The organism is Sutcliffiella halmapala (assembly GCF_050107295.1).
Classification (GTDB): Bacteria; Bacillota; Bacilli; order Bacillales; family Bacillaceae_I; genus Sutcliffiella_A; species Sutcliffiella_A halmapala_A.
On sequence record NZ_JBNIKR010000003.1, the window covers coordinates 115,343 to 173,013 of the forward strand.

General features: G+C 45.7%; 44 protein-coding genes (1 of these 44 cut by a window edge). 8 read left to right on the plus strand and 36 right to left on the minus strand.

The window, feature by feature from the left end; translation table 11 throughout:
- Window positions 1–171 precede the first annotated feature (171 nt).
- The 3 genes from ACQCT5_RS06495 (at window position 172) to ACQCT5_RS06505 (ending at window position 3,009) form a co-directional block, all read left to right on the plus strand.
- On the plus strand, window positions 172–1,143 hold the full coding sequence (locus tag ACQCT5_RS06495) for a hypothetical protein (protein ID WP_499640182.1): 972 nt from the start codon (window positions 172–174) through the stop codon (window positions 1,141–1,143).
- A gap of 472 nt (window positions 1,144–1,615) precedes the next feature.
- The gene (locus ACQCT5_RS06500; RefSeq protein WP_499640184.1) at window positions 1,616–2,167 is read left to right on the plus strand and encodes a sigma-70 family RNA polymerase sigma factor; all 552 of its coding nucleotides are present in this window, start codon (window positions 1,616–1,618) and stop codon (window positions 2,165–2,167) included.
- Complete coding sequence (locus ACQCT5_RS06505) at window positions 2,152–3,009, plus strand: hypothetical protein (protein ID WP_499640186.1); 858 nt, start codon at window positions 2,152–2,154, stop codon at window positions 3,007–3,009. The genes ACQCT5_RS06500 and ACQCT5_RS06505 overlap by 16 nt, the downstream gene beginning before the upstream one ends.
- A gap of 277 nt (window positions 3,010–3,286) precedes the next feature.
- Here ACQCT5_RS06505 and ACQCT5_RS06510 read toward each other — a convergent pair whose 3' ends face one another.
- From ACQCT5_RS06510 to ACQCT5_RS06545, 8 genes are all read right to left on the minus strand, one after another.
- Window positions 3,287–4,420 (minus strand): M20 family metallopeptidase, encoded by a 1,134-nt coding sequence (locus ACQCT5_RS06510; RefSeq protein ID WP_499640188.1) that lies wholly within the window; start codon window positions 4,418–4,420, stop codon window positions 3,287–3,289.
- Between the two features lie 70 nt (window positions 4,421–4,490).
- On the minus strand, window positions 4,491–5,501 hold the full coding sequence (locus ACQCT5_RS06515; RefSeq protein WP_499640190.1) for an ABC transporter ATP-binding protein: 1,011 nt from the start codon (window positions 5,499–5,501) through the stop codon (window positions 4,491–4,493).
- The gene (locus ACQCT5_RS06520) at window positions 5,502–6,482 is read right to left on the minus strand and encodes an ABC transporter ATP-binding protein (protein ID WP_499640192.1); all 981 of its coding nucleotides are present in this window, start codon (window positions 6,480–6,482) and stop codon (window positions 5,502–5,504) included.
- A 15-nt stretch (window positions 6,483–6,497) separates the two neighbouring features.
- Window positions 6,498–7,430 carry an ABC transporter permease gene (locus ACQCT5_RS06525; protein WP_499640194.1) on the minus strand — a complete coding sequence of 311 codons (933 nt, stop codon included), beginning with the start codon at window positions 7,428–7,430 and terminating at the stop codon, window positions 6,498–6,500.
- 173 nt (window positions 7,431–7,603) lie between these two features.
- Window positions 7,604–8,521 (minus strand): ABC transporter permease, encoded by a 918-nt coding sequence (locus ACQCT5_RS06530; RefSeq protein ID WP_499640564.1) that lies wholly within the window; start codon window positions 8,519–8,521, stop codon window positions 7,604–7,606.
- 69 nt (window positions 8,522–8,590) lie between these two features.
- Entirely contained in the window at window positions 8,591–10,162 is a 1,572-nt protein-coding gene (locus ACQCT5_RS06535; protein ID WP_499640196.1) for an ABC transporter substrate-binding protein, read from the minus strand.
- 444 nt (window positions 10,163–10,606) lie between these two features.
- Window positions 10,607–16,312, minus strand: a complete 5,706-nt coding sequence (locus ACQCT5_RS06540; RefSeq protein ID WP_499640198.1) for a pullulanase — start codon at window positions 16,310–16,312, stop codon at window positions 10,607–10,609.
- Between the two features lie 456 nt (window positions 16,313–16,768).
- Window positions 16,769–17,446 (minus strand): HAD family hydrolase, encoded by a 678-nt coding sequence (locus ACQCT5_RS06545; protein WP_499640200.1) that lies wholly within the window; start codon window positions 17,444–17,446, stop codon window positions 16,769–16,771.
- 645 nt (window positions 17,447–18,091) lie between these two features.
- Between ACQCT5_RS06545 and ACQCT5_RS06550 the strand changes: the two genes are divergently transcribed.
- From ACQCT5_RS06550 to ACQCT5_RS06560, 3 genes are all read left to right on the plus strand, one after another.
- On the plus strand, window positions 18,092–18,619 hold the full coding sequence (locus ACQCT5_RS06550) for a hypothetical protein (RefSeq protein ID WP_499640202.1): 528 nt from the start codon (window positions 18,092–18,094) through the stop codon (window positions 18,617–18,619).
- A 142-nt stretch (window positions 18,620–18,761) separates the two neighbouring features.
- The gene (locus ACQCT5_RS06555; RefSeq protein ID WP_499640203.1) at window positions 18,762–19,991 is read left to right on the plus strand and encodes a Tle-like phospholipase domain-containing protein; all 1,230 of its coding nucleotides are present in this window, start codon (window positions 18,762–18,764) and stop codon (window positions 19,989–19,991) included.
- Between the two features lie 24 nt (window positions 19,992–20,015).
- Window positions 20,016–20,216 carry a hypothetical protein gene (locus ACQCT5_RS06560; RefSeq protein ID WP_499640205.1) on the plus strand — a complete coding sequence of 67 codons (201 nt, stop codon included), beginning with the start codon at window positions 20,016–20,018 and terminating at the stop codon, window positions 20,214–20,216.
- Window positions 20,217–20,844: 628 nt separating this feature from the next.
- On the opposite strand, the gene ACQCT5_RS06565 is transcribed toward ACQCT5_RS06560, so the two are convergent.
- Complete coding sequence (locus tag ACQCT5_RS06565; protein WP_499640207.1) at window positions 20,845–21,948, minus strand: plasmid pRiA4b ORF-3 family protein; 1,104 nt, start codon at window positions 21,946–21,948, stop codon at window positions 20,845–20,847.
- 558 nt (window positions 21,949–22,506) lie between these two features.
- On the opposite strand from ACQCT5_RS06565, the gene ACQCT5_RS06570 reads away from it, so the two are divergent.
- A complete protein-coding gene (locus ACQCT5_RS06570; protein ID WP_499640209.1) occupies window positions 22,507–23,031 on the plus strand; it encodes a competence protein ComK in 525 nt (174 codons plus the stop codon).
- Between the two features lie 422 nt (window positions 23,032–23,453).
- The gene (locus ACQCT5_RS06575) at window positions 23,454–24,065 is read left to right on the plus strand and encodes a DedA family protein (RefSeq protein ID WP_499640211.1); all 612 of its coding nucleotides are present in this window, start codon (window positions 23,454–23,456) and stop codon (window positions 24,063–24,065) included.
- Window positions 24,066–24,233: 168 nt separating this feature from the next.
- On the opposite strand, the gene ACQCT5_RS06580 is transcribed toward ACQCT5_RS06575, so the two are convergent.
- From ACQCT5_RS06580 to ACQCT5_RS06710, 27 genes are all read right to left on the minus strand, one after another.
- Complete coding sequence (locus tag ACQCT5_RS06580; RefSeq protein WP_499640213.1) at window positions 24,234–25,847, minus strand: ArnT family glycosyltransferase; 1,614 nt, start codon at window positions 25,845–25,847, stop codon at window positions 24,234–24,236.
- 33 nt (window positions 25,848–25,880) lie between these two features.
- Window positions 25,881–26,288, minus strand: a complete 408-nt coding sequence (locus ACQCT5_RS06585; RefSeq protein ID WP_499640215.1) for a GtrA family protein — start codon at window positions 26,286–26,288, stop codon at window positions 25,881–25,883.
- Window positions 26,278–27,303 (minus strand): glycosyltransferase family 2 protein, encoded by a 1,026-nt coding sequence (locus ACQCT5_RS06590; protein WP_499640217.1) that lies wholly within the window; start codon window positions 27,301–27,303, stop codon window positions 26,278–26,280. Before ACQCT5_RS06590 ends, ACQCT5_RS06585 begins: the two co-directional genes overlap by 11 nt.
- A gap of 9 nt (window positions 27,304–27,312) precedes the next feature.
- Entirely contained in the window at window positions 27,313–28,329 is a 1,017-nt protein-coding gene (galE, locus tag ACQCT5_RS06595) for a UDP-glucose 4-epimerase GalE (RefSeq protein ID WP_499640219.1), read from the minus strand.
- 187 nt (window positions 28,330–28,516) lie between these two features.
- Complete coding sequence (locus tag ACQCT5_RS06600) at window positions 28,517–29,311, minus strand: sporulation protein (RefSeq protein ID WP_499640221.1); 795 nt, start codon at window positions 29,309–29,311, stop codon at window positions 28,517–28,519.
- A 278-nt stretch (window positions 29,312–29,589) separates the two neighbouring features.
- Complete coding sequence (locus ACQCT5_RS06605) at window positions 29,590–30,048, minus strand: hypothetical protein (RefSeq protein WP_499640223.1); 459 nt, start codon at window positions 30,046–30,048, stop codon at window positions 29,590–29,592.
- 227 nt (window positions 30,049–30,275) lie between these two features.
- Window positions 30,276–31,103 carry a carbohydrate ABC transporter permease gene (locus ACQCT5_RS06610; RefSeq protein ID WP_499640225.1) on the minus strand — a complete coding sequence of 276 codons (828 nt, stop codon included), beginning with the start codon at window positions 31,101–31,103 and terminating at the stop codon, window positions 30,276–30,278.
- 12 nt (window positions 31,104–31,115) lie between these two features.
- Window positions 31,116–32,021 (minus strand): carbohydrate ABC transporter permease, encoded by a 906-nt coding sequence (locus ACQCT5_RS06615; RefSeq protein WP_417898781.1) that lies wholly within the window; start codon window positions 32,019–32,021, stop codon window positions 31,116–31,118.
- Between the two features lie 325 nt (window positions 32,022–32,346).
- Entirely contained in the window at window positions 32,347–33,597 is a 1,251-nt protein-coding gene (locus ACQCT5_RS06620; RefSeq protein WP_499640227.1) for an ABC transporter substrate-binding protein, read from the minus strand.
- Window positions 33,598–33,661: 64 nt separating this feature from the next.
- Window positions 33,662–35,755 carry an amylo-alpha-1,6-glucosidase gene (locus ACQCT5_RS06625; RefSeq protein WP_499640229.1) on the minus strand — a complete coding sequence of 698 codons (2,094 nt, stop codon included), beginning with the start codon at window positions 35,753–35,755 and terminating at the stop codon, window positions 33,662–33,664.
- 113 nt (window positions 35,756–35,868) lie between these two features.
- Window positions 35,869–36,873 carry a LacI family DNA-binding transcriptional regulator gene (locus ACQCT5_RS06630; protein WP_499640231.1) on the minus strand — a complete coding sequence of 335 codons (1,005 nt, stop codon included), beginning with the start codon at window positions 36,871–36,873 and terminating at the stop codon, window positions 35,869–35,871.
- Window positions 36,874–37,466: 593 nt separating this feature from the next.
- Complete coding sequence (locus tag ACQCT5_RS06635) at window positions 37,467–38,918, minus strand: carbon starvation CstA family protein (RefSeq protein ID WP_499640233.1); 1,452 nt, start codon at window positions 38,916–38,918, stop codon at window positions 37,467–37,469.
- A 193-nt stretch (window positions 38,919–39,111) separates the two neighbouring features.
- Window positions 39,112–40,218: an ROK family protein gene (locus tag ACQCT5_RS06640; protein WP_499640235.1), complete on the minus strand. Its 1,107-nt coding sequence runs from the start codon at window positions 40,216–40,218 to the stop codon at window positions 39,112–39,114.
- 56 nt (window positions 40,219–40,274) lie between these two features.
- Window positions 40,275–41,027, minus strand: a complete 753-nt coding sequence (locus ACQCT5_RS06645; protein WP_499640237.1) for a sugar isomerase domain-containing protein — start codon at window positions 41,025–41,027, stop codon at window positions 40,275–40,277.
- 15 nt (window positions 41,028–41,042) lie between these two features.
- Window positions 41,043–42,209: an N-acetylglucosamine-6-phosphate deacetylase gene (locus ACQCT5_RS06650; protein WP_499640239.1), complete on the minus strand. Its 1,167-nt coding sequence runs from the start codon at window positions 42,207–42,209 to the stop codon at window positions 41,043–41,045.
- On the minus strand, window positions 42,199–42,975 hold the full coding sequence (locus ACQCT5_RS06655) for a glucosamine-6-phosphate deaminase (RefSeq protein ID WP_499640241.1): 777 nt from the start codon (window positions 42,973–42,975) through the stop codon (window positions 42,199–42,201). Before ACQCT5_RS06655 ends, ACQCT5_RS06650 begins: the two co-directional genes overlap by 11 nt.
- On the minus strand, window positions 42,965–44,230 hold the full coding sequence (locus ACQCT5_RS06660) for a neutral/alkaline non-lysosomal ceramidase N-terminal domain-containing protein (protein ID WP_499640243.1): 1,266 nt from the start codon (window positions 44,228–44,230) through the stop codon (window positions 42,965–42,967). Before ACQCT5_RS06660 ends, ACQCT5_RS06655 begins: the two co-directional genes overlap by 11 nt.
- A gap of 352 nt (window positions 44,231–44,582) precedes the next feature.
- Complete coding sequence (locus tag ACQCT5_RS06665; RefSeq protein WP_499640245.1) at window positions 44,583–45,821, minus strand: AGE family epimerase/isomerase; 1,239 nt, start codon at window positions 45,819–45,821, stop codon at window positions 44,583–44,585.
- A gap of 15 nt (window positions 45,822–45,836) precedes the next feature.
- The gene (locus tag ACQCT5_RS06670) at window positions 45,837–47,348 is read right to left on the minus strand and encodes a sodium:solute symporter family protein (RefSeq protein ID WP_499640248.1); all 1,512 of its coding nucleotides are present in this window, start codon (window positions 47,346–47,348) and stop codon (window positions 45,837–45,839) included.
- A gap of 556 nt (window positions 47,349–47,904) precedes the next feature.
- Window positions 47,905–48,735, minus strand: a complete 831-nt coding sequence (locus ACQCT5_RS06675) for a sugar phosphate isomerase/epimerase family protein (RefSeq protein WP_499640249.1) — start codon at window positions 48,733–48,735, stop codon at window positions 47,905–47,907.
- Window positions 48,732–49,715 carry a DUF6005 family protein gene (locus tag ACQCT5_RS06680; protein ID WP_499640251.1) on the minus strand — a complete coding sequence of 328 codons (984 nt, stop codon included), beginning with the start codon at window positions 49,713–49,715 and terminating at the stop codon, window positions 48,732–48,734. The genes ACQCT5_RS06675 and ACQCT5_RS06680 overlap by 4 nt, the downstream gene beginning before the upstream one ends.
- Entirely contained in the window at window positions 49,712–49,987 is a 276-nt protein-coding gene (gene asbD, locus ACQCT5_RS06685; protein ID WP_499640253.1) for a petrobactin biosynthesis protein AsbD, read from the minus strand. The genes ACQCT5_RS06680 and asbD overlap by 4 nt, the downstream gene beginning before the upstream one ends.
- On the minus strand, window positions 49,984–51,219 hold the full coding sequence (locus tag ACQCT5_RS06690) for an AMP-binding protein (RefSeq protein WP_499640255.1): 1,236 nt from the start codon (window positions 51,217–51,219) through the stop codon (window positions 49,984–49,986). Before ACQCT5_RS06690 ends, asbD begins: the two co-directional genes overlap by 4 nt.
- A 1-nt stretch (window position 51,220) precedes the next feature.
- The gene (locus ACQCT5_RS06695) at window positions 51,221–52,954 is read right to left on the minus strand and encodes an IucA/IucC family protein (protein ID WP_499640256.1); all 1,734 of its coding nucleotides are present in this window, start codon (window positions 52,952–52,954) and stop codon (window positions 51,221–51,223) included.
- The gene (locus ACQCT5_RS06700; RefSeq protein WP_499640257.1) at window positions 52,926–54,749 is read right to left on the minus strand and encodes an IucA/IucC family protein; all 1,824 of its coding nucleotides are present in this window, start codon (window positions 54,747–54,749) and stop codon (window positions 52,926–52,928) included. The genes ACQCT5_RS06695 and ACQCT5_RS06700 overlap by 29 nt, the downstream gene beginning before the upstream one ends.
- A gap of 323 nt (window positions 54,750–55,072) precedes the next feature.
- Window positions 55,073–56,020, minus strand: a complete 948-nt coding sequence (locus ACQCT5_RS06705; protein WP_499640259.1) for an ABC transporter substrate-binding protein — start codon at window positions 56,018–56,020, stop codon at window positions 55,073–55,075.
- A 711-nt stretch (window positions 56,021–56,731) separates the two neighbouring features.
- A protein-coding gene (locus ACQCT5_RS06710) for an AraC family transcriptional regulator (RefSeq protein ID WP_499640261.1) crosses the window boundary here: on the minus strand, window positions 56,732–57,671 show its 3' portion. It continues 608 nt past the right edge of the window; only the last 940 of its 1,548 coding nucleotides appear in the window; its start codon lies off the right edge, out of view; it ends in the stop codon at window positions 56,732–56,734.

Consider the following 57,671-nt stretch of genomic DNA (forward strand, 5'->3'; position numbering starts at 1 on the left):
GTTAGTTTTACGAAAGATAGGAAAATAGTAGTAGGGGTAGGGGGTATATTTCATTGATTAAGAACATGCGTGCCCTCCCCATAAATGACCATTGTATCCCTTCCTTGAATCCGATAGCCTTTACTGATGTATACAATATTAATAGAGATAAAAAGGGGAAACTACAACATCATGAAATTTACTTTTAAAAGGTTTAGCTGGTTTATCATGACAGTTTGCAGTTTGCTATTTTTAGTGGCATGCGGTGGTCAAGATGGTAAGGCGAAAACAGAGAAAACCGAACGCATCCCACTTGAACTATCCATCCTTTCCATAAATGAAAGTGAGGACGGCACGGAAGTTAAGGTCGAGTTCAACTCCAATCTTCCGGAAGATTTGGCATTTAAGGATGTAGAACTTCAAAAGGAATATGCCAAGCAGGTTGGGCAATATACGATTCATAATGAGAATAACACTTCCAGCGTGGCGTATTTCTACTTTGTCGGCGAAGAGCCGGTAGAGATACAAGATGGAGAGTACACCTTAAGCATAGAGGCGGAAGTCCAATACGAAGGAGAAAATGGGGACTTTCTATTTAATTTTGTTTTAGGTGGATATCCCTCTGAAATGGAAGAATATTATCATGACTCTAAGACAGTTAAAATCAACAAGAAAGACCATAATCACTATATTTTAGAGGTAGAAAGTAAACCTTTCTCGGTTGAAAATAAAGAACCTAGTAGAGAAGAAGATACAGAATCTTTAAGAACAGATACTACCGACTCCACAGACGAAGCTTTATTAGAACAGGCATATATTGCCCAGATGAAAGAACATGCAGGAATGATGGGTGATGAGATCGGTAGATTCGGAGAGTATTTTGAAAATCCACGAATAAACGACCAGAATCGGATGGTCGATGTAACGGTTACCATTGTGAAAATCTCAAGGTTAAGTAAGATGCCGCAAAGCTTTGAGGTACCTGCAAGGTATAAAGAGACACACGCAAAATACATGACTGCCATGGATTTATATTATATCTCCATGGATATGTTCCCTTCAGCGCTAGATAATCAGGACGCAACCGAAATTGAGGAAACAACCTTTTCAATGGAGCTCGCCCAGGGTTATTTGGATGATGTATTTACGGAACTGGCGGAATAAAAGGAATAACGAGGTGAGGCTGTCCAGAAAAGCATTAATTTATGGCTTTCTGTGCAGCCTTTTTGTACGACATTCTCCCTTGAAAAGTCCAATAGAACCTTTCTAATGACCTCTTTGTGCTGCATGCCCCTTGAAAAGTCCAATAGAACCTTTCTAACGGCCTCTTTGCATTGCATTCTCCCTTAAAAAGTCCAATAGAATCTTTCTAACGGTCTCTTTGTACTGCATGCCCTCTTAAAAAGTCCAATAGCCTTTTCTATTAATCCACTTTATCCTCCTCTATCATGTCATCACAAAAAAAACAAAAGCCATCCGACATTCAACTCGGACAGCCTCTTCATAAGCGTAAAAATCCCTGAGCAAGGACCCTTATCAGCAAAGAGAACTATTTTTCATCAGCTACAAACCAAAAAATAAATTTATGGAACCCGCTTTCTTTCAGCATCGTCTATAATGTGAAGGGAGGAGGATTATGGAAACTATGGCAGAACATGATATGTACCAAGCGAAAGAAATCTTACTTGAAAATTTAATTGAAGACTATGGAACAGAACTGAAGAGGATCGCCTACCTATATGTGAAAGATCACTCACTTGCCGAGGATATCATACAGGAAGTATTTATAAGCTGTTATCACCACCTGGACTTCTTTCGAAAGGAAAGCTCATACCGCACCTGGCTTATGAGAATTACGGTCAATAAATCCAAAGATGCACTGAGAAAGTGGAGCTTCCGCAATATTGCTTCCAAGGCCGTAATAGAGCCTGCCATCAAAGAATTAAATACTCCTGAATCCAATACTTTTATCAACTTGGAAAAGAAAGAGCTCATTCAAGAGGTGCTCAAACTTCCCATAAAACTACGCGAAGTCATTATCTTATTCTATTATAAAGAGTTCTCCATAGAAGAGATTGGAAACATCCTCGAACTTAATGAAAGCACCGTCAAGACCCGTCTTTTCAGAGCCCGGGAAAAGCTAAAAACAAAATTAGAAAGGAGCGGCAACCCATGGAAAAACAACTGAAAAGCCTGAACAAAGACTTGGACCACCTACTTTTGCAAGAAGTTAAAGTCACCAATGAAGAAAAGAAAAAGATATTTCAGCATATCCATGTAAAAAAGAAGCGAAAAAGCCCCATCGGCTATTACGCTGCGCTCGTTGCCGCCGCTGCCCTTATCTGCATTTTCACCCTTTCACAGATTGATCTTTTTTCGGAAAAAGACCCCGGAATGTCAAATAATGATCCAGCCATCATCATTCCGGATGAAGATAAAGCACCTGAAGAGCCGGTCGATGATGCGGAAGCACCGACAGTTCAGGAGGAGCCGGTTGAGGAAACTCCCACCTCATTTACAGAAACACCTATTTTCTATGAGACAGAGGATGGCTTCTTTAAGCTTAAGCTTACTAATGATGCAGTTCGCGGAATCGGAATCGGCGATAGTATGGAGGAAGTGCTGGAAATCCTCGGGGAGCCTGATGACAGACCTATTGATGATGCCACTCCAGGTCCTATCTTCCACTATTCGAATGAGGAAGTAAAAATGTTCAGCATCATTTTTACAGATGGACCTCAGCCAGAAGTGGATTTTGTGAATGCCTTCTATAAAAGCAACCCTATGAGCGAAGCATCCTTTTACAGTGGCACCTATGATTATATTCTTGATTTAAAAGCCAATATCAATATCTATGATGATGGAGAGATTGTTTTTACCTCCCATAGCGATTCTTTGTACAATATTAAACTACTGAATGCCGAAAAGCATCAGGATGGCCCTACTACGAAAGAAGCATATGATGCCGTAGAATTAACGTTGGAAGAGTTTTTGAAAAAAATCAATGATAACGGGAAGGAAAAGGAGTAATCAGGGATGAAGACGTTCCAGAGGTGATTATGGGTCTTTTTGACTGATTCTTACAACATTTGAATCATCAGATGAGAAAGTCTACCCCAAGAGGGAAAATGTATAGTATAAGATTAGTATATCCTGTTGAATTTACTTTTTATTGCGCTTTTGGCGGTTTATTTTAAGAAAAGAAGAATGTGTAATAATCCAAAAAAATAGAGCTGTCACACAAGTCCACGTGTGACAGCTCTTTAATCGGTGGGGCAGTCAGGGACATGGGACCTGTCCCCATGTCTCACTTCGACAACCGCTCAATCGTCTTCGCTAACAACAGTGTCCGCTCCGGCAAGGTCTTGATTTCCAAATACTCGTCCTCGCTATGGGCGTTCCCTCCGACTGGGCCGAGGCCGTCAACGGTGGCGACTCCTGTTGCGGAGGTGAAGGATGCGTCCGAACCACCACCTGTTGCTGTATCGAATACCTGCAAGCCTATCTCTTTGCCGACTTCTTCAATAAGATGCAATAGGGACTGGGTTTGCTTATTCTTCTCCATCGGCGGACGGCTGATAGAGCCTTTCAGGATAATCTGGGTGCCGGACACATCCGTGGTCGCGCAGATTTCCTTTATTTTTTCCTCCAGGTACTTGGCCTGGTGAATTTCAGAAATACGGATGTCTACATGGGCGATCGCGATTGGCGGGATGGTGTTAATGGAAGAACCGCCTTCGATCAGGCCGACGTTGACGCTGATGCCTTTTTCGTAATCGCTCAGCGCATTGAGCTGGATGACTTTATGTGCGAGCTCCTGGATGGCGCTCCTCCCTTTTTGCGGCTCGATTCCGGAATGTGCCGCTTTTCCTTTTACGATAACGGTATAGCTTCCCCCGCCCCGTCTCGCTGAAACGAGTGAGCCGTCCTTGCGGGCAGGCTCCATGATGAGGGCGTATTCCTTGCCTTGGGATTTTTCCTCTATTAAAGGCCGTGACGTCGGGGATCCCACTTCTTCATCACTGTTCAAGATGATCAGCATGTTTTTGTAGCTCTCGCTTCCGGACTGCTGCAGGGCTTTGATGGCATATAAAAGCTCAACCTGACTGGACTTCATATCTACCACACCTGGTCCGTAGGCTCTGTCCCCTTCTATCCTGAACGGGCGCTCGGCGGCTGTCCCGAGTGGAAAGACGGTATCCATATGGGCTACCAAAATGATTTTCGGGTCAATTGCGTCCCTATGTTGGACAATCAGGTTATTACCGTACTTCTCCTCTTCCCTCACCTCAACGGTAAAGCCCAGCTTCTCATATTCCTTTTTCAAAATGGCTCCTACGCGGTCGATTCCTTCCTTCACGTACGTTCCACTATCGATGTTCACCAGTTTCTCTATCAATTGAAGCATCTCTGCTTGGCTCTGCTGTAAATACGTCTCCACTATTTTTACATCTCCTTTATTTGTGGTTACAGTTCCCTCGCCCTAGTGGGACAAGGGAACTTGCCCCCAATCACCCCCGGACCAACGGGTAATAACAAGCAACAAAATGTCCGGGTTTTTCTTCTCGTAATTCAGGTTCGTCAACTTTGCAATTGTCTTGTGCGTACACACACCTCGGGTGAAAGCGGCAGCCTGACGGCGGATTGGCCGGGCTTGGCATGTCGCCTTCTAAAATGATGCGCTTTTTCTTATCCCTCAGGGTCGGGTCTGCTAAAGGCACCGCCGACAATAGCCCCTCTGTATAAGGATGAAGCGGTCCATCGAATAGCTGCTCCTTCGTCGTGACCTCGACCACTTTCCCAAGATACATGACGGCAATCCGGTCGCTGATATGCTTGACGGCAGGCAATCCGTGCGCTATAAAAATGAACGTCAGGTCGAATTCCTTCTGCAGCTTCACCATCAGATTCAGGATCTGCGCCTGAATCGAAACGTCCAGAGCAGAAACCGGTTCATCACACACCACAAGCTTCGGCTTCAAGGCTATCGCCCGCGCAATCCCGATCCGCTGGCGTTGCCCTCCACTGAACTCGTGCGGGAACCGCCTCGCATAGGATCGGTCCAGGCCGACAACATCCATCAGCTCATTGACCATTTCCTTCAGCTTCTTCCCTTTTGCCACGCCATGTGTGACCAATGGCTCTGCGATAATATCGAAAACTCGCATTCTCGGATTCAACGAAGAGTAGGGATCCTGGAAGATCATCTGGATTTCTGCGCGCTTTTTCCGCAATCGCTCCCCAGTGAGGGTGCTTAAATCCTCTCCCTCGAAAATGATTTCCCCCTCCGTTTTGTCGAGCAGCTGCATGATGAGGTTGCCTGTCGTGGACTTGCCACAGCCGGATTCCCCCACTATACCGAGCGTTTCACCCTTTTTTACTAGTAAGTCTATGCCGTCGACTGCTTTTAAGTACTGCTTATTTCTTTTCAAAAGACCTTCTGATACGTCAAAATATTTCTTCAGGCCTCTGACTTCCAACAGATATTCGTCTGCCTTTTCCATTACCTTCACTTCTGACATTTAGATGGCCACCTCTCCCTCTTCATGCAGCCAGCAGCGGACCTTGTGCCCTGCGGACGTTTCCTCCAGTAGTGGCGCCTCGTACATGCATTTCTCCATGGCATAAGGGCACCGCGGCTGGAATCTGCAGCCCTTTGGCATGGCAGCTGGCGTCGGAACCGTACCCTCTATCGTTAAAAGCTCCTCGTTCCGTTCATGAATTTTTGGCGTACTATCAAGCAACCCCTTCGTGTATGGGTGCTTCGGGCTGCTGAAAAGCGTGAACACATCGGTGTGCTCGACCACCTGGCCGGCGTACATGACAATGACAGTGTCGACCATCTCCGCCACGACGCCTAGGTCATGGGTGATCAGCATAATGGATGTATCAAAGTCGCGGGTCAGGCCCTTCATCAGTTCGAGGATCTGCGCCTGGATCGTCACGTCGAGCGCGGTTGTCGGTTCGTCCGCAATAAGCAGTTTCGGGTTGCATGATAGCGCCATCGCAATCATGACACGCTGCCTCATCCCGCCGCTCAATAGATGCGGATGCGAGGAATAGACCCTCTCCGGCCTCGGAATCCCCACTCGGCGGAGCATTTCGATACTTTTTACCTTCGCCTCCTGCTTGGAAGCGCCTTGATGCAGTCTGATAGATTCAGAGATCTGGTTCCCGACTGTGAATAACGGATTCAAGGACGTCAGCGGCTCCTGGAAAATCATCGCGATCTCGTCGCCGCGCAGCTTCCTCATCTCTTTTTTCGAGAGCTTAGTCAGGTCCTTTCCTTCAAAAAGGATCGACCCTGCTTCAATGCTTCCCGTTGCCCCGATTAGGCCCATGATGGACAGGGAGGTCACGCTTTTTCCACAGCCGGATTCGCCGACCACCGCGATCGTTTCCCCTTTTTTTATCGAAAAAGAAACACCGTCCACAGATGGGATGACTCCGTTCTCCGTCTTGAAATGGGTTTGCAGATCTTTCACTTCCAACAATGTTGTCACGTTACAACCTCCCCTTTATTTGCGAGTAACGGAGCGCGGATCCAGGATGTCCCGGAGCCAGTCCCCAAGAAAAATGATGCCAAGTACAGTGATTGTGATGGCGACACCAGGAAAAGTGGCAAGCCACCAGCTTGTCGCAAGATAATCCCTGCCGTCACTCAGGATTCCGCCCCATGAGATCGTCGGCGGCTGAATGCCAAGGCCAAGGAAGCTGAGTGACGCCTCCAAAATGATGGTCGTCGCGACACTCAATGTGGAGATGACGATAAATGGCGACACGACATTCGGCAGCAGGTGGCGCATGATGATTTTCGAGTGCCTGACCCCGATCGACCTTGCCGCTTTAACAAATTCGCGCTCCTTGATGGAGAGCACTTCCCCGCGGACAAGCCGTGCATAGGTAACCCAGTTGGTGATTCCCAGAACGATGATAAGAGTCGTCACACTCGGACCGAAAATGCTCAAGATTACCAACGCAAATAGAATGGTAGGAATCGCAAGAAAGGAATCTACAATTCTCATAAGAAGGTTATCGAGGAATCCCCCGAAATAGCCTGCTATCAGACCAACGAAAACCCCGATTGCCCCGGCCAGCACAACGGCCGCTATCCCAACCAGCAAGGACACCTGCGAGCCATAGATGATGCGGCTCAGGATGTCCCGTCCGAGATTGTCCGTTCCCAATAAATATTCCGTGGTACCATCCTCCGCCCAGAAAGGAGGCTTCAGCATCATTGCCGGATTGATGAGATTCGGGTCATGAGGCGCCAGCACCTTCGCAAAAACCGCAACGGCAATAACGCAAAAAACAATGATAAATCCTACCGTCCCCGTTTTACTTCTTAACAGCATCCTTGCCCATCGGGATACGGGACCTGTCGTCCTGACCGCTCCACTTGCCACGGGCTGGTGGGACACGGGACCTGTCCCCAAATTGATTTCCGCCATATTCTTCCCCTCCTTCAAATGAGTGTTCAAAAAGGAGGATAAAAAGAGCAAAGAAGTTCGAGGAAGCGTAGTCTCGAGCACCGCAGCGTATGTTATGTAATGTTGCGGAGCGCAGAGGCAAGCTGACGAAGAAATTCGAAGCTATTTTTACCGGACTTTTTGAACATCCACTTCTAGTTGTATTTGATTCTAGGGTCTAATACTTTGTAGATTAGATCGGCTAGTAGATTCATTAAAATAACCATAAAGGCGATGACGAAGACGCTTGCCTGGACGATGGCCATGTCCCTTGTGTTGACGGCCTGGATCAGTAGCTGCCCGAGTCCCGGCCAGGAAAAGATGGTCTCGGTGATCAGCGTCCCGCCTACTACGGTGGATGTCTGAAGGGCCGTGATGGTCACGACCGGAATCAATGAGTTGCGCAATGCATGCTTGTTCACAACGAAAAAGTCATGGATTCCTTTGCTTTTCGCCGTCCGGATATAATCCTGATTAAGGATTTCAAGCATGCTCGAACGGATCAGCCTTGTCATCTCTGCTGCGATCCCTGTGCCAAGGGTGATGGCCGGCAGGACGAGATGGGAAAAGTTTCCCCGCCCCGACACCGGAAGCCATCCGAGCGTCACCGAGAAGAGAAGAATCAACATAATCCCAAGCCAAAAGTTCGGCATCGCTTTTCCAAGCACTGCCCCGCCTGTAGCGAGCAGATCAAGCGAGGAGTTCTGCTTTGTCGCAGACCAGATGCCAAGCGGGATGGCGATGACGATCGCGACAACCATCGCAGCTATCGCTAGCTCAAGTGTTGCCGGCAATCGCTCCAGCACCAGTGGCAGTGCGCTCGCATTGTAGCGGAATGAGTCACCGAAGTCTCCCTGCAAGAGTCCCTGCATGTATGTAAAATATTGAATATGAAACGGCCTGTCCAATCCAAGTGAGGTGCGAAGCTGATCGATGTCCTCCTGGGAGGCGTCTTCCGGCAGCATCAGTGCAACAGGATCACCTGCTACGAAGACGAGGCAGAATACGATAAAAGAAATGATAAAAAGAACGGGTATGATTTGTAAAAGACGTCGAACCAGGTATTTGCCCATCATTTCACTCCTTATGATGTAGAGGACCAGGGAATAATCCCCAGTCCTCCTTCAGGTCAGTGTAGGTTTTTATTTCTTTTTAATAGTCGGGACATAGATCATTTCGTCCGGATTCGGGTCAAAGCTGATACGGTCGCTGACACCGATGTTGATCTTTTCCTGGTGAAGCATGATGTGCGGTACTTCTTCCGCAGCAATCTCTTCGATTTTCTGGATCTGCTTCTCGCGTGATGCAGGATCCATGTTATTCGCAGATTCTTTTAACAGCGCTTCAATTTCATCGTTTTTGTAGTCGGTCTCGCCTGCAAAACGCTCTGCGCGGTACCAGTCAACAGAGTAAGCTCCGTCAAACATGGAGTTACCAAGGCCTAATAGGTACGCGTCCTTATTTTTCTTAGCAGAACGCATCTCAACGAAGTTGCTCCATTCCATGAATTCAATGTTCACTTTTACATTGATTGCCGCAAGCATTCCGGCGATCATTTCAGTGATTTCGGCATCCTGCAGGTAACGACCTTTCGGTGCATGAAGCGTCATCTCAAAGCCATCTTCGAAGCCCGCTTCTTTCAAAAGTTCCTTCGCTTTATCCACATCATAGTTATAGGTGTCATGGAGATCCGGGTTGTGCCCGAAGTTACCAGGGCCTACACGCGTACGGGTCGGCACCCCACCGCCCTTCAGGACATTTTCCGTAATGGCCTTATTATCAATTGCATAATCCAGAGCTTGGCGGACACGAACATCAGAAGTCGGATAGCCTTCTGTGGATCGAAGGATCAGCATGATGGTTCTATTGGATGTCTCCTGAACGATGGACGTGCCATCATTGTCGTTCACGCGATCCCAATCAGCCGGAGGAACGTTGACAGCAATATCCACGCCACCAGTAAGCAGCTCGGAAACTCTTGTGGAGTTCTCAGGAATAACGCGGAAGACCACTTCATCCCACTCACCCGCTTTTCCTTCATAGTAATTTTCGAACGGCGTCATTACGATGCGGTCATCCCTCACCCACTCCTTAAACTGGTAAGGACCGGTTCCAACCGGATTCTCCAAGAAATGATCCCAGCCTTTTTCGTTTATGTATTTGCTAGGCAACATTCCAGATCCCAAACGGGAAAGTCGGTGAAATAATGAAGGCTCCGGTGCATGCGTCACTACTTTAAAAGTAAGGTCGTCCACGATTTGGACTTCTTTAATCTGCTTATAGTTCGGATACTCCTTCAACGTATCATCAGTCGCAACACGCTCAAGCGTGAATTTTACATCCTCTGATGTCAACGGATCGCCGTTATGGAAGGTAACTCCCTCTTTCAGCTTCATTTCCACTGTCAGGTCGTCAATTTGCTTAAATGTGTCGACCAATTCAGGATGGATTTCACCTTTTGCATCCTTTTTGAACAGGTAGTTGAACATATTGTCATGTACTGCCTCTGTGGACGTGTTGTTATGGTTGTGGATATCAAAACTCACAATATCCGTTCCCATCGCAATCGTTAACGTGCTGCTTTCATTTTTCGGAGTCTTTCCATCATTGTTGCCATCTGTCCCTGTTTTGCTATTGTTTGAACACCCTGCCACAAGTAAAGCCGTGATTGCCATCACCATCATGAAGCTCCAAATGGATTTCCTCTTTCTCATTCGTCATCCCCCTTAAATGTTGTTAAATGAAGCCATTCTCACAAAAAAGCTTTATAGAAAAACAAATAGAAAGCAGCATCCATTTGTTTACTCCCACGTTCAGATGTTCTATTTTCCATCACTTACTTAGCCAAGCTAAATAATATTTTCATAAAGAAAGAATAATCCAAAAATTATAAAAAATCAATAAAATAATTACAAGATTTGTCATAGTTATAAATATTTAGTAGTTCTATAGAAATGGGTAGGTTGGGGTGGAATCTATCTGGAGGACGGTGAGGATAGGTAGGTTTACCCATTGCGGATAGTGTTTTAGTTCGTAGATTATATGGGACATAGGAGGGGTAAAGTTGCATTGTGTGCCGCTCTTTACCTAGGTCCCATAAATAAAAAAATAGAGACAGGTTCCCCTGCCTCTACTCTATTAACCTCATACAAATTATTCTATTCTTCCAGCCTTGCTTTTCGTCTACCAGCCACCATCACGCCGCCCATCATCACAAGCAGCACGCCTAATAGCATATAGTTGAAAGCAGATGTTGCTGTAACAGGAAGCTTGTTCCCGTTGCCGTTGCCAGGTTTTGTGCCTTCACCCGGTTTACCTGGGTTATTGCCGTTGCCGTTTCCTGGGTTGTTACCGTTGCCCGGCGGTGTATTCCCGTCACCATCTCCTGGATCAGTACCATCGCCAGGGTCTGACCCCTCAGCGCTGACCTTCACCACAACAGTCGTCAATGGATCGACCGTAATGCTCTCAGCAGTCAACTGAACACCAGTGACGTCAGAAACTTCCTCAGCCCCTGCTTCATCAGCATCAACGACTACATCACCTTCCGTCAGGTCTTCACCCAACGTCAGAGCTCTTGCTTCTGTATCTGCATTCACAAATACGTAAAACAGATCTCCATTTGTCGCTTCATTTCGATACGCAACCACGAGATCCTGATCACCGATTTCCGGAGCGTCAATCATCGTCACATTGGCATCTACCAATTCTTTAGTACCTAATCTGAACGCATCCGTAGAACGACGTAATTCGATCAATCCTGCCGTATACTCCCGGGTCACATTGTTGACCGGATAAAGCTCAGCATCCGTTGCTTTTTCCCAGTCAAATCGGTTGATGATGTCCGATGAGTCGTAGGAATCATGAATAAAGTAAGGATACTGGAATGGGGTACCGTCCTTGTCCGTCATGTAGGTGGACTTGTAAGGTGCGGTTTCCGATTCCGCTCTCCATTGCTTCGTGCGTCCGTATTCCTGGCCGGCATGCAGGAATGCCGTACCTTGGGAAGTCAGGATGATGGAATTCCCTAAACGGATTCGCTTATGGATCTCCAAACTATTTTCCTCAACATCCGGATCCTTCTTGATCGATTGTGCGATAACATCGTGCAGCGTCAAGTTGTCATGCGCCGCAATATACTGCACCACATCACCTGGGTCATCAGCCGTAAAGTTACGAGGCTGCCCTTTGATATTGTCAAAAATCTGCGCTACATCACGTGCGCCGCCCGTAATGAAACGCGCTTGGCCTTCCGAACCGAACCCTGATTTCAGCTCGTTGCGGATTTCATCGGAGAAGCTTGCCACAGATTCCGTGTACTGCATCCATTGCTGGTCTGCCGCTTGCACCGGCTCGCCTTCATCTCCTGCAAAAGTGACCCAGCCCTCGCCGATCATGACGATGTTCGGGTTCAATTTTTTCGCTTCGTCATAGGCGATCTGGATGCTCTCTGCATCGTGGTCGCCCATCATGTCAAAGCGGAATCCGTCCACCTTGTACTCGTCAACCCAATACTTGATCGAGTCTACCAATACGCGGCGGGACATTTTATGTGTCGTACCGAGACGTCCGCCACCGAAGCTCGTTCTTGGCGTTCCGTCTGCGTCCATGAAGTGGTAGTAGTTTGGTACAAGGTCCTCGAAAATCGAAACCTGTGCCGTGTGGTTGTATACCACATCAAGCACTACACCCATGTCGCGTTTATGAATCTCGTTAATCAGGTTCTTGAACTCTTTTATTCTCAATTCAGGATCATTCGGGTTCTCCGAATACATACCGGATAGGGAGAAATAACTGTGCGGGTCATATCCCCAGTTATAGTTCGTATCCGTGGACGCATAGTCCAGCATTCTCTCAGCCGAAGCCAGCTCATTGCTGAAATAGTAGCTCATCACCGGCAGCAATTGAATGTGGGTCACGCCCAATTCCTGAATGTAATCCAATTTTTCCACGAAGGATGCAAACGTTCCGAATTGCGCTTTCAAGTCGTCTGCAATATTTGGATCGGATGTAAAATCACGAACATGCAGTTCATAAATGATCGTGTCTTCACGCTTTTCAAATCCAGGGATGTCAGCATAATCAAGCTTCGGTCCGATGGAGGAAACATCGACGATTGCCGCTTTTCCAACCGGATCTCCCGCTTCATTGTTCCACGCCGCCATTGATTTTGCATACGGGTCGAGAGCGAGCTTAGTCTCGTCACCATGAGTAATTTCATAATGGTAGTAGTAGCCTTTCAAGCTCTTCAGACCTGTGTTGTCCTCATCCAGCTTCACACTCCAGACACCGCGGTCACCCTTGGTCATCGCAACCGTGTCCACTACCGTATCCTGGTCGTCCTTGTCATAAAGAACCACGGAAACATCGTCCGCTTTAGGAGACCAGACCTTCAAGGTAGCCGTGCCGTCCTCATGCAGTTCGGCGCCAAGCTTCCCGTCATAGCCGTACATTTCATCAATCAGCTTCCAGCCGGATTTGATCGTGATCTCGCGGTCGCCATACTTAACCGTGTAAGGCATCTTTTCCAAATCGAACGTTCCATGGACCGACACGCGCTGTGCCCCGTCCAATGTCACGTCGTCAATTGTCACAAGGTTCCCATCCACGTCCTTGATCTCCAATTGCCCTTTCAGTTCCTCAAGATCCAATCCTTCCGTTTTGGTAAAAAGAAGCGTGATTTTCTTGTCGGACAGAACCTCGCCTGACAATAAGGCAACAGCCACCGTACCATAAGGGTTCGTGTAGACTTTATCTTCGCCTTCTTTTACAAAAAGCTGGTTATGCTGCTGCAGCATATCGAATGTCATGTCTCCAGACTGCTGCCCTGAAAGCTTGTTGACAAAAAGGAAGCCTATCTTCTGTGCATCTTCTATCAGTTTGATGTCATAGTACGCACCATGTTTGCCATTGCCCGCTGCATCAGCCGCACCGTTCGGCCAGCCGTCAGATGGTGCCGCGACATCCTCCCAGTTCCATAAGCCCCAGCCGTCATAATCGGCGTTGTTGCGCTCATAGTGGATTCGGACCGTATCTTCCGGAAGGTCCACCGGCTCGTATAAAAATACTTCATCAGAGCCTTGCTTGATCCAAACCTCGTTCAAGTCTGGCGAGAATAGCTCCAAGGCTTTATCGCCGCCATCCTTGTCCCCATTCGTCGTATTCAAAACAAGGAATCCTATATTTTGTGCATCGCTTTTTAATTTTACATCAACGTAGGCACCATAATCCGTCACCTGACTTGCTTCAAAAGGTGTTCCGCCTGAAGGCCAGTTCTCGGATGGTGCCGCCACGTCTCCCCATAGCCATAAGCCAAGGTTTTCATAGCTGTTGTCGGTGCGCTGATAGTGGATGCGAAGCGTGTCTTCACCAATCTCACCAGGCTGACTAGGCTCGTCCACAACAGGAACATCGCCATTTTCCACTGTAAATAAAACCGTCCCGCCATCTTCCATCGCTGGGATCGTGAACGTCACTTTTCCTTCTTCAGTTGCTTCAAAAGTTTGACCGGAATAGTGGTCGGTAACCACTGCATCCGAAGAACCGAAGTTCAATGTCACTTCTTTTTCCTCAGCAGCCGTGTTCAAGCCGACATAAACGGAATCATCGCCATGACTGCGGGAGAAAATTAGGTACTTGTCACTGTCAGAGCCTGCGATTTTCTCGCGTTTCCCTTTAGCAAATACGTTTGTATTGTCGTTACGGAATGCCAATACCTTTTTGTAATGATCCAATACCTCGTTACCTTCCACCTGATCCCATGGAAGGTTTGGGCGGTTGTCATAGTAAGGATAGTTATTTTCGCCCGGTAAGCCAAGCTCTTCTCCGTAATAGATGACAGGCTGCCCTTTAGCCGTCAGCTGCAGGGATGCCGCCACTTGGTACTTGCCAAGGTCGCCGCCGACTGCCTCCAGGAAGCGGTCTTCATCATGGCTCCCAAGGAATTGGCCCATCGTTGCAGTGTTAGTAAGCTTGCCGTTTCGTGCCTGAAGCTTTGTTTCGACCGCATTGATCTGGCCGTTAACAAAATCATTAGCGTAATTTTTAAACTCGAAATCAAGCAGGGAGTCCATCATTCCTGTGTTCAGGTAGCCCTGGTCATTACCAATGCTCGCTCCCCAAGCTTCCCCGATCAGCTTGTGTTCCGGCATTTCTTTTGTCAAAGCGTTTTTAAAAGCCATCCATGTTGTGTTCTCGACATGCTTCACCGTGTCCACACGGAAATAGTCGATTGTGTTGCCATTCGGCGTTCTGGACTTCTCGATCCAGTCGGTTTGCCACTGGACGATCTGGTCGCGAACTGCTGATTCCTCTGTTAAAAAGTCCGGTAATCCCGCAAGTTCCCCACGAACCGTATCCGTTCCGCCTGCACGAAGCATGCCATCAAAACGGGCACGGTCTTCATCTGTCGGGAAGTTCGGAATGCTGCTTGTATCGCCAGCCTTCAAGCCATATCCCGTATGATTCAGTACCACATCGACCATGATTTTGATTCCGCGTGCATGCGCTTCATCAATCAGCTCATGGAAATCGGCCATCGTCCCGAAATGCGGGTTCAACTCGCCGAAATTGCTCGCCCAATATCCATGATAGGCATAGTAAGGCGTGTTCGGATCGTCATTATATCTCACATCATGCTTAATATTCTCCACAACCGGATTGATCCAGATCGTGTTGATTCCAAGCTCGTCCAAATAGTCCAGTTTTTCAGTAATCCCTTTGAAATCCCCGCCCTGGTACGTTCCTGACTTCGACTTGTCATAGCCGATGCCGTACGGATCATTGTTGGAGGAATCGCCATCAAAGAAACGGTCCGTCAGCATGAAATAAACCACTGCCTCGTCCCAATCAAAGTCCGCTTCCTCGCCAGTGAATGTGCGCGCCTTCACCTCAAGCGTCGCTTCCCCCTCATGGCTATTCCCGAACTCATCGATCGCCGTGATCGGCAAGGTTTTCACACCGGCCGGCACGTTCTGGTTGACCGCAACTGTCACTTCTTTCAGTGCAGGGTCAATCAGGACTTTCTCGTTTCCACCAACTGCGGATAGATTAATAGAAAGCTCGCGCACCGAGGTATCTTCGCCTGTGCCAAGGTCCACTTTTACAACAGCATTGTCGTTGTAGTCAACCGCTGCAGGCTCCACAGTTCCACTTACATTCAGTTCTGCAACCTGATACTTGACTATGGATTTACCATCTACTGTGTTATATGGATCGGTAACTTCGGTCGTGTTGCCATCCACTGTCACAAAATAAGTATATTCGTGCTCTCCACGCGGAAGGTCGTTGTACGTATATGTAAAACGCTCATTCTCCGCTTCTGCTTGCATCTCGTATTTTTCGCCTAAAATCGAAAGCTCGACTTTTTCGACCTTGCCCATTTCCCCGTTCGCATAAAGCTCTTTGTCACGGAAAAAGAAATGCGCATTAGCATCCTCCACAACCGGCCCGTTTACTTCCGGCACCTGGAGAATCTCCTCCTGGCCGCTAGTTACATGAACCTTTGTGATGGACTCGTTCTTGTTCAGCGCAATGTAACGGTCATTCTCGCCGTCCTTCGCTTCCCAATCCCCTTTACGGACGATAAATCCAACCTGCTCCGCTTCCGGACTTACCGTGATCGTGGCATATGCCTTGCCATCCTTAAATTCAGTAAAATCATACTGAGCATCATCCTTGATGCCTGTTCCCCAAATCCAAAGATTCCAGCCATCGTAGTTCCCGTCAGCCCGCTCATAGCTCAGGATGACCTTGCGTTCCCCAGTATCTGCAATCGCACTTAGTGGCGCGACGCCTGCAAACATGGAAACAACAAGAAGAACCGACAATAGCATTGCCATACCGCTTTGAAATTTCTTCCTCATGAAACCATTCCCCCTTTGATTGTATAAAAATTACAGCGGAAGCGTTTGCACAAATTGTCGTAATATGTTTATTGTGAAATCGTTTGCACAATGTTGCACAAATAAGCGATTCCTAAACTAGTAAAACTATCAAACTTATGCAAACGCTACCATTCTCCCTAACTACTAAGATACTACGAGTTTTCCGAATAATCAATAAGATATTTCACAGGTCCCTTGTCACACCCACTTTAAAAGTGTAGCGCTATTGTATGAAAGTCATGAAGGGCTTTTTGACCGTTTGGGAATCGGAAAACACTCTTCATCGAGCTTATGATGAGCTTTTCAAACGATTTGGTAACACAAAACACCCTTCATCAAGCTTATGAAGGGCTTTTCAAATGATTTGGTAACACAAAACACTCTTCATAGGTGTTTGTTATTACTTCCACATAAGCGACAAAACAAAGCCCATAGCTATATACCACGAATCAACTCCACCGCTTCTAAAACATCTCCCACATACACCGCTCCGTCCGCCTGGATTTGCCTCCCGACTACGATCGTTTTGCCTGCTTCAGCAAACATCGGGATATCATTATGCGAGTCCCCCACTGCGATCGTTTCGCCCTTAGTAATACCGAGTCTTGCTTGAAGCTCTCGCAGCGCCTTCCCTTTATCGGCTCCTTTGGGCAGGATATCCACCGCGTCGATATGTTTATAAAGATTTATTTCATCCTTGTAGGGTAGCGAAATCTCTTCCATAAAGGCTGCAAATTCGTCCACATCGCTGCGGTTCTTCGGAAAAATGGTGAGTGCGGTCTGATTCGGTTGCTTCCAGACACGGCTTCCGAAACGCTCAGCCACCTGACTCCCCACAACTGTAAGAGCCTCCATTGCTCCGATCATCTGGATTTCCTCCGATTTCATGACATCAAGAATGATGCAGCCGTTCTCCCCGATGACAATCGGACGTTCCAAGCCAAGCCCTCTCGCAAAACCAGCCAGATATGCAGCATTTTTCCCGGAATTCAGTACAATTGTATAGCCCTCCTGCTCTAATCCCACCAGGCTTTCTGCCACTTTGCGCTTTGCCCCCTGCCCGGCAGTTGCGATGGTCCCATCAACATCGAATGATATAAGTTTATAGATCATAGGTAACTTCCCCCGTTTGGTTTATTCTATTAATTTATCATAATGTTTAATAGAATTACCGGCAAAGGTTGTAATATGTCTTTTCTCATACTATTCTTACAATAAGTGGAATATTGTAAAAAAGATAAGAAAGGAGGAATCTGATGATTTGGCTACTTTTTATAGGCATAATCGGCTATTTTGCGTACATAGGGAACATTTGGGGCATGTTGATTACTATTTTAGTAGGGATGTTTATATTGTCCAGAGCCGGTTCGAATAAAAACTCAGAAGGCTCTGGGAAACATACGTCAAGTAGTGCCAAAGAACAGTCCGACTATTCCGGTTTTCACAAACAAAAAAGAAACCGGGTACAAACAAGCCGTCTATCCACAGCAAAACAATATGCACACCAAACTGTCGCTGCTTCCAAAGACAAGGCACATAAAGAAGAATATATCCATGGAGACATTCACGGCTATTACACAGATCCCGATGCCCTTTACCTCCAGCGGCTAGAGAAGGAGGAGCTCGAAAAGAGGGAAAGAGAGCGAAAGTCTGCAGCCAAAACTGAAAGCGAAAATAGAAAAAGGCGTGATCTGGAAGAAGAGGCTCGTATCCTCCGCAGACATAATGCCGAGCACTGGCGGGTCAAGGCAGTGGACGATGAGCTCGGCCGCTCCTATTCAGAACGGCAATGGGAGGACCAGAAGGAAGACTACGAACCGGAATGCTCCGAATGCAACTATTGGAAGTCCCAGTGCCGTTGCTGTGACACTTGTGATCGCTACCCGTGCCAGTGTTGCTATAGGTGTAAAAGTTACCCTTGTGAATGCTGCGACACATGCAACGATCATCCTTGCCAATGCTGCCGGAGTTGTGACAGCTATCCTTGTGAATGCTGTTCAGAATGCGGACAATCGGAGCGCTATTGCCGGTGCTGTAACAACTGCGAACGTTATCCTTGTGAGTGCTGCCGCGAATGTGGGGAGGCGGACTGCCGGTGCTGCTCTACCTGTGATACTTACCCTTGTCGTTGCTGTAATACATGCGATGACTACCCCTGCCGATGCTGCCGCAATTGTGACGACTATCCATGCCAATGCTGCAGAAGCTGCGGCGAATATCCTTGTGAATGTTGTAGTGGGTGTGGAAACCCGAACCGATATTGCCGGTGTGATGACTAGCGGGTAAGAGGGAGAATCTAGATGAAGAATGGTGCCTGCCCCCCACCGCTTTAAAGCGGTGGGGGGCAGGCACCCTAACTAATTTTAATGCATTTCTTTTACCTGATCTTCTTGATCGAACTCAACCGTCAAGGTGTTCTCAGAGATTATTGAAGCAGGTCCTAAGGGAAGGTGACGACTACACCGGCTTTGTCGCCATGGGCTTCGTCAGTCCCGAGGGGAACCCGATATCCGTTTTTCGAGGCAGCGAACCACTGCACGGGAAATTCAATGAGGATCAGAGTGATGATTGGGTCGATAATCTGTATAATATGCTGCTTGGCAAGGAGTCCTCGCAGTACGCGCAGGCAGAAGCCTTTTATAAAAAGATGAATGAGGAAGGCAGCGGCCGCCCCATTGTAGTCGGCCATTCCAAGGCAGGGAATCTTGCTGCATATCTCGCAGCCAAATTCGGCTATATGGATGCACATCTCTATAACCCGATGCCGCTTCATAATAATTGGGTGAATGAAGAGAACCTCAAGTCAAGCAATGTTTACACCCACGTGGCAGAAAACGACTTCATTGCCACCCTTCTCTCCCTCATAGAACCGGGAGAGATTGAAACTCTATTGAGCGAGCTTTCCGAAGAAGAATTCGTCATGCTCCTTAGCTTGGACAAAGAATCCATCGCTCAGCTTGTTACAAGCCATCCGGATGTCTTTGCCGGAATCCTGAGCAGGCTTTCCGAAGGGGCCATCACGAAAAAAGAGGCGCAGCTTATCCTTGAAAGTTTGACAGAAGAAGAACTATTAAAGCTTATGAATGGTGATGATGTTGCAAAAATCATGTTGGGTCTCTTGTTCGAACATCGCAAGGATCTGGGGGATGTCATCAACCGGCTGGTATTTGAGGAAAAATGGAAAGATATCCGTGATAGATTGGCAGACTTCGAAGGTAACTTCACGAGATTCAAAGACAACAACAAAATGTATACCTACCCAGGAAAAGTTCAAATACATAACAATGACTCAAAGATCTGGAATATGATAGATTCCCATGGTACCCATAATTTCTACCAGACTTACTATAGCACGATAAAATTGAATTTTTCCGAAACAAGGAAGCTAATTCAACAACTGGACAGCATCAATTCCAGGCTTTCCAACATTGACAGCGATTTAAATGTGTTACTTGGCAAGCTTCTCCTTGATTTGAATCCACTTGACACCTTTCAGAACCTCATAAACGGCGGTAGTACCATTTTGGCCGACTTGAAAATCGAGAAAAGCAGAACCGTCTCCAACTGCAGCAAGTGGCTCCAAACAGTAGAAACAGAATTCTTAAATAAGGAACGCAGTCTCGTTCAGCAAGCAGGAAAGCTGGGAGGCTGGCGATAAGAAAACCAGTGGAAGGTGATGACGTTGGGACTCGACAAAAAGGATAGACAGCACATAGAAGCAATACTCCAGGATTTGAGAAAAGTAATCAAGGATATCGATTCTGTCAGCTACCAAATGGATATCCAATACCGCACAGTCGGCGGCCAGCAATTCTGTTCGCCTCTTATGGAACTGAAAAGAAAATGCGAGAAGGCAGCCAATAGATTGAACGGGATACTATGAGATGTTGAGGGGGCCTGACCCCCACCGCTTTAAAGCGGTGGGGGTCAGGCCCCCTCTTTCATTTAAAGAATTTTTATCAAAAAACTCATCAAATAATGACAATTTCCTCGGAAATTACTCATTATTGGTCTCAGACTGCTAAATACAGCTATTTTCTCTTCCACCATTCAACGGCATTCAACAAAAATCATTACAGAAATTGTTGGAATTTTTGTTGTTTATATTAGGTTTTATGGAGGTAATTTTATAGTAGATACTTCTTCATCAAGACATCCACCAAAAACTTATTATATTAAGGAGAGATTCTTATGAAGATTAAAGTGAAAAGCTGGAGCATGCTTACCCCTCAGGATAAATTGTTTATTCTTAAAGCAGTCAGCAGACGTTCTCAGGTGAAAATTGGTGCTTAGTAAAATTTCTTATGGCCAGGTTCGTGTCCCCCATTAAATCGCTAATTATCCATCTACTAGTCTCCATCGTCACTCCCATGATATATACACAATAATAACTCCAATATAATCCTTCTTTACAGACACGAACTTTACCATTTCGTCTCAAAAAAAAGCCCGACGTCCTAATTAAACTGAACATCGGTCATTTTGGAGACATCGCACTAAGTCACCACCGGTCACACATCATTCAACCTCCAATTCACCTCATCCAGGTTAAATGCTTCATACCCCTGGTCTTCTCCCCATTCTTTCATGTATGTATGGTCAGGATGCTTCTTGTCTTGAATGATTTGCAGGAAGAGCTCGTAACCCGGTTCTCCCCCTACATCTTCAGGCGGTGTGCTTCCTTGGCCAGCCAGGCATACAGGTCTGTTAAGGTCATGGTTCTCGATCACCTTTTCCACCTCTATTTTATGCGTCCAATCATCTCCAAAGTCATAGTTGTACAGGATTTGCGATGGGAGATAGTCTGAAAGCTTGACCCCGGTCTCCATTTTCATCGGTATCCCCCCCTGATACTGGAATGCTTCTTTGGTGCACACCAGATGAACAATGGGTTTATTTTGATGGATAGCCACAACATTCTTCACCGAGCTTGGTGGAAATATGAGAAAATCGTGCAGGTGATGACCCTGCCATCCAAAGGCAGCCTGCAATACCTCATGCAATTTAGTAAAAGTAATATTGGTTGGCACTATAATCCTGCGCCATACTTTATGATTCCTCAGCTCCAGCGTCACCTTCAGCTTTACTGCCTCCGTGTGGAACACAGATTGACCGGATAGGTCCTCCAGTTCCTTATACAATGCTTCGTTTGGATGATAATAGCTCTTCTTGCCGTCTCCAACCAGCAGCGTACTGATTTTAAGGCTCAAATCCTTTTGCACGATGGAATCAGGATCAATCAATTCCCCAAAGTGATAAACAAACTCACTCGAATTGTTCAACCTTGCGACAGCAGTTCGGTCCTTTGTTTTGGAAAAGACCACCCTATCCGATGAAGAAATGAACTGCTCTATCAAATCCTCCTTGATGCACTCCGCTTGGAATACTTCACGAATGGCCTCTTTGATGTGAACATCAATATTCTTCCATTCCTTTGCTTTCAAGCCATAAAGTACAATCATATATCGGTTCTTATCATTCACCAGCACCAACGCTTTTTTCCGTCCAAGCTTCAGAAAATTCGCGTGCCAGGCAAACAATGGATCCACCTCTATTGGTGCTTCAGGTGTCACTTTCAGTTCATCCAGAAGTTTTTTGGTACATTGAATGAGCATAGTTATTCTCCTTACTGACCACTTTAAATTTTGTCGTTTTTGTATGTAATTATTTTAACATATTACTTAAACGTAAATCATTCCAAGGGGAACATTGGACAATATACCCCTCCCCACAATTTATGTAGAACAGAAAAAATGCCGCATAAATAAGCATAGTTTACTTATCCATACGGCTTAATAGCTAAAGTACCTATCCCATAGTCCCGGGTTCGTATCACGCTACGGAGGGGCAGGGCATTGCAGTGATGACAGCTATGGGAGTGCAGGTCAGGAGATGCAAAGGGGTCTCTAGCTTTTTATATAACCCTAGTATGTTAGTAGGACAAGAATGTTCTAGTAGAATGGTACATTTTAATAGAGGACCACTATTTATCTTAAACATTTGAAACCAAGGAACCTGTCTCTCATACCCATTTATACAACTTTCAAACCTTATTTTTACAAAAATTCTAAATTTTTTGTAAAAAACTACACTTTTATGTCTAATTATGGATTATAATGTAATTATAGGTAGAAATACCTAAATAAAATTGATTTTTTAAAAGGAGTGTTTTGATGGTATTAATTGTGGAAGATTACGAGGTAAGTGAAACGACAATGGCGTTGATGGTTTATGCGCACCCCCAGCATCAGACGAAAATTCTCGATCTGGAAGGGGATTTCATTACGAGCGAATCTTCCAAGGATTTATTGAATCATGCATGCTTGAACGAAGGCTGTACAGCCGAAGGGAGGCGAACAGCTACAATTATGGCGACGAACTACATACAAAAGACACCGTTACTTGTTAACCAAGTGGAGGGAATCATCGCGATCCCGACACATTCACCAGATCAGCATACCTGCTGCTGGATTTTCCTACATCATGTCCTTCAAGTTACTCCTATCACACCTGCCAAGTGCAAAATTACCTTCCAGAACTACACAGAGATAGAGCTCGACGTATCAGCAGCAACCATTCGCGAACAAATGAAAAAAGCCTCCATCGTGCAGACCCGCTTCTGTTCGAACCAACGTTATGCGTTTTGGTTGAATCCGAAGCCTAGGAGAAAGATGACGAAGCGTCGGTTGGAGGAGTAAGCCACTGGAGCATGTTTAGTGGACTTCGGCACGCGGGTCACGGGCTTGTCAAAGAGTCAAAAGGAAAAGTCGCTTAGTCCGGCTATTATGAACCTATTGAAAGAAAAGAGCCATGCGGAAAGCATTATTTGGCTCTTTCTTTCAAAGCTCCGCAAAAATTTGGGTAAAGCTCAACAATTGCTGTATGACTTTCCATGCCTCTAACACAAATCCCAAAATGCTCTCTATTTTAGCAAGCATTTAGGTTCTTCATTTATTATTCCACCTATCTTAAATTATTTTAGCCTAAATAATTTTGTTATTCCCCTTAACTCTCCCATTTGCTAAAAAGGATGCCAATTAATTATAATAAATAAATGCGTCATGAAAATTGGCGTTTTTTAAGGTGAATAATAATCTCAATAAAATACAAGGGGTTTAGTATGGAAAATTGGCTGACTGAAATTATCAATGAATTTGGGTATATGGGGATTGTGTTCTTAATTGCATTGGAGAATGTCTTTCCTCCAATACCGTCTGAGGTGATCTTGACGTTCAGTGGGTTTGCAACGACAACGTCCAACCTGAGTATTTTCGGTGTTGTGGTGGCATCGACGGTAGGCTCCGTGGCTGGAGCTATCATTCTGTATGTGATCGGGCTGCAGCTTGATGTGGAGAGGCTGGAAAAAATTGTAGATAGATGGGGGCATGTTCTTCGCGTAACAAGAAAAGATGTTCATAAGGCCGATGCCTGGTTTGATAAATATGGGCCATGGACCGTTTTCTTATGTCGCTTTGTGCCATTGATTCGCAGTCTGATATCGATTCCTGCCGGGATGTCGAATATGAATTTCGGCTTATTCCTGCTCTTTACCACGATGGGAACATTGATCTGGAACGTGGTTCTCATCAATTTGGGAGCTTCGGTCGGGTCTTCATGGGATACAATCGTCATTTATATGGAACTTTATTCTACAATAATCTATATCGCTTTAACGGTGCTCATCATCTTTTTCATATATCGTTTTGTTAAAAAGAGAAGAAGAAGGCCCTAATTTCAAAAATCCATTCATACATTCTCATTTGAAGTATAAAAAGTTCAAAACCACTTTGAATTGAATATTGATTAACAATTATAAAAAGCACTGCAAATCGCAGTGCTTTTCTCATTCTCGTTAAATTTCCTTTATCGCTTTAATATGGCGGGGGTCAGGCCCCCCCTTTCAATGATATATATCAACCCGCGGTCCATCGTAATGAACCTCTTCATCCAGCATCTCTTTAATGAACTTTCCGCTTTCGATCAGCCTGGTAAGTTCTGTTTTATAGCCTGTTTCATAGGCTGCGTTTCCGACTGGGATTTTAAGCGTCAAAGGTTGGAAGGTCTTTAACAGGTTGTTTTCTTTTTTGATTGTTTCGTAGAATTGTATATATTCTGGATATCTCTCTGGTTCTTTGTAGAATCGATTATACATGCTGGATGAGAGCATGATATATTCTTTGTCAGTCGGATAGTGATCAAAGATGCGTGTTGGGTAGTCCGGCTTAAATGGGGTGTACCCTTCAAATAGGGTATTGGCTCTTTCTATCCCATTCGCATTGCTGTACTCATATGCAGCCACTCTCGTATCCGTCCATGTTTTACGGTAGGTTTCGAGGGCGGAGTCCGATATCATTGGCAAAATGATTAAAGTGATGACCAGCAAATAGGCTCCTTTCGTCCATGAACGCTGCTTTGCACTATCATACAGATTCTTTATTCCATAGGCACCGAGCATCAGTGGTGTAACGTACATCGGGAGAGCCCATCTTTCCCAATGCAGTGGCAGATAGCTGATCAGGATAAAATAGATAGCTCCGAAGAACAAAGGAACAGCGATTATGTCCTTCCGTTTCAAAATCATCCATAATCCTGCCAGCGAAATAAGGAGGAGTATAAGGCCTGACATGTTAAAGTACATTTTAAAATAAAAGAGCATGTTGCCAGGCCAGCCTAGTCCATCGGCACCAAGATGGTTGGTTCTGCTTTCCCTTATCAGTGCTTCTATCACTTTTCCGCTTTCAAGAAAAACAAATGGAGCGACGATAAATAATGAAACAATAAAGACTCCTGCATAAAGTGCATATTTTTTAAGAAGCTGAAAGACACCTTTCCGGAAGTTCTCTCGAATATGCGGGAGTGCGACAATCGTCAGTACAATCCCAATCAGGGCCGTAGAAGTAAGGCCTGGATATTTTTCCGCTGTATTGACAGCACAAAAAAAAGTTCCAAGTAACAGATACTTAGGATTTTCCGTTTTTAGGAATCGAATACACGATAAAATGATGATCAGCGTAAAAAGTGTAATCGGCACATCCGGTGAGACATAATGGGAGTGGTGGACGTAGGACGGAAATACCGCGAACAAAGCGGCTGCCACCAGCCCGAATTTCCTTTTGAATTCATTCCCAATCAGATAGACGATATAGATGCTCACAGTCCCGATAACTGCAGTGACCATCCTGGCAGACTGATAAAAGAAGAACGTGTTTTCCTGAAAGGTCGATGCGATAGAACTCCCGAATTTCACAAAGCTTAGAATATTTAAGATGATAAAGTTAAGATAGATCATGATATGATCGGGTCGGTTATACATTTCAGGATTCAGTGTCATGTTCGTGGCCATATGCACGACGGGTTTGATAATGGCCCCTTCATCCGATTCCGTGATAAGTGGGGCTGCGAAGCCGGTCCCTATTATTCTTAAGAGGAACGCAACCGCTATAATAGAAAATAAGATAAGATAATTTCGTTTTCCGTGTAGGAATCCTTCTCCTACTCCTTTTTTTGCATTCACTTGTATTCCTCCACTTAGAACTAAAACATGCCTTTATCGAAACACGATGTATTTTTGCCCCAAATAATTCAGGATGGTATATAAGCCTGTCCCTACTAAAATAGCGATATTATGCTCCAGAGAGGTATGATTGTATCCCACATTTGTAAGAACTATTTTTGTAAGAAACAAGCTGACTCTATAAGAGATAATATAGCAGGATACTATCACCAGAATGAATTTGAGAAAACTATGAAAATGCCTCGCATTACTTTTAAAGGTAAAGGACTTGTTTAATAGATAGCTGACAATCGCCCCGATAGAGTTACCGGTAAATGTTGATATCCAATAGCCTAAATCAAACACATTCAACAAAAGATACATGGCGGCTAAACCGACAATGGTATTAATGACACCTACCAGTAAAAACCTGATGAAACTATTATTGACTCTACCTATCACGTTGCCCACCTACTGGTGAGGAATTACGTCTATCCGCTTCCCTATTAGTAGATGAATAGTGATTAATATCTATATGATATTTAGGTCGTTTTTTCACTTCCATATATATTTTACTAATATACTCCCCTATCAAACCAAGACCCATTAATTGAATACCTCCGATAAACCAGATAGAAAGCATCAAGGAGGTCCATCCCGAAACCGTTTCCCCCTGAACCTTCTGGATCAGGGAGTAGACACTGGTCCCCATGCTTAACAGCAAAAAGAATATGCCAATCACGGTCAACAAACGGATAGGTGTCACACTAAACGAGGTGATACCTTCCATTGCAAAAGACAGCATTTTTCTTAATGGGTACTTGGATTCGCCAGCAAACCGCTCATGACGCTTATAATAGACCTTTGTTTGCTTGAACCCGATTAAAGGGATAATTCCACGTAAAAAAAGATTGGATTCCTGGAACTGGCTTAATTGCGTGAGGACACGGTGGCTAAGCAAGCGATAATCTGCGTGATTATAGACAAGATTGACTCCCATGGCACCCATTAACTTGTAATAGAACTGCGCCGTATTTTTCTTGAAAAAGCTATCCGTTGTCCGGTCATCCCGAACTCCGTACACAATATCATAGCCTTCATGGAATTTGAGGATAAAATCTCTCATCACCGTGATGTCATCCTGCAGGTCAGCATCGATGGAAATCACACAATCGGAATGCTCCCCTGCCACTTGGAGACCGGCTAATAAGGCATTTTGATGACCTACATTGCCTGCTAGCTTCAGGCCTTTGACGAACCAGTTCCCTTCGCTCTGTTCCTCGATAATATCCCATGTCCGATCCTTGCTTCCATCATCCACGTACAGAATTTTGCTATCAGGAGAAATCAGCATTTCGTTCATAAGTTCTTCAATCATAAGACTCATTCTTTTGGTCGTTTCGTGTAAAACTGCCTCTTCGTTGTAGCAAGGAATGACGATCGTCAAGGTAGGTGTCGTATCTCCAAATTTATACATGTTAACCTCCTAAATCTGTACCTTCATAGTTGGATTTCTCCTTGTGGTAAAACCATCCGGATGATTCCTATGCCATCTCCATGCATCTGTAATGATCTTCTCCAAGGAGTCATGCTGCGGCTGCCATCCAAGAACATTTCTTGCCTTTTGAGACGATGCAATTAATACTGCTGGATCTCCCGGTCTTTTTTCCATCATTTCAGTTGGTATCGGGTGTCCCGTCACTTTCCTCGCTACATCAATCACCTCATTAACGGAATATCCATTTCCATTTCCAAGGTTGAAACTATCACTTGATTTCCCTTTCCTTAAATGCTCCAAGGCCAAATAATGGGCAGAAGCTATATCCATGACATGAATATAGTCTCTTATGCAGGTTCCATCCTCTGTTGGGTAATCATCTCCAAAGATATATATCTTTTCCCTCTTTTTCAACGGTACCTCGAGGATTAACGGGATTAAATGTGTTTCCTGATCATGCGCTTCTCCAATTTTCCCACTTTCATGCGCCCCTGCTGCATTGAAATATCTCAGCGATGCATACTTGATACCATAGGCCTGATCGAACCACTTCATCATTTTCTCCATGGCAAGCTTGCTGTCGCCATAGGGGTTGGTTGGGTCGGTATGATCCGTTTCGAGGATCGGGATGTTTTTTGGTTCCCCATATGTAGCGGCAGTGGAAGAAAATACGATTTTGTCTACATTATTTTCTTTCATGACATCAAGCAAGCACATAAACCCATACACATTGTTATGGTAATATTCATAAGGATTTTCCATGCTTTCCCCTACTATGGAGCTCCCAGCGAAGTGAATGACTGCATCAATATTGTGCTCCCTAAAGACTTTCCCCATGGCTTCTTTATCTCTAATATCAATCCGATAAAAATTCTCAATCGAAATGGAATCTCTATTTCCGCTTTGAAGGCTATCAACAACAATAATTTCTTCTTTCTGTTCCAAGAAATACTTCACCGTATGGGAGCCGATGTATCCCGCTCCGCCTGTAATCAAAGTTGCCAATTATATCACCCTATTTTCATTAACTTTCGAATTAATAGATATTTTTTTAATTATAACAAAAAAATATTGTTAATATCATTTTATTAGTAGTGTGATAGTCTTGTATTAGGAAATAACTTTAACTAAAAATTCGGGGACAGTTCTAGAAATGCCAGAACTGTCCCCAAATTTTTAATACCTCATTGTTTTACAGAACCCTATCAATAATTTCCTCAAACTTATCACTAACAGACCTTCTATCATGTAAGATCTGTTCATTTTTAAAAGTGACGCTTCCCCTGTTTTGGTCCAAATTAAATGTATCAGCAATCGAGGACAATGGGGTCTTCCGACGTTTATCGACATCAAAGAGCACAGTCGTCTCTTCATCACCTTGGAAAATATAAACCTCGATTTCTTCGAGTCTCTTAAAGTATTTGCCGAATGTTGGGACGAATTCGTACTGCTGCCCGAATAGTTTTTCCGATTTCAGATTGAATGGGAGCTTTTGGCTTTCCATCTGATGGAATTTCAAGCCCAGCACACGCAGCGCGTCGAGGATCTTTTCGTGGACCTCGGTAGGCTCGATGGTGATATAGTCTTTGTCTTTTGGATCAATCGCATTCTTTACATCCGCTTCTGTAGCGATCCATACAGGCGGGACATTTTTACCGGTTTGCGGATCCTGCATCGTGATGGGAGTTTCCAGAGGAATGCGGAAGGTAAAAGGAATTTCCTTTCTCTCTCCGGCATGAATGGTAAATGGGTCATTCAGCTTATGGGCGTGTATCACCGTGTTTGTCAGAATGTTGCTGCCTTCACGGCCATATAAGGTCATCAGTTTCAAGTGGATGGCATCAATTTTCTGACTGGTACTTCCTCCGATGATTTCAACGACTCCCTCCAGCACTTCGCCCTGCATAAAATAATTCTTCTTCAACTTTGTGTCGACCTTTGCTGATCCTATTCCTACACTTGCAACGAGTTTTGTAAATAATGACATGATATCCCCCTAAGATGGTTTTAGTGTTTATACGGTTATATCATTAAAAGGTTCCACTAAAACTTTATCCTTTAAGTTATATCTGCTCAAGCGGTCCTTTTGCTAAAGATCATTATTCCCAGAAACTGGACCATATAGGCATTTCCTATCACTTTTATAACACTATTTTAACAGTTTTTTGATTAACTAATCTGCATCTCTTAAATGAAGGAAAACTGAAAATCACTACATTAATTCTCAGCTCTTGCCCCCCAATTGTTGAACCGCATCAATTAATATTATTCATGTCTCAGAGATGGATAGCGTTCTAATGATAAAACTAAGTCTTTAAGTTCTTCTATTTCTTCACCACTCCAATTCTGTCTTTCGATTGCCCTAATTATCTTTTTCGAAGCAATAAGCAATCCTTCTTTAAGTTCACTGATACTACATATAGCATTAAACTCTTTCATACCATCTATGTAGAAAATCAACTCGACAATATCAGTTCCTTTCTTTTTTCCTTTAACAACAGGGGTCCCATCCATAAAGTTAAACTCGTAAATCATTCCATGAGCAGATCCAATTAGTCCTTTAATTGACTTTATCCACCAAGATAATACGATTATTACAAAATCAGACCATCCTTCATCTGGGAAGAAACGGTGGTAATCAACTAAGAAACTTATGTTTCCTATTATATGGTTTGATTTCTCTAACTTATCTATATCAACCTCAATTGAAACCGCTTGTATCATAAACATCATCCCTTAAAGGAAAAGTCTGTAATTATCTTTAAATGATTCACTCCTATTTGATGATTTCCTTCTTCATGTCAGTGAACCTGCCCTAAAATGTCCCTAACTCAAAAACCCCCAGGAAAAAGCTCAGTCTGCTTTTCCTGGGGGTTTTTTGCTCTTGTCACTAACATCATATTGTTTGCAAGCGAGTGTCACTAAGGGACAAAGACCTGTCCCCACAGTCCCTACTTCCCGCCCGTAAACGAAATACCCTTAATAAAATATCTATTAAAAAATGCATAGATGATCAGCACCGGCAGCGTAAATACCATGGAGGCGGCCATGATGTAGTTCCAGTAGCTGATGAATTGTCCTTTGAAGGTGTTGAGTCCGAGCGGCAGGGTGAACATGGCCGGGTCGGAAAGGATGATCAGCGGTCTCATGAAGTCATTCCAGAAGCCCATAAATACAAAAATGGCCTGCGCTGCCAGGGCCGGTTTTGCCAGTGGCAGCACGATTTTGAAGAAGGTGCCGAAGCGGCTGAGGCCGTCCATTTCCGCTGCTTCTTCGAGTTCTTTCGGGAAGTTGATGAAGAACTGGCGCATCATGAAGATGAAGGTGGCGTTGATCATCGCCGGTACGATCATCCCCTGATAGGAGTTCAGCCAGTCGAGCTCCCTTAGAATCAGGTAGTTTGGAATCATCGTTACCTGTGCAGGAATCATCAGCACGGCCAGGATGATGATGAATAAGCTCTTTCTTCCTGGAAAGCTGAGTCTTGCCAGTGCATAGCCTGCCATGGAGTTGAAAAGCAGGTTTAACGCTGTCCCGACCACGGCAATGATTAGACTGTTCAACAGCCATCTAGGAAACAGTTCCTGTTGCAGGAAGATTTCTTTATAGTTGTCGAGCGTGAAATTTCTTGGGATAAAATTGATCGTGCCACTCACGATTTCCTCCAGGGTTTTGAAGGAGGAGGATACTGCCCATAAAAAAGGGATGAGTGTAATGACGGCGTAAAGTCCGAGTATGCCATATAGAAGGGTTTTTCCCGCATTTCTTTTCTTTTTCATTGGTTCTCCTCCTTAGTAAAGTGATTCTTCCTTCGAAAATTTGCGCTGCAGCAAGGTCGCGATCAGAATGACCAAGGAGAGCATGACGGCAATTGCTGCTGCATAACCCATGGTTCCCAAGCTTTTGAAGGCATATTGATAGATTAATAGTACGACGGTCAGAGTGGAATTGTCCGGTCCACCCGATCCACCTGAGAAAATGAAAGATTGGTCAAACAGCTGGAACGTACCAATCAGTCCCATGATAACGACAAAGGATGTAACAGGTCGCAGGTTCGGAACTGTGATATATAGGAATTTTTTAAAGGCATTGGCTCCATCCAACTCAGCCGCCTCGTATAATGAGTCCGGTATATCCTGCAAGGCTGCCAAATAGATAACCATAAAGAACGGAGCGGTTGCCCAGATGTTCATGATCATGATGGCGATCAAGGCAACACTCGGATCCCCCATCCAGTTATAGGTTGGCAGTCCGATAAAGGAAAGAATTTTATTGATAAGTCCGTTCTGGTTGTACATCCACATGAAAATCAGTGTCAGGACGGCTGACGAGGTCAAGGTCGGAAGGAAATAGACAATCCGGAAAAAGCTCTGACCTTTAAGCCCAGCATTCAGCGTGGCAGCAAGTATGAGTGCCAGCAAGGTTTGAATCGGAACAACGATGATGACATATTTAAAAGTGTTCCATAACGCCCTCAATGCCCGTTGATCATCCGCGATATTGGTGAAATTGGCGAATTTCACGAAATCAAAGGTTGCAGTCCCCAAGAGCTGCACTTTATGAAAAGATAGGAAGAAAGCATATAAAATAGGACCAATAATGAATAATGCCAATACGAAGATAGCGGGTGCCATAAAGGTATAGCCTTGGGTAGCTTCCCTTATTGTTCTTTTGGAATAGGTTCGTTTTTTCTTCATGTTATTCACTCCTTTTCGCCTCCCGAGTTCCAAACAGATAGATGAACTCTTTGTGCAGAAGAACTTTCTTCTGCACAAAGAATGCATCTGTTTTTAGGCTCTTTAAACACCGCTGTTGATTTCCGCACTAGGCTACGCTTTCCGCGGGGCGTTTGTGGAGCCTCCTCGGCTTCGCCTGTGGAGTCTCCACTAAACGCTACCTCCTGCAGGAGTCTTCGCCTATTGCTTAAATCAACAGCTAGATAAACAAATATTTTACAAAACCCTTATTTAATTATGGAGCATCTTGGCCCACCTTGATGAGCCAGGAAACTCCTACTTTCTTTTATTCTCCGATTTCCTTGTTTGCCTGTTCTTCCGCTTCTTTTAATGCCTTTTCCAGCTGCTTCTGACCCAAGAAGACAGAAACAAATTGGTTGTTGAAGTTGTTCATGATCGTCGGCAGGTTCACGCCATTTGCCCAAACTGTTGCATAGGATGCTCCGGCAACAAGTGGCGCACGGTATTCGTCCTGATCAAAGCCCAGTTTTTCCGCAACGGACTTACGTGTTGGAAGGGCATAGCCTTTGGATGTCCAGATTTCCATGCCTTCAGGACCTGTCAAGTACTCGATCAGCTCCCATGATGCTTCCTTCTTCTCTGATGCTGCATTCATGACATAGGATACTGTGTAGGCCATTGTCCCTTTTTCTCCGTTGATAGTCGGGATTTCGGCTGTTCCGTATTCTACGTTAGGGAAGGTGTCCTCCAGGAATGGAATGGCCCAGTTCCCTTCGATGACCATTGCCGCTTTTTCCTGACCGAACATTTCACCGCCCCAGTTTGCGCCTACATCAGATGGTTGAGCAGCTGTTTTATCAACATTCCGTTGGTCGATGATCGGCTGAAGCGCATCCACGACCTTTTTATCTGCAAAATTAGCTTTATCATCCTTCACTACTTCTCCGCCCAATGATTCTGCAATGTAATACATGCGAGCCAATTCAGGTGCTACACCGAGGCCGACTACACCGTCTTTTGTCAGCGCCTTGGAGGCTTCACGCATTTCCTCCCAAGTTGTAGGAACCTCTACTCCAGCCTCTTCAAACATCTTTTTATTGTAAAATAACCCTAAGGTCGAATAATCTTTCGGGAAGCCGTATGTTTTTCCGTCCTTTTGAAAAGCTTCCAGCAATGGCTTTTCAAAATCATCAACATCAAATTCATCTGTCACATAGTCATCGAGCGGCTCGAGCACGCCTGTTTCGATCAATGCCGGTGCTTCAAAGGCATCCAAATAGAAGACATCCGGTGCTTCATTTCCGATTAGGCGCGTTTTGATGACGTCCATATATTGGTCCGAGATGACTTCATGCTTCACTTTGATGTTCGGGTGTTTTTCTTCAAAGGAATCCAGTGCTTCCCTCAGCAATTTTGTCTCGGATGGGTTGCCTCCCCAGCCGGCAAGTGTGATTTCCACCTGATCGCCGGATCCTTCCCCATCAGATGAGCTGCCACTTCCACCGCAGCCGGCCAAAACTCCCCCAAACAGCATCGACATTACCCCAAATGTTGCCAACCATTTTTTCGCTTTCATTTTCTAACCCCTCTTCCTTTGTTATGTTTATATCTTCAAGAGAAATTTCTTCTCTTTAAAGCCGTTATTGGATAACTTCCAGTCCGGTTGTGTTTTCCGTAATTTCGACCTCAGCATGCCCTTGCGCATTTTTCGTAACTTGCAGGGAAAGTATGCCTGATGCGATTTTCATCCCGCTTACCTCAAGGGTGTTCATGCCGTCCGGCAGTACCGGTGCAAGCTGGATCGTGCCACTCAGTGCGTCCGGGAACAAGCCTAGTATCGTTTGGACAAATACGAGCGGTGTGCCTGCAGCCCAGGCCTGTGGTGAGCAGGCAACCGGATATTTCACCGTTTTGCCAAGCGATTTTTCATAGCCGCAGAACAGCTCAGGCAAGCGGTCGTATTCAAAGTTTGCCGCCGCATCCATCAGCCCTTGGATGACTGTGTTCGCTTTATTCTGGTGCTGCAACTTGCTCATGCCAAGCAGAATCATGCTGTTATCATGCGGCCAGATACTGCCGTCATGATAACTCATCGGATTATAGCCTGCTTCTCCCTTGCCCATCGTGCGGATGCCGTAACCGGAGAACATGGCGGATGATAATAGTGTTTCCATGACCGCTTCGGCTTTATCCTGATCGAGCATCTCTGAGAACAGGAGATGACCCGGATTGGATGTAATCGTGCCGACTTGGTTTTTGTCGCGGTCCAGTGCGATCGCATAGAAATTGACATCGTCCATCCAGAATTCCTCGTCGAATTTTTCCTTGAGGCGCTGAATGTCTTCCAGAAGTCTCGCCGCTTCCTCTTGTTTTCCAAGCTTTTCATAAATGGAAGCTATGCCTCTTTTAGCCTGGTACACATAGCCCTGCACCTCGGAAAGTGCGATCGGTGTTGTCGCATATTCACCATTTCGGTGAACAATCGAGTCGCCGGAGTCCTTCCAGCCCTGGTTGGCAATGCCCTTGCTTGCTTCCTGGTGATACTCGACGAACAGATCGCCATCTCGGTCCCCGTACTGGTCAATCCACGTGAGGGCTGCTTCGATATTCGGCTCCAAGTCCTTCACGATTTCCGTATCACCGGTCCATTTCACATATTCCGTCAAGAGCACGAGAAACAGCGGAGTAGCATCGATTGTTCCGTAGTATGGCGTGAACGGAATCTGCCCGGTTGTCGAAAGCTCACCAAAGCGCATCTCATGCATAATTTTGCCGGGCTGTTCATCGCGCCACGGATCGACTTTCTTACCTTGGTTGCTTGCCATCGTGTAGAGCGTCCCTTTTGCGACGTCCGGCTGGAAAGCCAGCATCTGCAAGGCAGCAATCAGGCTGTCCCGGCCAAAAGGAACACCGAACCACGGTAGGCCTGCGACAGGGAATGACCCATGGCCGACATCTGTCAAAAGGACGCGCAGATCGCCGAGGCCTCTGTCGACCAATCGTTGCAGCGGCTTGTGGTCTGTACTGATTTGGGTGATGGTGGTGTCCCATTCCTTATAGGAGTTTTCCAGTTTAGCCAGCGCTTCTCCGGCTGGCAGGATTGCATGCTGTTCATCCCCATGCTGAGGTTGGATCATAAAGGTGACCCTTTGCTCCTCCTCATGGCCAAGCTGGAACGGAAAAACGATTTCTCCGTGCTCATGAATGCTCTGCGCTTCCTTATCCCATGTCACATAGGTGCGGCGTGCAAGGTCGTCTGCCCCTTCATAATGGAAGGTCAGTGATTGGCCGGCGATCGTCTGTCCCTTTCTTTCCCCGATATCCCCGTTCTGGAAGCCACGCACGATGAACATATCGGCAAAGTCTACATCGAGGTGGACGCTGATATCAAATCCGATTTCCTTCGGGAAGTAGTTTTTAACTGTAATCATTTCGTAGAGCACGTCATCATGGATAAACCGGCTGCGTTTGATTTCCACGGATTCGCGCCACAGAATAAGCTCGCCATCCTTTTCCATGTGCGGGTTTGTGAGCATGATCGTCGCCTTGTAATTTTCAGCCGCATCGGAGTGGAGCAGAATAGGTTCTTCCCCGTTTATCTTCAGGTCCAGTTTGCTCAGGAAACGCGTGTCTTTCGTATATAGGCCCAACCCGTATGGATGATTTTCCGGAATGTTTCCGCTTGTATCTGTGAGCAGGAATAAGTCGTTTTCTTTAATTACTCGATAGTCCATGTTGTAGCCTCCCACTTTGTTGTCAGGTTTCCGAAACGTTTTGGAAAATAGGTAAAAAGCTTCCAAAACGTTTCGGATTTTCTTGATGATAAAAACCACATTCAATAGTGGTTCTATTTGCTTGATTCTCTTATGATCAATTCTGTCTCTATTATTTTGGCATGCTGATTGGTCTGACCCTCCAGCATTCCGATAAGAAGCAGTGCCGCTTCCCATCCCAATCTGAATTTATCTTGTCTCATTGTTGAAAGCGTCGGGCTTGCGTAAGATGCGAGCAGGATATCATCATAGCCGATGACGGCCAAATCCTCCGGTACCCTTTTTCCCAATCGTTTGCTGGCCTTGATGGCACCCAATGCCATCAGGTCGCTTGCGCAAAATAGCGCGGTAATTTCAGTGTGTTCCTTTAATAGTTCCAAGGTGACCTCTTCGGCCTTGGACTCGATATAGTCCCCTGTTCTGACCCAGTCCTTCCGGATTTCCAGTCCATGTTCCTGAAGAGCTTGCTTATAACCCTGCAGGCGCCTGATACTGACATCCGCCTGGGAATGGCCATTGATCATGCCGATGTTCCGATGGCCCTTGTCTATCAAGTGCTTGACCGCATTCCTTGCTCCTGCAACATTGTCTGTGGTGACGTAGCCGACTGTGTTGGATTCCATCGGAATGTCAATGAGGACACAAGGAATATCACTTTGGACAACCTCCTCAAGGTATGGATCGTCTGTCCTGATACCCTGAATGATCACCCCATCGACCCGGCGTTCCCTGCAGAGCTGTGTATACGTCTTTTCGGTCTGCTTCGTGGAGGTGGTACTGAACAAAACAAGATCATACTCCGAATCGGCGCTCGCCTGATTGATGCCGCATAGAATTTCAAAGGTGAAATTGTCCTTCACCCCTTCCCGGTTCAGGTTCGAAACGAGCAGGCCGATCGTTTTGGACTTTTTCATCACTAGACTTCTTGCGACCGTATTGGGGCTATAATTCAATTCCTTTGCAACATCCATGATTCGCTGCCTTGTCTTATTGCTCACATCCGAATAGCCATTCAACGCCCGTGAAACGGTTGTCACAGAAACTCCTGCAACCTTGGCAATGTCTTTAATCGTTGTCATGAATTCCCTCCAAAACGTTTCGGATAATTTCTTACAAGAAGGATAACACGGGTGTGAAAGCGATTGCAAGTAAAATTTTTAGGGGAATGGCTTGATATTTCTTCCCTGCCATTCTCAAAAAAGAAACCGGATTGATAAGTGTCTTTGCTTTCCATCCCCCTTCCAGATTCTAGACAAACTCGATGCTCAGGAAGACTGCTCAATGGAGTACCGCCGAAAACATAGTGTTCACAAGGTAGATTTGTCCTTCATAGAGTCGATGCTGGACCTTTCACAGTATTAATCCATTAGATTGGGACTTCTTAAGGGTGATGAAGGACTTTTCGCAGCGCTAGCCCAATAGATTGGGACTTCATAAGCGCAATGAAGGACTTTTCGTAAGTTAGACTAATAGAATTGTCCTTAATTGGAGAGTAGGTAAAAATCCACCTAGAAAACATCCTTTTCGCGAAGATACTGAGGTGTTTAGAACTACCTTTTTTCTACAAATTAAAAGCCGGATGGAAAGCACATAGTGCGCTTTCCATCCGGCTCTTATTACTCATCTATCGGCTTGATCATGTGGGATACGGGGCCTGTTCCCCACTGTCCCCCTATGCCACCTTATTATAATCCGATACATCCACCTCAAGTGGAATATTATTGGCACGGGCTTTTTTGGCTTGTCTAAAGAATAGTGCAACAAGGATGGCGGTTCCGATGAATCCGCCGATCCAAGCATAGTTCATTGGTAACCGGAATCCGATTGGCGCGTTCAGGATGTAGGTGATGACCATGACCAGCATGAATGTTCCTGGAATCAGTGAAATCCAGTAGTTCTTTCTAGCAATATATAAATACATGGCACCTACAAACAATGCGATGACGGCTGTGGCTTGGTTGGCCCAGCTGAAATATCTCCAAAGGAGGTTAAAGTCAATTTGTGTTAGGACTACGGAGATCGCAAATAGTGGAAGCGCGATCCATAGACGGCTTGAAATTTTCTTTTGCGCAACGTTTAAATACTCTGCAATGATCATGCGTGCACTTCGGAAAGCTGTATCCCCAGAAGTAATCGGCAGGATCACAACCCCAAGCACTGCAAGCGTTCCGCCGACTGCACCAAGCATCAGGGTGGAAACTTCGCTAACAATGGCACCAGGTCCGCCTGCTGCAAGCAGTTCACCTAATCCATTGTATCCATCAAATAGACTCATGGCTGCAGCTGCCCAGATCATGGCGATGATACCTTCCGCGATCATCATGCCGTAGAAAATTTTACGGCCCTGCTTTTCATTTTGAGTCGTACGGGAAATGATCGGTGTTTGTGTTGCATGGAATCCGGAAAGCGCCCCACATGTGATTGTGAAGAATATCAATGGGAAAATCGGTAAATTATCCGGGTGGAAATTCGAGAATGAAAGCTCGGGAATCGGTGCACCTTTTACCACTAATCCAATCCCTACTCCTAAAGCACTGATTACTAGAACTGCCCCGAAGTATGGATAGAGGCGACCGATGATTTTATCAACCGGCAATAGTGTTGCCAAAATGTAATATACAAAAATAACTGCAATAAGAATGCCCAACGCAACTTTTCCGTCCAATAATACGTTGAGAAGGCTTGCTGGTGTAGATACGAATACCGTACCAACCAACAATAACAGTAGGACTGCGAAAGCGTTAACTACGTGCTTCATGGCTTTTCCAAGGAACTTGGTCGCAAGCTCAGGTAAATGAGCGCCGCGGTTACGGATCGAGATCATTCCTGTCAGGTAATCATGAACTGCTCCGGCAAAAATACACCCGACAACAATCCAGATGAATGCTACAGGGCCGTAAAGCGCTCCCATGATCGGTCCAAAAACCGGTCCGGTTCCTGCAATATTCAAAAGTTGAATCAGCGAGTTTTTCTTTGTGTTCATTGGAACATAGTCTACACCATCTGCATCAACATAAGCTGGTGTCGCTCGCTCCTCTTTTATTCCGAACACTTTTTCGACGAACTTGCCGTACGTAAAGTACCCGACAATCAACAATGCGATGGCCGTTAAGAATGTAATCATTTCTTTTCCCCCTTCATAAATCCTTATGAATGCGTTTTCATAAATCTAGTATAAGAAAAAACTAGACTCATATGGGGATTTGGGACTAAGAGGTATGAATGTTGGATTAAGATGCATTTTAGCGGGATTAACATGCGAAAGAGAAGAAAGCAAGGGGACAAACAAGGAAGCAGAGAACCGTCCCCCTGCTTCCCTATCCCTCAAACCGATGAATAACCGCCGTCGCTGCACCAACCGATTGCGAAAAAGCTTCCCCATTAAAATAGATCTGCGTCTGGAAGTAGGGGATCTTCAAGGCATTCTGATTCAGGTAATCCCTGATAGAGGATTGAAATGCTTCATAATTATTGTACGGGCTGTCTATTACAATCTTCCCAGGATTGATTAGGTTAAGGATGCTTATAAGGGAGACCCCCAATAGCGTTCCGTAATGCTGAAGCTGTTGCTCTGTCTTTCTCTCCCTTTCATCCTCGGGCATGCTTTTAAGCGTGGACTGCCATTCACTGAATACCTTCCTGCTTATCATCTTTTCCAAGCACCCCTTTTGCCCACAGCCGCATAAAGGCCCGTTCGGATCAACGGAAATATGGCCAATCTCACCGGAAGTAAAGCTTTCTCCATTCCAGATGCTCCCGTCGATGATGAATGCCCCGCCTATCCCGTCACCAATCCTTATATAGAAAAAACTGCTGGCAGCGATATCTTCGTCATAGACACTCGAACATAGGGAGGCCATTTTTACATTATTTTGAATCACCAGCGGTAACTGAATGGAGTCCTTTAACTTATCTAAAATGTTTACGTCTTTCCATTGGAGATTGGTAGATTCATAGACAATTCCTGCTTGTGAATTCACAATGCCAGGTACACCAATTCCAATACCCAATACATCTGAAAACTCCTCGAGCAGGCTGCCTACTATGCTAATAATCTGTTCACAAACGGCAATGATATCCTTGCCTTCCACTTCGATAAAACCGCTTTTCAGAACCTCCAGATAATAATTCGTAACGACATATTCAATTCCGTCATGGTGGATGACCAGTCCGATTGCCTGGTAGGCATCCGCATTCAATTCGATTAATATCTTGGGCCGGCCGGCTTTTTGCAGGTCCTTCACTCCGACTTCGCGGATAATGCCCTCATTTATGTAATGATCCACGATAATGGACACGGTATTTTTACTTACCCCCATCCATTTCGCAAGATCTTTTCGGGAGGTTTGCTTATATTTGCGTAAAAGAGATAGGATTTTCTTTTGATTTTGTTCTCGTAAAATTCCGGGGCCTTTGATCAACATGGTTGAATCCTCATTTCTACTTTCTGCCGTATCCTACCATTATATCAAGCAAAGGGTTATAATTTCTTGATTTTGTGTTTAAAACGCGAAATAAACTGCTGGTTCCATTCATCTCCGCCCGTTGAGTTGCCGCTCTTCCAAATGGGGGGCTGAATGCCTTGCTCGACCAGTAATGCAATGGCCTCCATGGAAATGGAATTCAGGATATAAGCATTCACAAATGTCGACATCGCTCCGACCTTTTGTTCGAGATTCTCCATTTCTATTACCGCATCCCCTACTTCAACTTTGGAATCGATTGCGATATCCACTGTGTCATGCAAATTCTTTTTGGAAGGATGTCTTGCAGGATGTTCCGCAGGAGTCGAATTGGCATGCTTTACCGACGATACCCCGATCGTTTTCACACCTAATCGTTTCGCCTCCAAGGCGGCATCAATGGTGGCGGCGTTGATTCCATATGCATTAACGATGATCAGTAGGTCGCCTGCTTCCAGGCCATAATCCTGGATGACCACTTTCCCATAGCCCGGTGTACGCTCAATCGCCATCGAACGAAGGGCACCGCCGCTCAACAGGGTTCCCTCATCCAATATTGCACTAACATGCATCAACCCGCCTGCACGAAAGAACAATTCCTGAGACCCAAGATTGGAATGTCCGCCCGGTCCATACACATACACAATCTTGTCTTCCTTTATATGATCCGCCACAGCCTTTGCAGCCTGATTGATCCCTTCACGCTCCGTTGCAATGATCTGTTCTAAATAGCTCTTTATCTGTTCAAAGTATTCAAGTGCATAGTTCATCACGCAACACTCCATTCATTGGTTTGTGGGGACACGGGACCTGTCCCCGGATTTCATCGTCCCGACCAGCTCCAACCTGCCCTTTTCTTTGTGGAAGAAGATGAGGTCTGCCGGCGCGCCTACTTGCAGGCCGGCCTTTTGCGGGAGGTTCAGGAGCTTTGCTGGCAAGATAGAGGCTTTATCGATCGCTTTTTCCAAGGGTGTTATGCCCATGGATGTCATGGTATTGATTCCCCATAGGATGCTTTGGGCGGAGCCGGCCAGCAGTTTCGGTTCATCCTTCAGATGAAGCTTTCCTTTTTCCGTTAAGGTGACTTCCCCTCCCACCGCTGTTGTGTAATCTCCTGGGGGGAGGCCGGCCAATGCCACGCTATCACTAATGATCAGCATCCTGTCCCCCTTCACCTTCTCTATCACCTTCAAAACCGAAGACGGCAAATGGAAGCCATCACAAATGACGGTTGCGGCGAGGGACTCCTCAGCGAGTTGATCCCATAGATAGTTCGGATGCCTCGGCAGCATCACATGGGCACCATTCCCGAGGTGCGTGGATAGCCTTGCTCCGGCTTTTACTGCCTCCCCGATCTGTTCCGAAGTGGCTGCTGTGTGGCCAATGGAAACCAGGACATTGTGTTCTACTGCTTTCTCGATAAAATCTGAAGTATTGCCCCATTCGGGGGACAATGTAATGATTTTGATCAATCCATGGACCGATTCATTTAATGTTTGGAAAAAACCCCAATCGGGTGGCTGGATATTCCATTTGTCATGGGCACCTCTTGGGCCATCCTCCGCTGATAGGAATGGACCCTCCAAATGAATCCCGGGAATCATGCTCCGCACCAATTCATCCTGCTCCCGTGCTTGTGAAATAGTCATAATGAGCGCCGTGATATTATCAAAAGAGTTTGTGATAATCGTAGGGAAGAAAGAGGTTACACCTTCCTCAGCCAAAAACAGACACGCTTTTTTCACCTCATCCCCCGTAAGCTCCACGCTATTAAAATCGATTCCCATGTATCCATTCACCTGAAGGTCCACAAAGCCGGGGGCAATATAATGCTTGGGATTCTCCCCTGTGGACGGTTCGATAGATTGAATGACGCCATCTTCAATGGTGATCCTTACTGCTTTATTCTCCTTATAGTGAATCCCTTCTACCGTAAAACGATCATCTCTCATCCTTTTCATCTCCATAGGAATCCTCGTCCAGGTACAGGAAAGCATGATCATGCGTCCTCAAAATCGTAGCTGGACATGCCGTACCTATGGGACCATGAAGGGTTTCCTGGACAGCCGCTGTTTTCGTTTTGCCGGGAACGACACAATACATGGATTTGGCAGCCATCAAGGCGGGAATTGTTAGGGTCAGGGCATATAACGGAACATCCTCCAAGCTTGTAAAACATCCATCATTCACTTGCTGTTGTCTGCACGCCTCCTCAAGCTCTACCTTTTTGATGATCGCTTTATCTTCAAAATCAGCAACCGGCGGGTCATTGAAGGCGATATGGCCGTTTTCGCCAATCCCAAGACAGACAATATCAATCGGACTCTCCTCCAATAATCGGGTGTACCGCTCCACTTCCTCTCCATTTGTGCTGTTGATGAGATGAACCTGCTTGAATGGGACTTTTTCAAATAGCCTCTCCTTTAAAAAGTTTTGGAAAAGCTGCGGCGCTTCCTCATGAAGTCCGATATATTCATCCATATGAAAGGCGGTGATCCTCTCCCACCTGATTCTGCTGTCCTGTATTAAATAATGCAGAACCTCATTCTGTGATGGTGCCGCGGCAAAAATCATCCGGATTTCGTCCTGTTCTCCTTGAAGCTTTACAATCTGTTCTGCGACATCGGTGGCAGCAGCCCTGCCCATGCTATCCCGGTTCTCAAAAACATAATATGTCAGCTTCTCTTTCTTTCCTTCTTTGATCGCTTTAACCGTCATTTCTATCACCTACTAAACTTTTTTTAATGGCTTTCCGAATCGTATCTTCTATCTCTTCCTGAAAAGGGGCGGGCAACCCGAAATAATAGATAAAGCCTTCCGATTCATAGCCACCTTCGCCGATCTGCCCAGCAGTTGGGATATACCCGATCATTCCGTTGCTGTAGCCAATTGCAAGCGACCCGGGATACAGCTCTTTTACATATTCCCCATAAGCCTGGACCATCTCGCCATTGAAGCACACGAGGCTAAACTGTTTCCCAAGCTGCAAAACCTGTATCTCCAGCTTGATTGGCATACCTGCTGGCCAGTGCTTCTTCACGTGCTTCTTCCATATTTCCAGCACTTCCTCTTCCATCTCTATTGCCGCAGGATAACCCTCATGGAAGGAAAGGGGAACACTCATCACCTTTGCTTCCATGAAAGTCATCTCCAACCTCTCTCTTTCCTGTTCCCCCAAAGCCTGAAGAACAGACGCTGCAAGCTGGGCTCCCAGCTGTTCCATATCGGATGTATCCCCTCTATAAAACTCATTATCTTTTATCAATGCTGGCCGTACCTCACCACAACACCCCTGCAGAAAACCAATTACTGCTTTGCCGTATTGCTTTTGAATAATGGAACAGCACTGGCCCGGGTATTCGGATGAGACGACATTGGCATCCGTTGAGGTCGGATGACAAGCGTAATGTACCAGCATTCCCTTGACTTCTTTGTTTTCTTTTTCAAAAGAAATGATGGATACTTGATGATCAACAAACACATCAGGATTGGGCTGCATTACTATTTCCCCGCTCCTTGGAGTACGCCGGTTAACGCCTATATCACAGCTTGTATTTCTACGTGTAGCAGTGACCTGTTCCTTATCGTCTCTTGCAGTTCTTACACTTTCGATGATCATCGATTCCAATGAGTCGAGGTAGTGCGGGTCGGCATCCCCAAGAAGGCTGGTAAAAGCATTGCTTGTTTGCGGGCCGGAATGGTTGTGGGTGGCGTGAAAGCAAATTGTCTCTGGATCAAGATTATATATGTTGGCTATGATGCTTCTCCACTTTTGTACGAGCTCGGTATCCCACCAGATCACATCGCCTATGAGGATGACGCATGCTTTTGCACCGATTTCGAAGTAGAATGTTTTCAAGAAAAGAGGAGAATGGACGTCCTTTGTCTTGCCTTTTCGATGGGCGAACCCGGCTAGCTGTACTGGCAGTTTTGGGGTGATATCTATTTGATGGGTTCCTAGCAATAAGGACATGTCGAATTCTCCTTTTTTGTTTATAAATGTTGTCCGTAGATTTCCGCTGCAGTCGCAAGATTCGCTGGGGAGGGATGGGAGCATGTTCGGCTTTGATCATCATCGCGCTTATGAAGAGCTTTTTAGCACCGGTTGATGCTCGAAATGCTCTTCATCACACTTATGACGGGCTTTTTTCTCCGTATTCATGCTCAAAATCCTCTTCATCACACCTATGATGGGCTTTTTTCTCCGATTCCATGCTCGAAATGCTCTTCATCGCACTTATGACGAGTTTTTTTCTCCGAATCTCCTATTCTCTCTTTGTCCCCTCAGGAGTAAAGCCAATACTGCTACAATCCACTCAGCACTTTCATTTAAAAAGCTTCATAATCAAAATAAAATTCCGGATCACATGAAAAGGATCCTTCACCGGTAGCGCAACAACCTTATTCAATGGTTCGCCATCGCGGCTCCTGATCTGTATCCATTCCCCGATTTGTTTATCAGGATTAGGAAAAGTCCGAAACGTATATTCAGCCACTTTCCTGTACCATTCCATGAAGACCTCGTCCTTGGTATGATTATGAAGCAGGAGTAAAGTATAGAGCGATTCGGAATGCGGCCACCAGAGCTTGGTGTCCCACGTATTACGGATGAGGACGCAATATGGCTCCTCATCCTGCACCCGACCAGTCGGCTTGCCACCATCCTTATCAACAAAGCGCAATAGTCCGCCATATTCCTCGTCCCATCCACTTTCAAGCGCCCTTATTGCGGCTTTGGATAGTTTTTCAAGGACTGCTTCACGCTCGCTTTCCTTCCATTCTTTTAAGCTATGAATATGAAACCAGATCGCCTCAAGCGTATGGCCGGGGTTCAGATGCTCTTCCAAAATGGAACCTCCACTTTCTCCATTTTCCCGTTTTAGCTCGATGCATCTGCCATCTTCAGCAATGAATTGCTCAAGGATATATCGGCTCAGCTCACCCGATTTTCTTACATCAGGATCTTCTATTGAAAAAGAGAACCGCCCTGCCGTTTCCTCAATTTCCTGTGCCACATTCAATAGAATCATAGGTAACGAATGCGATAAATAGCCTTCTGGAATGGGATATGGTTCAGTCTTCACCCTTCCCTCCATCACCCTGCTATTTATCGTTCCATACACCGCTAGAGCCAAGTGAAAGGCCTCGGCATTATGGAAAACCTCGGCATATTTGTTCACCCCTAGAACGAAGAAGCAATCGGCATAGATACTGATATCCGCTTGCCCCTCCATCCTCTTTCCATCCTCGGTGACTGCATATAGGACATGATTTTCCTCGGTCAATGTATGTTTTTTCAAAAAGGCATACGTTTTGTCAGCCATGCCCTTTAATGCAACGGGATCCAAGGGCAATCGCCCCTCTGTAGTCAGTTGGTACAGCTCGGAGCATAACCAAAGGAAACGCCCCTGCGACCAGGTATACTTATCCTTGCTGACGAGCTGTAAACGGTCGTTGGTATAACAGGTGAAAACACCACCGTGCTTGTGATCGAAGGATTTCTCCCAAAAGGGCCAGAAGTTCTCCACGATTTCCTTCTGATAAAAGTCGTTTATTTCCTTCATTAAATTCTCCTCATTTTATAATGCTGTATTGATATTTTTGTTGTCTGTCGCAAGCTCTTCGTCACTTTTACTGATTGCAGTTAGCATATCTTCCACATCAGGTGAGACCGCTTTGTTGTTAAAGAAGCCCATTCCGATATAGACAAGCGCGGAGGAGAATACAGGAGCACCTAATTCTACGTATAGCGGCCAATCCACCCAATATTTTGTGATGGCAAACATGATGAAGCCGGCAATGATGGAAGAGAATGCTGCTGCGGAACCGCTTCGTTTGAAGGCAGGCAGCAGTCCAAGCAACATCGGAATGGAAACAGGCCCGACCAAGGCTGCGAACCAAGAGATTAATAGACCGAGAACTCCACCGAAATTATCCGAATAGATGGCGATAATAAGGGTGGCGAAAGTAAAGATGAATGTTGTAATACGGGCAATTTTCAAGGTCGCTTTTTGACCAAGCCCTTTGAATTTCTGGGACATGACTGGAAGTATATCTCTGGTGATAACGGATGAAATAGTGTTGGCGTCTGAGGATGTCATCGACATGGTTGCGGCAAATAATGATGCTAGTACAAGACCAACTAAACCGGCTGGCAGAAGTTCCTGTGTCAAAAGGGCATACGATTTGGTTGGATCTTCAAGATTCGGCAGGATTAGCGGCGCTGCCCACATCGGGAAGAAAAGAATCAATGGGAACAAGAGGTAAAGCCAACCTGATAATAGTGCGGATTTCTTTGCTTCTTTCCCTGATGGAGATGAGATGTATCTTGCTGCAAGGTTCCAAGTACCACCGTTGTAGCTTAAGAAAACAATGAAGACGAAAACTAACACATAACCTATCGAATATGGTTCATTGAACGGCTGGCTGTTCGCCGGGGGGAGCTTATCCCACATCCCTAAAATGGAACTGACGCCACCCAATTTGTTCAAGACGATAAAGAACATGGTAAACGCGGCAACGACCTGGATGATAAATTGAGCAAAGTCTGTCCAAAGATCGGCCCAGATACCACCGATCGTGATATAGACCAGGGAAACCAACCCTGACAGCAAGATTCCGTACATGATCGGAACCCCTGTAAATACGTTCAGTAGAATTCCGATGGCAGCCCATTTGGCTCCAACGTCAAACAGCTTCAATAGCACACCGCTCCAGGCGATCAGTTGCTGGGTCGGCACATTGTATCGCATTGCCAGGTATTCGGTAGGCGATTCAATGTCCAATTTCGTCCTAAGCTTCGACCAGCGCGGCGCCATAATGTAAGCGCCTACAATTACGGATACGAAAATCGGTAGTGCCCACCACACATATAAACTGAATCCATGTGTATAGGCAAGAGCAGCATAGGCCACAAACACAGCCCCACTATAACCGCCTACGTGATGCGATATCCCACCCAGCCACCAAGGAAGCTTTCCTCCCGCGACAAAATAATCCTTTGAGCCTTGTACCTTTTTGTAGGTGGTGAAACCAATAACAATCATCAATAAGAAAAATGCAATAATGACTCCCCAATCTAATCCACTCATTGTCGTACTCCCCCTCTTATCTTCTTAAATTCTGGATACTTACTGTTAAACTATCAATAATTTCAGCCTAAATTCATCACCTCCAACATATTAGTAATAATATATGACTAATATGATAAAAAAATAACACAAGTTGTTCGGTTTGTAAAATTAATTTTAGAATTTTAATAAAAGTCTGACTTTTCATTTCGGAGGTAAGGGAAGCAGATGGACGTTTCTCTGCTTCCGATAAATATTAAGTCTAATTTTTAACAAACGTTTGATTAATAATACTGTTCCCCCGCTTCTCAGGTGAAAATTGGATGAAATGAGGACGACAGTGTGATCTTTCTAGTTAAATCCCCTAGCTATTAGAAAGCGGTTAGGAATCTCATGTTGTTTTGGTAATAAATTCTCTTTCGCAATTTCGTTTTCGCCCGGAAACCTCCTGTTTTCGCCCGCAAATTCCGTTTTTCGCCCGGAAAATAAAAAATACGCCCGATAAGAAAGATTTACGAACCAAATTATATGATTTTCGCCCGAAGTACAAAAGCGGAAGGGCGCTCCCCCTCCCGCTCTATAGTTTAGCTCCCTCAAACTCAAAAACCTTCCTGACTTTCCTCCCATCCGTAGCAAGCACATCCTTCACATTCGGCCCGAACCATTCCAGTGAAGCCTCCATCTCCATCATATCTGCAGCTTCCCTCAAAAACAGCCTGTAGTCCACCGCGCCTTCAAAAAGTGGAACCATGCCGTCCCTGTTCCCGGCTGCTGCATATACATTATGAGGGGCAAACACACCAAGCTGGGCACGTGATTCGATATTTTTAAAATGAAAATGGGAAACGTATGGCCGCAGCTGTTTGAGCCCATAAACAGGATCCACTCCTGATTCCCATATATGAAGGACATCAAAATTGACCCGGAGCGCTGGATGATCTGTTTCCTCCAGAAGCTGAAGCGTGGAGGAGGGGTTGTCTGTCAGGGTATTCGGATGCGTCTCAACGAGAATTTGCTTTCCTTCGGCTTCAGCCATTTTGCAAAGCATCTTCATACGGGAAACAAGCTCGATTCTCTCTAGTCTGCTGATATCTGCACTGCCTTTGTTACCGGCAAAAGTACGTATTTTACTTGTTCCCCAGCGATGTGCAAGCGAGCATAATTCATTCATTTCAGCCGTTAATGCAGGTAGAGGCGCATCCAGCGGCAAATAGTCACTCAGCATGCTCGTTTCCAGACCGTATGAGCTCAGCCAATCACTTCCATAATGGATATCCTTGGCCAGATTTTTCGCATGGACGCCCCATAGTTCAATTCCCTGGAACCCGTGTGTCTGGGCCCAATGGGCAATCTGGTCCATCGACTGAAGATGGTGCCGGAATGAGATGGTGCAGAGAGATAGTTTCATAGAATTGCCTCCTTCATAGGTTGGGATTGCTCCTGTTTTGACCAGGCCTCAAAGCTTTCCTGCAAGCCTCTCTTTATTTTGAATTCCAGGAGATTCTGTTCTTCAAGTTTTGCGATTATTTCGTCCTTTAAAACCATGTTTCCAGTCATGGCGAGCTTCATCGCCCGATACTGGATGGCGGTGTAGCCTTTCACAAGCCTGTCGATGTCATCGCACCAGGCTTCAAAGCTTTCCTCGTCAAGCCTAAGCGAATTCCAGAAAAACGCAAAGGCATGTTCATATGCGTATTTCCGGATGGCGAGAACAGGCAGCTCCCTTAAAGCCAGCGTCAATCCTGTCGGTGGATAATTTTCATCTCCGGCAGTATGGAGGTGGATGATCTTTGCCACAGCCTCTGTCATCGGGTTGCTACTATGCTTGATGCATGTGTTGAAATACGCCTCCACCGTTTCTGCAGATGGTGGAATGATGGTTGATGCGTCAAAAAAATAACCTCCTGCGGCAGTTGGGTCCTCGATGGCAGAGAGGATCCTACTTTTCGGAAGTATCCCTTCCCACCGAAAGTCCGGGTCATACATCATCCATTCCTCTTCGTTCTCTGTCATCTCGAGCATCACATAATGGGGAAATGGGCTTTGATGAAATTTATTCTCCCGTTCAGGAAGCTTCGACAGGTCCAGCATGACCATTACATATTGATCAGCCCCCTTACCTTCGAGCAGACTCAGCAGTACTGCTATATTTTCCTGCTTGCTTTTCGCTTCGTCATACCATTTATGAAGCTTGATACCATACAGCATTTCATACCATTGGTGAAAAAAATCATGGTCGATCCGTTGGGAGTGATACGTCAGTACTCCATTCTCCAGTACATCGAAATCGGCATCCCATACCCCAAAATAATAGGGTCTGTGATCGGTGCCTTCCTTCTTTTTAACTGCCTCGCACACACAGCTTACAAAGCAATGGACTTTAATCATAGGGTTCCCTCCGCTGCAACTGGCTTCTGCTGGTGTTCAAGAAAATCAGCCAAGGTTCCTACTGTCCGGAAATCCTTTGTCACAAGCATTTCATCAGGGATATCATAGCCAAGGTCCACTTCGAGATGGAGGATTAACTGCAGGATCATGATGGAATCCATATACAAATCTTCATTTAAACGAGCATCTTCATGAAATTCCTCCATCGAAGGAAGCTTCATTTGCTGCTGCAGAATATCGTGTAAGCTTTGCACTATTTCTTGTCTTGTCATGCCATCACTCCTTCTCCAAGCCTCTTTCGGCTGATTTTGCCGTTTGGCAGCTTTTCGATTTTCTCCACCTGGATTAATTCCATCGGTACTTGGTATGGGGCAAGATAATCTCTGCACCATTCCCTCAGCTCCTGCTCTTCGATAGGTTGGGTGCAGACATACTGTGCGCATACTCTTTCCCCTGAAAGCGGGTGGACCTTTTTATAAGCGACTGCCTCCATAATTCTTGGCTCTGCCATCAGAACGTCCTCTATCTCTTGCGGATAAACGTTTAAGCCCGCTACATTAATGGTGTCATCCATTCTTGCGAGAAAAGACAGAACCCCGTTTTCCATATAGCCAAGATCCTTCGTATAGATGGTTTTTTCCGTATCATGGATGATGATTTCACCAGGTTGATCCATGCTTCCAGTCTCGACCTTGAGATGTGGAAGCGGATAGCCCATTTCACATGTGTCGCTCACATCAGGATGGATAGCCACACATCCCGCTTCAGAGCAGCCATATTGTTGAAGCACGCGGTTTGACACCTTCTTTAATGTTTCGAGCCAACCAGAAGGCATAAGTGTACCTGATGTCATCACTGCATCAAACCGCTGACCATCACGGATCAGACTCGTTAACGTATGCAAAAGCGCTGGGGACCCGTAGAGAATATGCTCTGGATACTCCTTCAGTTTTTTCAGTAGATACTTCGGATTCATGTTTGTCAGGATGACCGGTGCCGCACCGCGCCTGATGCAGGCAAACACCCCGCAAATCAAGCCATAGGAGTGGGTGACCGGGCAGGCAACGATCGATGTGGTCTGCTGATCTACCGGCAATACGGATACATAGCTTTCAAGCTCCCTCTCAATTGAATCCCAAGAACGTTCGATGCATTTCGGGGCTCCTGTTGTACCTGAACTCATTTGCACCAGCACACCTTCCCTTGCATTTTTTTGCTCTGAAAGGTGGAGTGGTGAGTGGATATTTTCAAAAAGCAAGACATGGCTTCCTGCCGAATTTGCCATCCTGACCGCCCCTTCTTTTGGTACGGAAGGATGGATCGGGACGATGGATCCCCCTTTTTTGCGTACAAATAAACATAGTGCTAGCCATTGAAATACATCCGGCATACAAACTGCCAACCTTGTATTCCGGCAATCTCTTAAGTATGGAATATTTTCAAATACAGTATATTGTCTTTCAAGATCATCAAGTGTGTAGTACTGATCATTTACAAAAAACATCTCAATTCTCCTTTGAATAAAGTGCGAAAGCATTCGTGACAATATGACGCAATCCACCAGCCTCTTCATTCCGGGTCTTCCTTTTCAGAAGCGACTCGGTACAAACCGTCGGCGCCGTGTGTTGTAGCAGGCTATTACGGGGTAGCAGTTCTGGATAGCGGTTCAAGTGCCCAGTTATTGCTTCACTTGTAATCTCCCAGAACTTCTTCTCGCTGAATCCGTACTGCTCCTGGAGTGCAAAGGACAGTTCGCTTAAATGAAAAACAAACAAGGTATCCATCACAAGCTCTCTTAGCGCTTCGATCGATGACATCCAATAATACTTGTCATTATCGCCGTTTTTAAACTGTTCATGGATTCGGGCAAAATCAGGGACCATGCTTGGATCTCTCAAAAAGACATGATGATACTCTGTGCTGTCGTGAAAATCCCTCAGTGCAACACGGGTCGGCCAGCCATTTTTATGGAGCAGGATCATATTCTGGGCATGCGCCTCCACGGCAATGCCATGGGAAGCAAGCAAATGCCAGACCGGAACGACACTTACTTCCATAAATCTTTTCAGCCAGTTTTCGGTTCCATAACGCTTCAGCCAGTCATCAAGGAATGGTAAGCCGTCCCGCTCTATCAGTGGCAGGGCCGTAAATGGGACCGCCTCCTCGCCCTCTTCCATATAGAGCCGGATGCTTTCCCTCCATATCGCTCCAAGCTTAGTCTGAGTTTCTTGCCCTTTTGGTTGATAGGCAACTCCCGCATATTCCTTCAGAATGATCAGCGAAGCTTCTTCCTTCAAAAACTGGTCACTTTCCACTATATCCGCGATCCAGCGTGAGATATGCGGTGCAGCACAGATGGCATGTGTGTCAAGTGTTCTTAGTGATGAAGTGTTCACCATATTCATCGAAAGTTTAATATGAGCTTTCTCTGGATTTGATATATTCCATAAGGTTCGGACGGACTGTGTGGCGCGATAAGAGTCTCCCCTTGCTTTTAAAAGAACAATCTCACCTTTTTCCAGCCCCTCCTTTGCATATTTCACCTGCCAGGGATGGATTGGTAGAAAGGTATACTCATCAAAAGTTTTACCACTTTCATGCAGTTCAGCCAGCAGCTGCCCGAACATCGAAGGTCCGAGCTCCTTTTCCCAGAAGTTCTCCTCCGAACCCGGGAGGGCGATGTTGCTGTGCTCACGTCTGACAGCTGCCCATTGCAAGGTAAAAGACTGCTCCGCCTCCGGGCCGAATGCAGCATGGTCATCCAGCGTAAATCCGGTTCTTGCCTTAAAACAAGGATGATACGGATGCCCTTCCCATATCTCCGACTCCAGTTTCTCATAGCTGAATGCTCGTCTGGATAGGGACGGCATGAGATGAGCTTCATTCCACTCGCTCAGGAGAATGGTCTGTTCCAGCTCATCAATAAGCTGGCTTCTTTTCTCCGATTCCGTTACGAGGTCTTCCGTCAGTTCCTCGATACCGGTTACCGTGCTCGAGCCATCCCCGTGAAGGGAGCGTATGCTTTCCTCTTTTATCCGCACACGGTCAAACGCGGTGATTTTCCCCTCACAAGAGTAGGTCCTTTGGTTTCCGAATATGGTAAAGGTTAATAGCGCGTCATCCGGTTGGGCAGCATTTTTTTCAAAATCCATCAACCCTTCGAAAAGGATCGCTTCCATCAGCTGCCTGACTACTCTTTTTTCAACTTTTCTAGACGGCAGCGGATGCAGCTTGTGCATAGTTATCCTCCTTCGCTAGGTTAAAAGGATTTGATATATAGGTGTAAACCGCCTGTTCATTCTTCGCCATCAGCTCATCCACATCATGAAAACGGGTCAGCAGATTGGCTTTATAGGATAGTTTCTCCGAGTGGAGTATATGACGGATAAAAGCTTTCCCAGGTCCAGTCATCTCTTTTTCCAGAACGGAAAGCTTTTCGTAGCACCATTCAAGCAATCTGTCTTCACTGATGAGGCCTTCCTGGCCAAATCTGCAAATAACGGAAAAAAGCTGATTCATGAAAAGGTAGTATGTAAACCTTTCTTGAATGAGATCATCCTCATAGAAAAGCTCCGGGCATTCTTCCAAGGATGGAAGCAGGCCACATAAAGATTCCCGGAAAGAGTTTGATAGATAATATCCTTGATTGTCGCGGTAGTAGTAAGTTAACGGGTAGCCGCCCTTAAGATCCAGGACACTATTCTGCTGATGGGCTTCGAGCGCAATTCCGTGCTCATCATATAAACGGAGCAGTGGCTCGATCGAACACTTCCAATACTTCCCGAACCAATCCATGCTTACATCTGCTGCTTTTCGCCTCTCCGAAAATGCCAGCCTTTCAATGGTCAGCTTCAGCCTTGAGCGCTCACCTGGAAGGGGATCCTGCACCAATGCCGCGATTGTGCTGATCCCTTTGTCTTTTCCTTCAGGGAATGGACTGGACCGGATAATGACCTCGAATCCAGATTCCTTCTCTCCCGGAAATGTTGCAGTGATATAGGCCGGATCATCTATCATGCGGAATGCCGGATAGTTTTCCGTTAAGCGCAGTTGCTCCATTAACTTCGACATCGCTGTCCCTGCCCTTAGCTCATGAAGCCGATTCGTCCTTAACGAGTTAGTGATCTTTATCGGGACGGAAAATTTGAACATCCAATCTTCTTCAGGATTGTAGACGGTCCTGATGGAAGAAGTAGCTGAATAATAAGGGCCGAGGGGGCCAAGATCCATTATCAGATTTTTGTCCATCGCCTCTTTGACATAGTCTTGCTGAAGCAACCATTGTGCCTGAAGGGGATGGACCGGAATGAGGCAGCCTTTTTGCGGAACAGTAAGATGCGGCATCGATTTCTTTAATGAATGGAGAATAGTGTCGCTTGCACTTTTCAGAGAGTTGGACGCTTCTGTGACGAGCTCTCGGTCTATTTGAAAATAGTGCAGCTGAAAACGGCCCTTCAACTCCGGGGCATAGCTTGGATGCTGCCAGCCAGCCATTCCTTGCCTGCTTTTTGGTGTCGGGTGGAGCCAGTGGCCAAATAGGAGTGACTGCTCGGCTTCAATGAAAGTACTTTCTTCAGGATAAAGGCTGTTTTCATCATTCATACGGGCCTCAATGTAGGATGCCATAGTCTGATAGCTTTCAATCAGTCGGAGCACAAGCTCATCAAAATGGGATGCAAGCTCGTGGCAGCCATTTGATTTGGTCACCAGGTGCAGATCAGTGATCAGGGCAATCATCATCGGCAGCCGGTCCTGATGAATCCATTCCATTCTTTGACTACAATATTTGAAGGAGCAACCGATCACATGCCTTCCTGCAAGTGACCTGTACATCACTTCAAAGGCAAACTTAGCGGACTGGCCCGGAAGTTCGATTTCCACTACAGACTCGCCAGTAAGCGTGATGCCAGGCTGTTGTTCTTGCATCCATTCGTGCCTTTTCATCCAATGTCCGCAGTCTACTTCTTTTAGGTAGCTATTGATAAAAGCTTGAAATGTTGCGTTTTCTGCAATTTGTTTGGCTGATTGATGCATAGTACCATCCTTTCACCGAGTCTTTAGACCTAGTAATTGATAACCATTCTCAGTGGTGGTTAAAAAATTTGATTCCTTTCTTTTTTAGAAAAGAATCATGTCTGCCGTTTCTTACGGAATTAGTTTGCTTTGAGACATTGAACACCGCTGTTGATTTCCGCAATAGGCTGCGCTTTCCGCGGGGCGTTTTGTGGAGCCTCCTCGGGCTCTGCCCTGTGGGGTCTCCACTAAACGCTGCTTCCCGCAGGAGTCTTCGCCTATTGCTCCAATCAACAGCTGGATTCTTAAGGATTAATTAGTATTCTTTAACTGAATTAAATAATTTAGTTTAAAAGCAAGGATTCTATTTCTTTTAATCCTTTTTGGCGTTCGATTGGGTCCCAGTAGCCCCACGTTGTTGTAAGGGTGTGGACGTTGTTGTTTTTTACGGCGTTTAGGCTTTTCCATACTTGGCCCTGGGTGACGGAATCATAGAATTCTCCGCTGTTGAAGTAGGAGACGTCCAGGATATGGTCAGGGTTGTATTTTGCCAGCCCTTCGATTGAGATGTTTTCGCCGAAATCCTCTGGAAGATTCTCTGCAGGCGTCAGCTTCAGATCATCAAATAATAGAGAATTTGTTGCATGGTTTGTGCGTCCATATACACGAATATCTTTTTTATTGATTGCTACTGCCATGAATGTTTCGTCACCCATTTTTTCACGGACGCGGGTTCCGATTTCTTCGGCTTCTTTGTCAAGGTCTTCAATCACTTTCTTACCTTCATCAAGCTTGCCGACAGCTTCGGCTACTTTCAGATGGTCTTCTTTCCAATCTCCGCCCACTTCGACCACTACGGTTGGAATGGTTTCGGACAACTGGTCATATAGAGGCTTATAGCGATCACTGATGATGAGTAGATCTGGGTCAAGCTTCACAATTTCCTCTGTATTGATTTCATCAGCGTAAGGCAGTGCCTTCACACCTTCAAGTTCTTCCGTTAGATGCGGAGGGAACTCATTATCGTATGCCATCACCGCGTATGGCTTTACCCCAACAGATACAAGCGAACCTTCCCAGGACACATGTGATAGCAGGATCACTTTCTTCGGCTCAGCCGGAACCTCTGCTTCTCCGTATAAATGCTCAACTGTTCTTGTTTCTTCATTCTTTCCTTCTTCTTTCTTTTCCGCTGCTTCTGACGACGATGCTTCGTCTCCATTACCGCAGCCCGTTAAAACAAGTAAAAACATCATAAAAACAACGCTCAAAAGAGCAAAAGACTTCTTCACGGATAATTCCCCCTAAATATGTAATGAAATTCATTCTCAATGATAATCATTATCAACTTAAAGGAACATGGACATTTATAACTTTCTGCATGGACAAAATGAACTTTCGGTGTTAAGAAAGAACAGCTGCAGGTTTGTAGACAAAAAAGGGGATCTAAAAACCTTCGTAATTTCCTAGCGAGAATGCTTAAAAGGAGCTTTTGTCCTGCTTTCCATCTTATGAAGGACCTTTCTATTGGTCTGGCGCACTAAAAGGTCCTTCATCGCCCTTATGATGGACCTTTCTATTGGTCTAGCGCACTAAAAGGTCCTTCATCTCTCTTATGAAGGACCTTTCTATTGGTCTAGCGCACTAAAAGGTTCTTCATCGCCCTTATGATGGACCTTTCTATTAGACTAACGCACTAAAAGGTCCTTCATCCCCCTTATGAAGGACCTTTCTATTAGACTAGCGCACTAAAAGGTCTTTCATCTCCCTTATGAAGGACCTTTCTATTGGACTAGCACACTAAAATGTCCTTCATCGCCCTTATGAAGGACATTTCTATTAGACTAGCGCACTAAAAGGTCCTTCATTAGCAACCTTCGTGTATTTCGTTACAGATGAAAAGAATCGGTACATCCTCGGAGGAGTCTTCTCGGTCATCGATTTTTTCTACAGTCTAACAGTTGCAAGTTGCAGCTGCTAAAAAACGAACTCTCCGAAAACTCCTAAGCTTTTAATTTGCCTTTAACAATGTTTGAAGGCAGCTCAGCAAGCAACCTCTTCCTTCCAAGCGGCCCCCACGGATCCCACTCATGACTGTCAGGAAAGTAGACTTCCCCCGTTTGCACAGCACGAAGCTTATTCCATACTGGAGACTGTGCAGCTCTCCATACATCCCTCTCATGGCTCCATAAGATGAGAAGCTTGTCAGGGTTCAATTCAGCAATTTCCTTCAGGCTGACAATCCGGTACCCTTCCCCATGCAAATCGGGATGCGGCTGGAATCCCAGGCCTTGAAAAAGCAGATCAAGCAGGGCATGTTTTCCCTGCCCATAAAGACGGATTTCTTCAGGTCGGATCCACACGACTGCCCATGTCCCCTTTTTGGTTAACGGGCACAACTCATCCCGCACTTTGCATTCCAGGCAGTGTATTTCTTTGCCTATCGATTCGGCACGGCTTTCACAACCTACCATCGAAGAGATTTCATAAAGATACTGCCGCCAGTCCTGCTGCAAAGGAAGGTAATGGACTGCCTCCTGCTGGGAGAGCAGCACATTCTGGAGCTGATCATGGTGTAGTGGCGTTTTGATGATCCAATCTGGCTGGGTCAAAAGAATATCCTCCGGCTGAAAGGGTTTTTCCGCGTTTAGCAACATGGTTCCTTCCAGCTGTTGTTGAAGGTAACTCGGCACACCGCTACTTGCAGGATACATGGTTGGATAGGACGGAGCAGCAACCGGCTGGACTCCGAGGGACAGGAGGTGGTCCTGCAAAAACAGCTGACTAACAACAGCAATCCTCTCCTTTACCCTTTTCATGAAAAAGGATGGCGGCAAGCCTTCTTTGCTTTTAAAAAGGCGGCTGAAATAAAATTCATCCTGCAGCCCAATCTGCTGTGCTACTTCTTTGGCGGTAATGCCCTTCTTTTGCAGCATCAGTTCC

Bases quoted from the DNA above. Each gene is read 5' to 3' on its own strand.
- ACQCT5_RS06570 (WP_499640209.1), top strand. From the start codon at position 22,507: ATGGTATTAATTGTGGAAGATTACGAGGTAAGTGAAACGACAATGGCG.
- ACQCT5_RS06550 (WP_499640202.1), top strand. From the start codon at position 18,092: ATGAGCTCGGCCGCTCCTATTCAGAACGGCAATGGGAGGACCAGAAGG.
- ACQCT5_RS06670 (WP_499640248.1), bottom strand. From the start codon at position 47,348: ATGAGTGGATTAGATTGGGGAGTCATTATTGCATTTTTCTTATTGATG.
- ACQCT5_RS06600 (WP_499640221.1), bottom strand. From the start codon at position 29,311: ATGTCATTATTTACAAAACTCGTTGCAAGTGTAGGAATAGGATCAGCA.
- ACQCT5_RS06590 (WP_499640217.1), bottom strand. From the start codon at position 27,303: ATGTATAAATTTGGAGATACGACACCTACCTTGACGATCGTCATTCCT.
- ACQCT5_RS06505 (WP_499640186.1), top strand. From the start codon at position 2,152: ATGGAAAAACAACTGAAAAGCCTGAACAAAGACTTGGACCACCTACTT.
- ACQCT5_RS06695 (WP_499640256.1), bottom strand. From the start codon at position 52,954: ATGCACAAGCTGCATCCGCTGCCGTCTAGAAAAGTTGAAAAAAGAGTA.
- ACQCT5_RS06615 (WP_417898781.1), bottom strand. From the start codon at position 32,021: ATGAAGAAAAAACGAACCTATTCCAAAAGAACAATAAGGGAAGCTACC.
- ACQCT5_RS06525 (WP_499640194.1), bottom strand. From the start codon at position 7,430: ATGGCGGAAATCAATTTGGGGACAGGTCCCGTGTCCCACCAGCCCGTG.
- ACQCT5_RS06630 (WP_499640231.1), bottom strand. From the start codon at position 36,873: ATGACAACGATTAAAGACATTGCCAAGGTTGCAGGAGTTTCTGTGACA.
- ACQCT5_RS06675 (WP_499640249.1), bottom strand. From the start codon at position 48,735: ATGAAACTATCTCTCTGCACCATCTCATTCCGGCACCATCTTCAGTCG.
- ACQCT5_RS06500 (WP_499640184.1), top strand. From the start codon at position 1,616: ATGGAAACTATGGCAGAACATGATATGTACCAAGCGAAAGAAATCTTA.
- ACQCT5_RS06640 (WP_499640235.1), bottom strand. From the start codon at position 40,218: ATGTTGATCAAAGGCCCCGGAATTTTACGAGAACAAAATCAAAAGAAA.
- ACQCT5_RS06575 (WP_499640211.1), top strand. From the start codon at position 23,454: ATGGAAAATTGGCTGACTGAAATTATCAATGAATTTGGGTATATGGGG.
- ACQCT5_RS06540 (WP_499640198.1), bottom strand. From the start codon at position 16,312: ATGAGGAAGAAATTTCAAAGCGGTATGGCAATGCTATTGTCGGTTCTT.
- ACQCT5_RS06530 (WP_499640564.1), bottom strand. From the start codon at position 8,521: ATGGGCAAATACCTGGTTCGACGTCTTTTACAAATCATACCCGTTCTT.
- ACQCT5_RS06660 (WP_499640243.1), bottom strand. From the start codon at position 44,230: ATGTCCTTATTGCTAGGAACCCATCAAATAGATATCACCCCAAAACTG.
- ACQCT5_RS06655 (WP_499640241.1), bottom strand. From the start codon at position 42,975: ATGACGGTTAAAGCGATCAAAGAAGGAAAGAAAGAGAAGCTGACATAT.
- ACQCT5_RS06680 (WP_499640251.1), bottom strand. From the start codon at position 49,715: ATGATTAAAGTCCATTGCTTTGTAAGCTGTGTGTGCGAGGCAGTTAAA.
- ACQCT5_RS06665 (WP_499640245.1), bottom strand. From the start codon at position 45,821: ATGAAGGAAATAAACGACTTTTATCAGAAGGAAATCGTGGAGAACTTC.
- ACQCT5_RS06700 (WP_499640257.1), bottom strand. From the start codon at position 54,749: ATGCATCAATCAGCCAAACAAATTGCAGAAAACGCAACATTTCAAGCT.
- asbD (WP_499640253.1), bottom strand. From the start codon at position 49,987: ATGACAAGACAAGAAATAGTGCAAAGCTTACACGATATTCTGCAGCAG.
- ACQCT5_RS06650 (WP_499640239.1), bottom strand. From the start codon at position 42,209: ATGAGAGATGATCGTTTTACGGTAGAAGGGATTCACTATAAGGAGAAT.
- ACQCT5_RS06515 (WP_499640190.1), bottom strand. From the start codon at position 5,501: ATGTCAGAAGTGAAGGTAATGGAAAAGGCAGACGAATATCTGTTGGAA.
- ACQCT5_RS06625 (WP_499640229.1), bottom strand. From the start codon at position 35,755: ATGGACTATCGAGTAATTAAAGAAAACGACTTATTCCTGCTCACAGAT.
- ACQCT5_RS06645 (WP_499640237.1), bottom strand. From the start codon at position 41,027: ATGAACTATGCACTTGAATACTTTGAACAGATAAAGAGCTATTTAGAA.
- ACQCT5_RS06535 (WP_499640196.1), bottom strand. From the start codon at position 10,162: ATGAGAAAGAGGAAATCCATTTGGAGCTTCATGATGGTGATGGCAATC.
- ACQCT5_RS06565 (WP_499640207.1), bottom strand. From the start codon at position 21,948: ATGCTCATTCAATGTACCAAAAAACTTCTGGATGAACTGAAAGTGACA.
- ACQCT5_RS06620 (WP_499640227.1), bottom strand. From the start codon at position 33,597: ATGAAAGCGAAAAAATGGTTGGCAACATTTGGGGTAATGTCGATGCTG.
- ACQCT5_RS06635 (WP_499640233.1), bottom strand. From the start codon at position 38,918: ATGATTACATTCTTAACGGCCATCGCATTGTTGATTGTCGGGTACTTT.
- ACQCT5_RS06605 (WP_499640223.1), bottom strand. From the start codon at position 30,048: ATGATACAAGCGGTTTCAATTGAGGTTGATATAGATAAGTTAGAGAAA.
- ACQCT5_RS06495 (WP_499640182.1), top strand. From the start codon at position 172: ATGAAATTTACTTTTAAAAGGTTTAGCTGGTTTATCATGACAGTTTGC.
- ACQCT5_RS06610 (WP_499640225.1), bottom strand. From the start codon at position 31,103: ATGAAAAAGAAAAGAAATGCGGGAAAAACCCTTCTATATGGCATACTC.
- ACQCT5_RS06545 (WP_499640200.1), bottom strand. From the start codon at position 17,446: ATGATCTATAAACTTATATCATTCGATGTTGATGGGACCATCGCAACT.
- ACQCT5_RS06690 (WP_499640255.1), bottom strand. From the start codon at position 51,219: ATGTTTTTTGTAAATGATCAGTACTACACACTTGATGATCTTGAAAGA.